The sequence below is a fragment of the Halobacillus sp. AWM4_238 genome, assembly GCF_056158265.1.
The window spans coordinates 1,793,831-1,851,501 of record NZ_JBSWSY010000002.1 but is presented as its reverse complement, the minus strand read 5'-3'; the positions used below and the strand labels follow the sequence as shown (position 1 = coordinate 1,851,501).

Genomic DNA, 57,671 nt, shown 5'->3' with positions numbered 1-57,671 from the left:
TACGATGGAGGTTTTGTGTTATTGCTCCTAATACGTATAAAGCGCCTCATTCTGGAAGTAGTTTCGAGATACTTATATGGCAGAGGGGCGGAGGGGAATGGCGAGACTCCTGCGGGAAAAAAGTGCAGGGTGAGACCCCACAGGACGCAGTCCGAGGAGGCTCACCGCGCTCCCGCGGAAAGCGAGCTATTCCCCGCAGCCCCCATCCACTCAACAAACGTCTCGAAACTGAGTCTTCAAGAATATTGAGCTTTAATGGAAAGTGGTGCAGCGGTCACTTTTTTGAAACCTTTTTGTTACAGAATCGTAATTATAGTATCCATAAAGATAAAGGGGAAGTCGATATGAGTCTTAGACAATTTTACAAATGGACAGGCCTGGTCGTCGTAGGCGTGTTGTTGATTATCGTTCTGCTTACGACATGGTACACCGTGGATGAATCAGAACAGGCCGTGGTCCTTACGTTCGGGAAAGCGGAAGACGGTATAACTGAACCAGGGTTGCACTTTAAAATGCCCTGGCCTATACAGGAAGTAGAGAAAATGTCGAAAGAAACATTTAGTTTAGATTTCGGTTTCGATGATAGCGGAGAAGAAACCGATAAAGTAACGATGATTACAGGGGACGATATGATTTTACAGGCAGACCTCGTCGTTCAATGGAAAATAACGGATCCTGCTGCGTATTTATTTGCCTCTGAAAAACCTGAACAGGTTTTGTTCAATGCCACCTCTTCTTCACTCAGGGGTGTAATTGGAAGTAGTGAGATTGATGAAGCTCTAACTTCTGGTAAGGCTGAAATTGAAAATGAAGTAAGAGAAGGGTTAGTTAGCTTAATTGACAGCTATGAAATTGGCGTATCCATCATAGATGTCCGCCTTCAGGAAGTTGATCTCCCAAACCAGGAAGTACGGTCGGCATTTACAAAGGTGACAGATGCCAGGGAACAAAAACAAAGTAAAGTAAACGAAGCAGAGAAGTATGCCAACCAGAAGCGGGAAGAAGCTCTTGGTGAAAAGGATGCGATCATACAACGGGCGGAGGGTGCGAAAGTAGAGAGAATTCAACAGGCCACAGGTGCTGTTGCGAGTTTTGATGCCCTGTTGGAAGAATACCAAGGAAATGAAACCATAACACGCGAGCGTCTCGTTATGGAAACACTGGAAGAAGTGCTTCCGGAAGCAAACGTGTACATCATGAATGATGATGGAAACACAATGAAATACCTTCCTTTAAACCAAGGAAACGTTCAAAATGTGGTACCTCCTGGTTCGACGGAAGAAGAGGAGAGTGAAGAATCGTGAGTGAAGATCTACTTAATGAAAATGAAAAACAAAAGAATGACCTCAAAAAGTACGTAAAAGCAGGGGTTACCTTACTAGTTATCATAGGAGTCCTACTCATTGGATTGAATTCCATTGTCATTGCTAAGGAGGGAGAATATAAGGTCGTCCGACAATTTGGGGATGTCGTTAAAATTCATGAAGACCCAGGCCTTAAATTCAAGATCCCGTTAGTTCAAGAAGTATCTACTCTTTCTAAGAAAAAGATGGTTTATGACGTCGATGAGAAAGAGATTACCACGTTGGATAAAAAGCGGATGATTATTGACAATTATGCGATTTGGAGCATCACAGACCCTGAAAATATGATTGCTAATGCACGTACAGAAATGAATGCGGAAGCGAGAATGGGAGAATTTATCTTTTCCATTGTCCGATCTGAATTAGGGAAGATGAATTTCTCTGAAATCATTAACGAAGAGGAGAGTTCAAGAGGAGTTCTGAATGAAGAAATTACGGACAAAGTCAATGAGTACTTGCGAAGAGATGATTATGGAATCGTTGTAAACGACGTTCGAATCAAACGTTCAGACCTGCCCGAAGCGAACGAGGAAGCGGTCTTCAACCAAATGATTACAGACCGTGAAAAAATTGCTCAACAGTATTTGTCCAAAGGGGAAGCGGATAAAAGTAGAATTCGAGCAGAAGTGGATCGTGAAGTCCAGGAAATGCTGTCTACAGCGCGTGCAAATGCTGAGAAAATCCGTGCAGAAGGGGAACAGGAAGCCGCCCAGATTTACAATAATGCTTTTTCTCAGGATCCAGAGTTCTACCAACTATATCGTACGTTAGAATCCTATAAGAAGACGATAGATGGAGAGACGACCATTATCCTCCCTCAGGATTCCCCTTATGCCGAATTGCTCTTAGGATATTTCGAATAAATAATAGATCAGGCTCGCCTTTTTCCTCTCTACTCTAAACATGGTAGAATGATGAAAAAGGCGTTTTTTATTAGGAAAGGGTAGACTCAGGTCCTATAGAAGAACCATACATTGATTCAATAAACGAACGAAGACTAAGGTAAAGAAACAGTATAAGATTCTCCTATGCGAATCTTATACAACGAGGAGTGAGCCTATGGCTGAAAAAGTTGTATTAATTGATGGGAACAGTATTGCGTATCGGGCATTCTTTGCACTGCCATTGTTAAACAATGATAAAGGGGTGTACACGAATGCCGTTTATGGTTTTACCACCATGTTGTTGAAAATTCTTGAAGAGGATCAACCTGATCATTTGCTCGTCGCTTTTGATGCTGGAAAAACGACGTTCCGTCATAAAACCTATGAGGATTATAAGGGTGGTCGTCAAAAAACACCTTCCGAACTATCAGAACAGTTTCCTGTGCTGAAGGAACTTTTGGATGCGTTTGAGGTCCCTTACTATCAACTTGACAATTACGAGGCGGACGATATTATCGGAACCCTTGCCACACAAGCAGGAGAAAAAGGTTTAGAAGTTAAAGTGATATCTGGGGATAAGGACCTTCTTCAACTTGTAAATGAACAAATCACCGTGAGCCTTACGAAAAAAGGGATCACGAATGTGGATACATACACCCCATCTTTCCTCATGGAAAAGATGGAAGTACGTCCAGATCAGATCATTGACTTGAAAGCTCTTATGGGAGATAGTTCTGATAATATTCCCGGTGTTCCCGGAGTGGGAGAGAAAACGGCAGTCAAGCTATTAAAACAATTTGATACGCTTGAAAACTTGTATGAGAACGTAAATGAGGTAAGTGGCAAAAAATTAAAAGAGAAACTGGAAACAAATAAAGAAGAGGCGTTAATGAGTCAAAAACTTGTGACGATCGAACGAGCAGCGCCGATTTCAATCAGCATGTCTGATATTGGATATTCAGGGTATCAATCTCAAAAGGTAAGTGAGTTTTTTAAAGATCTTGGGTTCCAGTCCCTTCTTTCCCGTGTTCAAGAAGGTGGAGCGGAATCTGAAGAAATCCAGGACCTTCCTCAGATTGACATAGAAGTGGTGAACGAAATCCGGGCTGATCTATTCACAGGGAAAGAGTCGGTCGTTGTTGAAATGCTTTACGACAATTACCATACTTCACCAGTGGAAGGCATTGCTATTGTAAATGATCAAAGAAAGTTCGTCTTCTCCATGGAAGATGCAAAAAAGTCAGAAGCGTTTCAAACATGGGCAGAAAGTGCAGAAAACGAAAAATGGGTATTTGATGCGAAACGGACGTGTGTGGCGCTTTTACGTCATGGCATTGAATTGAAAGGGATCACGTTCGATCTATTGCTCGCTTCCTATTTGATTAACCCTGCTGAGAATAACCATGATATTCCTGCAATTGGACACCGTTTAGGTGAGACAGCCGTCAAATATGATGAAGAAGTGTATGGTAAAGGCGCAAAAATGAAGCGACCAGATGATGATCAAGAGTTTTATGAGCATATTGGAAGAAAGGCCTCTCTTCTTTATAACATGAAAGCGGATATGGAAAAGAAATTGAAAGATAATGAACAATATGGATTATTCAAAGAACTTGAAATGCCTTTGGCGCTAATTCTTGGACGGATGGAACATCGGGGAGTTTGCGTTGACGTTCAGCGGTTAGAACATATGGGTGAAGAACTTGAAGAACGATTGAACAAGGTTGAACAAGAGATTTACGAACTTGCAGGAGAAAGCTTCAACTTAAATTCACCTAAACAATTAGGTCCCATTTTGTTTGAAAAGCTCGAGCTCCCTGTGATCAAAAAAACGAAGACTGGTTATTCCACGTCTGCGGACGTATTAGAGCAATTGGAAGATCAACATGAAATCATTCCTAAAATTCTACTGAATCGTCAGCTTCGAAAGTTGAAGTCAACTTATATTGAAGGTCTTCTGAAGGTCGTTCATGAAGAGACCGGGAAAATTCATACACGCTTTAATCAAGCTCTCACACAAACCGGGCGATTAAGTTCTACAGATCCTAACTTGCAAAATATCCCGATCCGTCTCGAAGAAGGTCGTAAGATAAGGCAAGCCTTTATCCCTTCCCAGGAAGGATGGGTCATGTTTGCTAGTGATTATTCTCAAATCGAGCTCCGTGTCCTTGCTCATATTGCTCAGGATGAAAAGCTTATGCAGGCGTTTAGAGAAGGGGAAGATATTCACACCCAAACAGCAAGTGAAGTGTTCGGGGTATCGAGCGATGACGTTACTGGTGAAATGAGAAGACAGGCGAAAGCAGTTAACTTCGGAATTGTATACGGGATCAGTGATTATGGGCTTTCCCAAAGTCTTGGTATTTCGCGGAAGGAAGCTCAAGCGTTCATTGATAAATATTTTGAGAGCTATCCTGGAGTGAAGTCTTATATGGATGACACGGTGAGGGAAGCGAAAGAGACAGGGTATGTATCTACATTCATGAACCGTAGGCGATACCTACCTGATATTAAGAGTCGAAATTTCAATAAGCGCAGCTTTGCCGAGCGGACGGCTATGAATACACCGATCCAGGGTAGTGCTGCAGATATCATAAAGAAAGCAATGATTGACCTTGAAGAAAGACTCCAAGAAGAGAAGATGCAAGCCAAAGTTTTGTTGCAAGTGCATGACGAATTAATCATTGAAGCACCAAAAGATGAAGTGAAGCAATTACAGGAGATTGTATCATCCGTCATGGAAAATACCGTAGATTTAGATGTCCCTCTAAAAGTCGATTCTTCTTACGGGGACACATGGTATGATGCAAAGTAAGAGGAGAATGAAACGATGCCAGAGTTACCTGAAGTAGAAACAGTCAGAAAAACATTGAAACACCTCGCATTAGGAAAAGAGATTGAAAAAGTGTCTGTATTTTGGGGGAACATCATCAAACAACCTCAAGACCCTAAAGAGTTCGAACAGTTACTGATTGGACAGACCATTCAGGACATCGACCGGAAAGGGAAATTTCTGATCTTTCATATGGATGACATTGCCCTTGTCTCCCACCTGCGCATGGAAGGGAAATTCGGCGTGTATGAAGGAGCACTAGAGAAGCCTAAACATACCCACGTAATTTTTCATTTTACGGACGGAACTGAACTCCGATATAACGATGTTCGTAAATTTGGTACCATGCATGCTTTTCCAAAAGGGATGGAAATGGAGAACAAACCACTCATTCTATTGGGACCTGATCCTTTCAATGAAGCTTTCAACGTTGAATATTTCTATGAGAAGCTGAATAAAACCTCAAGAAATATGAAAGCCGTTCTGCTTGACCAGTCGATCGTGGCTGGATTAGGAAATATATATGTGGACGAAGCCCTCTACAGAGCAGGGATTCATCCTGAACGAATTGCGAATACACTGACTAAAGCTGAAGTTGAAAAAGTCCGTGAAGCAAGTATCTCTGTTATCCTTGAGGCCATTGAACAAGGGGGAACGACCATTCGTTCCTATTTGAACAGTCAAGGAGAAATCGGGATGTTCCAGCAGAAGCTTCGTGTTTATGGGAAGCAGGATACAGATTGTGTCCAATGTGGAACTCCAATTACGAAGTTGAAGGTTAGTGGAAGAGGAACGCATATCTGTCCTACATGCCAGCCTTTACACATTCCTAGGTAAACCCCCATATACTATCCCACAGCTTAAGTTATGAAGGTGTGGGATGCATGGGGATTGGCATGTTCATTTTTTTGTTCGTCACGGCAGTCAGCATCGATAGTTTTGGGATTGGCTGCGTATTAGGTTTGAAAAAAGTCGGCCTTACATTAAGAGGCGTCTTTTTAATAGCGATTGTTTCAGGGTGTATGTTTTTGTTGTCCTCCTACTTCGGTCATTTATTAGCGGCAGTTGTGGCAGCGGACGACGCTGAACGTGCAGGGGCACTTGCGTTAATTGGAATTGGTATCTATTTTCTATGGCAGTTTTTCAAAAAAGAGAAGGATAGTGAAGCGAAGAAGGAACCATGGCTTAACCCGGCAAAAGTACTGAATGATCCTATAGCAGCGGATGTTGATCACTCCGGTGGTATCCGTGGAAAAGAAGTATGGCTTTTGGGAGCTGCATTATCTCTCGACACAATAGGTGCTGGAATCAGCGGGGCGCTCATGGGAATTCCGATTTTATTCACAGCGATTATGATTACCGTCGCCACTTTTTTTATGCTCGGTTGTGGGATGTTAAGCGGTTCAAAGCTTAGTGATAAAGCAGAAAGTTTATCCATTTTACCAGGCGTATTACTCATAATCATTGGTTTGATTAAATTATCTTAAGGAGGTGTCAGGATGACTTTAGTCATTGGATTAACGGGAAGTATTGCAAGTGGAAAAAGCACAGTAGCTAAGATGTTCAAAGATATGGCTATTCCTGTTATTGATGCCGATCAAATATCGAGGGATGTCGTGCAGCCCGGAGAACCTGCTTTTCAAGATATCATAGAGGTTTTTGGAGAAGAAGTGATTGAAGAGGGCGGGGGTCTTGATAGGAAAAAGCTCGGAAAAATCGTCTTTGCCGATGAGAAAAAAAGAGAGCGCTTGAATGGAATTGTCCACCCTAGAGTGAGAGAAGAAATGATCAGGCGGCGGGAGCAATATAAACAGCAACAATATCAAGCGGTCGTCCTGGATATTCCTCTCTTATTCGAAAGCAACTTAACTGACTACGTAGAAAAAATTCTCGTGGTTTATGTGGATGAAAAAACACAATTGAAGCGATTGATGGAAAGGGATGAATCGAATCGAGAGGATGCTGAAGAACGCATTCACGCACAGATACCTGTGAAAAAGAAAGCAGATATGGCCGATGCGGTCATTGATAACACGGGATCTGTTGAGGAAAGTTTACAGCAATTAAAAGACATACTTCAAGGTTGGAACATCGTATAATAACACGTCTGGGTAGACGTGTTATTTTTTGTAGAAAGTTTTCATTCTTTATGTAAAACCGCTTACAATATGTTATACTAATTTAGGAATTGGAGAGTAAAAGTATATCATATATAGGGGGCTGGAACAGCATGGGGAAAACAAAGATTGCTATTAATGGTTTGGGAAGAATTGGTCGCATGGTATTTAGAAAGGCTGTGGCGGATGAATCTATGGAGTTGGTAGCCGTTAATGCAAGTTATCCAGCCGAAACAATTGCTCACATGATCAAATATGACAGTGTGCATGGACGTTTTCAAGGGGAAGTCAATGTCGTTGACGGGGACTTAGTCGTCAATCGAAAGAAAATAAAGCTTTGCTCTACAAGAAACCCATTGGAACTGCCGTGGGATGCACTGGATATCGATATTGTAATCGAAGCAACAGGCAAGTTTAAAACCAAAGAAGAAGCAGGTCTCCACTTGGAATCTGGAGCTAAAAAAGTAATTATTACTGCGCCAGGAAAACAAGTAGATGCAACAATCGTGATGGGTGTCAATGAAGAATCCTATAGGCCTGATCGTCACGATGTCATCTCGAATGCCTCCTGCACTACGAATTGTCTCGCCCCTGTAGTAAAAGTGTTGGAGGATGAATTCGGCATTGAAAATGGTTTAATGACAACGGTCCACGCCTTCACTAACGATCAGAAGAATTTAGATAATCCACATAAAGACTTACGACGGGCTCGTGGTTGTACTCAATCGATCATCCCTACATCAACTGGAGCTGCAAAAGCCCTAGGAGAAGTGATTCCGACTCTTCAAGGGAAGTTGAACGGGATGGCCTTGCGTGTACCGACTCCCAATGTATCGCTTGTTGATCTTGTCGTGGATTTAAAGAGGGAAGTTACGACAGAAGAAGTGAATGAAACCTTTGAGAAAATGGCTATGGGCGGGATGAAAGGAATCTTGGAATACAGTGAAGAACCACTCGTTTCCATTGATTACACAACATCTTCATCCTCAGCTATCATCGATGGACTATCTACACAAGTCATCGATGACCGTAAAGTAAAAGTGCTGGCCTGGTATGACAATGAGTGGGGTTATTCCTGCCGAGTGGTAGATCTTGCTAAGTATGTTGGTAATATGATGAAACAAGAAAAAGAGGCCCGCGTGTCATAAACCATTCGCACCCTATTGTATCTATGCTCCTCCCGAAACCAGCAAGATGATATGTACGAGAGGCAGTAAAATATTTCTTGCAAATTAGGGGTAAACCATATATACTTTCTCTTGAACTTCTGAATTTCATATAAATTCATGTCTACTCAAAGGGTTAGGACCTCTCAGGACTAACTTTCCCCCGTGGTAGTGCATGGCTGTTATTTCAGAGGTAATGAAGAGTGAATGTACAAAGGGGGATCCTTAATATGGATACAATGGGAAGACACGTAATTGCTGAACTGTGGAATTGTAATGAAGAAAAATTGAACAATATGTCGTATATAGAACAAGTTTTTGTAGATGCTGCCCTTAAAGCAGGTGCAGAAGTGCGAGAAGTCGCGTTTCATAAATTTGCCCCTCACGGAGTTAGTGGTGTCGTCATTATTTCTGAATCACATTTGACGATTCATAGCTTCCCAGAGCATGGGTATGCAAGTATTGACGTTTATACATGCGGAGACCGCATTGATCCTAATGTTGCTGCTCAGTACATCGTTGATGCACTAGAAGCGGGTAAAAATGAAACCGTAGAAGTACCTAGAGGAATGGGACCTGTAGAAGTACAGCAGTCTCGCGCTCTATAATGGAAAGAGAAGCCGCGCAGTCATTCTGCGTGGCTTCTTTTATCTTTATAAACCATTTGATAGATGGTTGGATTCGACTCCGGAGTTCAACGAATGCAGGGTTCTTAGAGACTAGAATACGAGATAATAGAGCGTCGTTTTCAGGGAATAATCCATAGTGTTTAGAACACGCTCGTTTTCGTTGGGTTTCAATAATCATTTCTTATTTTCATAAGTCATGTTAAAATAAAGGGAGATTATGTCGAATGGAATTGAAGGGGTTAGGTAAGTGAAAGCATTTATTTCCAGGTATTTCAGCAATCATTCCGAAACGAGTGAAAAGCATAAGGATTCTGCGCTTGTCACACACTACTATAAAGCTAAGCATGATGATCTTTTCCGTGCTGTTGAAGGACTGTTTCCGTCGCCTTCAGAAATTGTTGCAAGCTCTAAAGAACGTGGGGAACTGACCGTCAAGTATAAAGGAAACAGACGTGCGTTTATTGTTGTGACGGTCATTATGGTACGTCCTTTTCGAACAGCCGTTGACTTTTCTGTTACCACAGACTCAGGAGGTCCGGTTGATTTTGGGTACAGCCGGAATCTAATCGTTCAGCTTTATAAAAAATTAGACAGTCAGTTCACAACGGTGGACCCTTCCTGAGTACTGCCGAAAAGAAGATGATGTGGAGTTGATCATACGTGAAGTGCCCGAATTGCCACTATAAAAGTACAAAAGTCCTTGATTCCAGGCCCATTGAAGAAGGACAGGCGATCAGACGACGCAGGGAATGTGAACAATGCCAATTCCGATTTACAACGTTTGAACGGATCGAAGAAGTTCCGCTGATCGTTGTGAAAAAGGAAGGCACAAGGGAAGAGTTCAGTCGTGAAAAGCTGATGCGTGGACTGATCCGAGCTTGTGAAAAGAGACAAGTGGCCGTGGAGGAACTGGAAGGCGTGACCATGGATATTGAAAAGGAACTAAGAAATCGTGGCGTGTCTGAAGTCATGAGTGAAGATATTGGTGAAATGGTGATGGAGCGTCTGTCTGACATTGATGAAGTTGCTTATGTTCGTTTTGCTTCCGTATATCGACAGTTCAAGGACATCAATGTTTTCATCGACGAATTAAAGGAATTAATTAAACATGAAGACAATGAATGAGCCTGTTCCGGCTCATTTTCTTTTTCTGGGATTAACGTTTTTTGTAAGGGAGATCTTGATTTTTTAAGATTTGAAATGAATCTTGACTTCCTTATTGAATGAGTGAATAAGCTTTAACGATTGAAGGAGGTGGAGACGGTGAGTTACTCTATTGGCAAACTTCTCCCAGTGGACGGGTTTAAAATTATACGTAGTGGAGAACTGCCTCGTAGTTTTCATCGTTCCTTGTCACATTTATACCAGCCGATTGTAGGGAGATTGGCTGTTTCTCTTTATCATGTCCTTATATCCGAATCGGAAATGGTTGAAGGAGGACAAGTACAGTCTCACCATACCTTGATGTCTTACCTTTCTGCACCTTTGGACAGAATATATGAAGCGAGGGGGAAATTAGAGGCCATCGGGCTTCTACGGACGTTCCGCTCATATGATGAAGACCAACAGGCCGTATATCTCTACTCTGTCCGTCCTCCGTTTTCTCCTGAAGAATTCTTTCTCGATGATATGCTTTCCTTACTGCTTTATCATGAGCTGGGTAAGGAGAAGTATGACCGTTTAAAAAGCCGTTTAGTAAACACTGAACAAACGATTGAGGGTTTTACTGAAGTAACGGCTACTTTTGATGAAGTTTTTCATAATAAAATGATTGAAACCGTCCAAAGAGAAACGGAAGCCATTGCAAAGCAGCAAAATCATCAGCAAGAATCAAGAGGTCCGGTAGCGTCCATGGATCGAGTAGACTTTCATTGGCTGAACCATGCTTTAAAGAAGCGAATGTATCCATCAGAGCAAATCTTAACAGGTCGGAACAAAAAATTAATTGTCCAACTTGCTACGTTGTATGACTTATCAAACACGGAGTTGGAAAAAGCCGTCACATGGGCCATTGATGAAAATCACTACTTAGTTGAAGAAGAGTTGAAGGCAGCCTGTCATGATTTCATGAAGGAACAAACAAATGACAGCCAAAAGGATGCCGCTTTAGATCGTAGAGAGAAAATGAAGGTCGAAGATACACCATCAAGTGGGACGAAAGAAGATCAGTTCATTCAAATGCTGGAGGAGATCTCTCCAAGGGAATTGCTTGAAGATGTATCCAGTGGAAACCGGGCATCAGAGCAAGACTTGAAAATGATTCGTGACGTAATGACGGAACAAGGGATAGAACCAGGGGTTATGAATGTTCTCGTTCATTACGTGTTGTTAAAAACGGATATGAAATTGTCTAAGCCTTACCTTGAGAAAATTGCAAGTCATTGGGCAAGGAAAAATGTCACAACGGTTAGACAAGCGATGAACCTCGCGAAAGCTGAACATCAAAAGTACCAGCAATGGGGTAAGCAGAAATCCTATAAGCGTAAAAATCAAAAAGAAGAAGTGATCCCTGCCTGGTTTAACCAGCAAGAAGGACCTCAACATGAGAAGGGGAAATCTGTACAAGTCAATACAGACGATATAGCAGCAAGGATTAAGAAACTGACTAACAAAAGTAATTAAAAGGGGGGAGACCATTGGAACCTATTCAACAGTCGTTGAAAAAATGGATGCGTAACAACGAACAGTTTCAAAAACGAATGAACCATATGAAAGCGGAAGTTATGGAATCTTCAGAAGTGAAAAAGTTGATGCAGGAGCATGAGGAGTTAACAGAAGAAGCGATCGAGAAACAATTGATCAAACTCTATGAGTACCGAACTCAATCCAAAAACTGTGAAAAGTGTCCGTCGCGTGAAGAGTGTATCAACATCTTACCAGGGTATGTTCCAAGAGTAGAGGTGGAAGGCTCTGACGTGAAATTGATTTATGATAAATGTCGCCGTCAACGGAAGCACGAGCAACAGGAAGAGCAAAAGTCTTTAGTGAGAAGTCTGCATATGCCACGTGAAATTCTTGAAGCCTCTTTAGAGCGGATGGATCTTCAAGACCCTGATCGGGGAGCTGCGGTGGAGCGGACCGTTCATTACATTGAAAACCTAAACGATGAATTGCCAAGTAAGGGACTGTACTTTCATGGACCATTTGGTGTAGGGAAAACTTATTTCCTAGGAGCGATCGCCAATGAGTTAAGCTCGAAAAACATCCCTTCCATGGTCATCTACATGCCCGAATTCGTAAGGGAAATTAAAGCTTCCATTAAAGATGACTCTATGAATGAAAAGATTGAAGCATTTAAGGAAGTTCCTGTACTCATGCTTGATGATATTGGGGCAGAATCTCAATCCGCCTGGTTTAGAGACGAAGTCCTTGGCAGCATTCTCCATTACCGGATGATGGAAAGACTTCCTGTTTTCTTCACTTCAAACTATAATTTAAATGAGTTAGAAAAAGTGTTGATGACGAGTAACCGTGGAGATGTAGAACAAGTGAAAGCGAAAAGAATCACTGAGCGAATCCGCCAGCTTAGTGAAGGTGTCCATGTAAATGGTCGGAATAGGCGCGGATAGCGATTACAAAACTGAAGACACTAGCATGATTCCCACCTCTCTCACATAGATATAACAGGGAATAGCCAACTTTATGTCATAGGTGAATCATCTTTTAATGGTTGATTTTCAGTAAAAGCCCTGAGGTCTTCCATTGAACATAGAAGTTGAATGAAGTCGGGACGAGGGGGAATTCTGGTGTTTTGCATTCATTTTTCTAACCGTACGGAAGCGGTCCTATTCTATAATGCTATTGTCTCAGAACAAAAACTTTGGATTTTCAAGGAACAGAAAGACGGATTTGATGTGAGGTTGATGAATGCTTCTTTAAATGGAGCTTCTTATGTGGAGGCCATTCGAGCTTTTTTACAATTGATTCGGAAAAGGAAAATGCTCGGATGGATGGAAGGTGTGTTGAAATACCGGTACCATTATGAAGATGTCCAAGAAATACAGCGGATGCTTGAAATAGGACAAGACTTCGAAGATAAACCACCAGGGGGCCTCCACCTTCCGCCGATTTACCACTATTTGCGCGCGTTTATCCAGGATTACTTAATTGCCAGAAGTTTTGTAGATTTTGACGAGCTCAGTGCTGCTTGCTTGCAGTCCGTTCATGAATCGCTTATTGATTACACAGGGAAAATCATTGATGAATACAAACAAGAAGAGTCCTATCAACTGTTGGTTGATTCGTGGCGCCATAGGGTCCACCATAAAGACACAGGCGTGCAGTTGCTCCATTTGCTCGATGATGGTCGTTTAACCTATTATCATGATGAAGGGAATCCGATTAGTGAGTCAGAAACGAAGTTGTACATGAAGCAATATCCGGATAATTGTATTGCTCATCTTCCGGTCGAATGGCCGGTCACTCCAGCCCTTGCTCATGCACCTGATGAGTTGATCATTTACTCGGACGAAACCGATCATTCCAACTTGGAGTTATTAATGAATATCTTTGAAGAAAAAGCTTCTTGGAGGCCTAAATCACAATTTCCTTTCAAAATGGGTTGATTTCCTTTTCCTAAATGGATATAATAACGTACATATCTAAACAACGGCTTGGAAAAGGACACGAACATAAAGTGACGCGAGATCAGAGAGAGGAGCCATCGGCTGGAAGCTCCTTGTTGACGGCTTTATTGTTTACCACCTTGGAGCTCTGTCTGTGAACATATGATTAGTAATAGACAGCGTCTGATCCGCGTTAAGGAGAATGAAGCCGCATGGTCAAACTTTGCGGGAATTTGGGTGGAACCACGAGTGATAACGCTCGTCCCTTAGCTTATATGCTGAGGGACGGGCGTTTTTTATATTTATTTTAGATAAAAGGAGTGTTAAACATGTCGAATGCGATTCAAATCAAATTTCCAGACGGTAACATAAAGGAGTTTGAGAGAGGTACGACAGGTGAAGAAATCGCACAGTCGATCTCCCCTGGCTTGAAAAAACAAGCCCTAGCAATCAAGTTAGACGGCGAACCATATGATTTGAGAAGGCCGATTGAACAAGATGGTGACATCGAAATCTTGACATATAAAAATCCAGAAGGTTTGGAAGTGGTCCGTCACTCATCTGCTCACCTAATGGCACAGGCGATTAAACGTCTGTATGGCAACGTGAAGCTTGGTGTCGGTCCAGTAATTGAAAACGGATTTTATTATGATATCGATATGGAAGAGTCTCTTACACCTGAAGACCTTCCTAAGATTGAAAAAGAAATGCAGCGCATCGTCGATGAGAATTTAGAAATCGAACGCATTGAGCTTTCACGTGAAGAAGCGATTGAGAAGTATAAAGAGATCGGTGATGATTTGAAACTGGAGCTGATCGAAGCGATCCCTGAAGGAGAGCAGGTGACTATCTATCAGCAGGGAGAATTTTTCGATCTTTGCCGTGGGGTCCATGTTCCGCAAACAAGTAAAATCAAAGTCTTCAAGCTTTTGAGCATTTCTGGTGCCTACTGGCGTGGAGACAGCGATAATCAAATGTTGCAGCGGATTTATGGTACAGCGTTTGAAAAGAAAGCTCACCTTGACGAGTACTTGCAAATGCTTGAAGAAGCAAAAGAAAGAGATCATCGTAAATTAGGGAAAGAACTAGACATTTTCACAGTCAATCAAAAGGTCGGCCAAGGATTACCCATGTGGCTTCCAAAAGGAGCAACTATCCGTCGTACAATTGAGCGTTACATTGTAGACACAGAGGAACGCCTGGGATATGACCACGTTTATACACCGGTACTAGGTAGTGTGGACTTGTACAAAACAAGTGGGCACTGGGATCATTATCAGGATGATATGTTCCCGACAATGGAAATGGATAACGAAGATCTCGTTCTTCGTCCGATGAACTGCCCACACCATATGATGATTTACAAAAATCAACTGCACAGCTACCGTAATCTTCCGGTACGTATCGCTGAGCTAGGCATGATGCACCGTTACGAAATGTCCGGCGCACTTGCAGGATTGCAGCGTGTACGTGCAATGACATTGAATGACGCCCACATCTTCGCTCGTCCGGATCAATTGAAGGATGAATTCAAACGTGTTGTTCGTCTCGTACAGGAAGTGTATCGCGACTTTGGTATCAATGATTACTACTTCCGCCTTTCCTACAGAGATCCTGAGGATAAAGAAAAGTATGTCGACAATGACGCGATGTGGGATAAAGCCCAGGCGATGTTGAAAGAAACGATGGAAGATATGGAGCTTGAATATGTAGAAGCAGAAGGAGAAGCGGCCTTCTACGGTCCAAAACTCGATGTTCAAGTGAAGACAGCTCTTGGAAAAGATGAAACACTGTCTACTGTTCAATTAGACTTCCACTTGCCAGAGCGCTTCGACCTGACATACGTTGGAGAAGACGGAGAAGATCACCGTCCCGTTGTTATTCATCGTGGAGTCGTATCAACAATGGAACGCTTTGTTGCTTTTCTTATTGAAGAGTATAAAGGAGTATTCCCAACTTGGCTCGCTCCAGTTCAAGCGAAGATCATCCCAGTATCCGCGGACGTACATCTTGATTATGCGAAGAAACTTGAAGATGAATTACGTGAAGCAGGAGTGCGTGTCGAAGTCGATGAGCGTAACGAGAAAATCGGTTACAAGATCCGCGAAGCTCAAATGCAGAAAATTCCATTCCAGCTTGTGGTTGGTGACAAAGAAATCGAAGACCATGCGGTTAACGTCCGTCGCTACGGGGAACAGAATTCCGATACTAAACCGGTGGAAACATTCAAACAAGAAATCCGCAACGAAATTGATCAAAAACTGCTACGGAAGTAAAAGAACAAAACCCGAAAGCTTTCATAAGCTTTCGGGTTTTTGGTTTCTTTCTATCTATTCAGCTATATGGCAGGATTGTGGAAGACTCAGTTTCGAGATACTTATATGGCAGAGGGGAATGGGGAGACTCCTGCGGAAAGCGAGCTATTCCCCGCAGCCCCCATCCACTCAACAAAAGTCTCGAAACTGAGTCTTCAAGAAAAGGGAGCTATAGTGGAAGAAGATGTATGGTTTGGCCATGTAAAAAAGCCTTGATTTTTGTGGGTTCATGGCTTATCCTAGTTTAAGTAGTCATGTCGACGGAGTTTAGTTGTTGACATGCATCATAAGGCATGCTATTATAATTTAGGTAACTGAATGAACGGATCTAGAGACAAGTAGGAGCACCCGCTTCTCACCTGATCGACGCATAGCGCAGTTGGCAGGTCACTTATTCCTTTGATTATTAGGAGTCGTGTGGGTGCAGTATGTGTACCGACACTTTTTTTATTTGCATCAGGAAATCTTGTCGATGACAGATCTCATATAAGTTTTCTAAAATTTGTTGGAGGTGGCTCGATATTAGCAAGGATAACATGAACGTTAATGAAAAAATCCGTGCCCGTGAAGTTCGTCTGATCGACGTGAATGGTGAGCAACTTGGAGTTAAATCACGTAACGAAGCTCTTGATATTGCAGCAAATGCAAATCTTGACCTTGTTATGGTGGCACCAAATGCGAAGCCTCCGGTTTGCCGAGTGATGGACTACGGTAAATATCGTTTCGAGCAGCAAAAGAAAGAAAAAGAAGCTCGTAAGAAACAAACGGTCATCAAAGTCAAGGAAGTTCGTCTCAGCCCAGGGATTGAAGACCATGACTTTAATACAAAACTTCGTAACGCACGTAAGTTCTTGTCTAAAGGTGACAAAGTGAAAGCATCTGTCCGTTTCCGCGGGCGTGCAATCACACACAAAGAACTTGGACAAAAAGTACTTGAACGCATGGCGGATGAGTGCAAAGACATTGCCCAAGTTGAGACCAAGCCTAAAATGGAAGGTCGTAGTATGTTCTTAATGCTTGCTCCTCTTAACGAGAAGTAAGGAACTGAATCAAGTTAAAGGAGGAAATTCACATGCCAAAAATGAAGACCCATAAAGGTTCTCAAAAACGCTTCAAAAAGACTGGAACAGGTAAGGTGAAACGTTCTCACGCTTACACTAGCCACTTGTTCGCGAACAAATCTACAAAACAAAAGCGTAAGTTGCGTAAAGATGCACTAGTTTCTGCTGGAGACTACCGCCGCATCAAGCACATGCTTCCAAACGACTAATATCGATTGATTTAAATAGGAGGGATTACCATGCCACGAGTAAAAGGTGGAACAGTGACACGTCAACGTCGTAACCGTGTCCTTAAACTAGCAAAAGGTTATTATGGTTCAAAACATGCACTATTCAAAACTGCAAAACAACAAGTAATGAAATCAGGTCAGTATGCTTACCGTGACCGTCGTCAGAAAAAACGCGACTTCCGTAAGCTATGGATCGCTCGTATCAACGCTGCAGCGCGTTTGAACGACATTTCTTACAGCCGTCTAATGCACGGTTTGAAGCTTGCAGGTATTGAAGTTAACCGTAAAATGCTAGCTGATCTTGCTGTAAACGATGAGCAAGGTTTCGCAAGCCTAGCAGAGCAAGCTAAATCTGCTCTTAAGTAATAAAATGACAATGAAAAGAGCCATTTCCGAACGGTAGGAAATGGCTCTTTTTTATACTCATAAACTTAAGAATATACATAGTACGTTAGACAATATTTTGAAGGAAGGTATTTTTTTATGGATTTTGTTATCCTTGCAGGGATATTTGGAATCGTCATCAACCTCATCCTTTTCATTATGATGGGGGTAGATAAACGTCGATCTAAAAGAGGATCTTGGCGTATTGAAGAAAAAAGACTCTGGGGAGTGGCTTTAGCAGGAGGAGCGCTTGGAGGTTGGATAGGTATGATGGTATTTAGGCATAAAACGAAACATACTTCGTTCAAGTTCGGGTTTCCTCTTCTCACCCTCTTGTATTTCGCAGGGGTCGTCTATCTGGTGGATCAGTTCTATCTCTAACCCCTCTGTCATATTATGTAGACAGGGAGGGGGATGAGATGGGCGAAACAGCAAGTGCCATTTTCACATGGTTAGAACATCAAGAAGCCTGGGCACCGCTCTTATTCATTGCTATTCATTTATTACGACCATTTTTGTTTTTACCCGTTATGCTCGTTTGTATCACGGGTGGCGTCTTGTTTGGACCAATAGCTGGAAGTGCGTATTCGGTGGTAGGTACAATGCTCTCAAGTTTATTGTTTTATCGCACCATCAGGCTCGTTCCTTCTGGCTTAAAAAAATTGAGGTCGTTAAAAGAAAAATGGCTAAAGAAAAACGCTCATTTGACAGTAAAACAAGTGGCAGTCTTAAGACTTGTACCATTTATTCATTTTCACTTACTATCCTATTGTCTATTGGAGATTAGTGCAGACTTTAAAGAATATGCGAAATCATCTTTATTTGCGAATTTACCTTTGGCAGTCGTCTATACATCTGTCGGACAATGGATTACCTTATTATCCATTCCAGTGATGATTTTATTTTCCGGTGCTTTAATCGGTTTAAGTTTTTTAATACGCAAAAAATATGAAGTATTCTTATGGAAAGATTTTTTCCAGACGAGTCCATAAAGGAAAGCCTCACTCAAAGGAGTGGGGCTTTTTTTCATCGTGATTGTTTAGTGGTTGGATAATCAAACGATTCATTGGGTATTTCCACTCAATAGAAGCATAGGGATAGCGAATCAAGATTTCTTTCTCCATAAAGTAAAGATCTTCTCTATCCAGTCCTTGTAACCTTTCAGGGTTGTGTACACTCACACTAATATTAATGACCTCAAAAGCATCCTCCGTGGCCCCTAAATATTTCTCGCCTTCGAACACATGTCCTTTTAGTGTCATTAAAAAGTTTTCCTTTGAATTCTCCTTATTATCATGAAAATAAAATTGTTTCTTGTCCTTGGCAAGCTCTAATTTTCTCCGTGGATTGACAATGAATTTATAGGCGGTATAAATAATGAAGGCTATGGCAATCAGTAAGAGCAACCGGAATAATAGGATGATCATTTCTTTCATCTCCCTGTAACTGTTCTTTTGCTTCCATACGTATGAACGTATCCTTTTGTTTCAAAAAATGATACATTTAATGAGAAAATTTTTAAAGAGGGCTCTGTTAATCCTGTTGATGATTATTTAAGGAAATGGAAGGATTCTGTAAGACTTGATTTCGAGACTTTTGTTAGAGCTAAGGGGCTCCGGGAAAAGGTTCGCTTTCCGTGGGCGAGTGATGAGCCTCCTCGAGCTAACGCTCTGCGGGGTCTCATCTACCACGCACTTCCCACAGGAGTCTCACCGTCTCCCTCCGCCCCTCGGCCATGGAAGATTCTCGAAACCACACCTAAAAGATTAGCTTTTATCATTAACGATAGTGGATTATATTAACCGCTCCACAGAACGTAAAACTTGATGCAGAGTGCTTTATACTTCTAACAGTCGGATAGTGGAAGACAATCCAACATGGTAAAGGGGTTCGTTCTCTCCTACATCGAATGGGGTGGTTGGGAAGCTGCGAGACTCCCGTGGGAGAAAGGAGATCGGCGAGATCCCGCAGGGCATTAGCCCGAGGAAGCTCGCCACTCCCCCACAGGAAAGTGTTCAAATGCGGAATCGCCCTGGTAGACACGACTGGCATAAGCAGAACAGCAACGGAATGTGCCCTTTCATTCCTTGCTGTTCTGCTTATGACGCGAGTGTCTGGGCGATGGAGCTAGACGAGTTGCTTCCCAGCCACCCCTGACGCTCAACCAGGCAACGAACCCCGGGAACATCTCGAAACTGAGTCTTCCACAATCGGGAGCTTATATATAATGAGCAATGAGATTTAACAGATCATAATATAGAGGAGTGGTAGAGGATGAATTGGGACAGTTTGTATAGTATGCAGTGGAAATTAGATCATTATATAGAAGAGCAGCACGGGATTGAGAAAGGACAGAAGGTTGAGGAAAAAGTACTTGCGCTGCTTGTGGAATTAGGGGAACTTGCTAATGAAACCCGTTGCTTTAAGTTTTGGAGTACAAAAGGGCCGAGTGAGAAATCTGTGATCTTGGAAGAGTATGTAGATGGTGTCCACTTCCTGCTTTCTCTGGGATTAGATCTTGATTACCGTTATACATCTACTTCACTGGTGGAATCCAATTCCCAAACAACAGCTTTTCTATCTGTTTATTCTTCAATTGAGCATTTGAGGGTGGAAAAGAATGAACAATCCTATGTGAAAGCTTTTTATGATTATTTAGTTCTTGGTCTTACACTAGGAATTACCGAAAAAGAGTTGATTGATGCGTACGAAAGAAAAAATGCCATTAATTTCGAGCGTCAAAATGAAGGGTATTAACTGCAGGAAACTGAATTTTTTGTGAAATCGCTTCAAAAGGTTTATAATATCCATTGGATAGGAAAAGGAGGAAAGGTTACATATGGCTAAAAAAGACGAAACACTACAAATGTTGAAAGATTTGACTGATGCTAAAGGAGTACCAGGGAATGAGCGAGAAGCTCGTGATGTGATGAAGCAATACATCGCTCCATTCGCCGACGAAGTGTTTACAGATAACTTAGGCAGCTTGATCGCTAAAAAGGTAGGGAATAAAAAAGGCCCGAGTGTCATGGTGGCTGGTCACCTGGATGAGGTCGGTTTCATGGTTACCCGCATTGATGATCAAGGGTATATATACTTCCAAACGGTTGGCGGCTGGTGGAGTCAGGTCATGCTTGCCCAGCGTGTGACAATCATGACACGTAATGGTGATTTGACAGGTGTGATTGGATCCAAACCCCCACACATCCTGCCTCCAGAGCAACGTAAAAAAGCCGTAGATATTAAAGATATGTTCATTGACATTGGTGCTTCAAGCAAAGAAGAAGCGATGGAATTTGGTGTGAAACCTGGAGACTCCGTTGTTCCATATTTTGAATTTACCCAAATGAAAAATGAGAAGATGCTTCTAGCAAAAGCTTGGGATAACCGTATTGGTTGTGCGATCGCCATTGAAGTACTTAAACAGTTGAAAGGTGAAAAACACCCGAATATCGTGTATGGTGTTGGCACCGTTCAAGAAGAAGTAGGTCTGCGCGGGGCTCGAACGTCTGCGAACGTCATCAATCCTGACATCGCATTTGGTGTGGATGTTGGTATTGCCGGAGATACACCTGGCGTGTCAGACAAAGATGCTTCAAGCAAGATGGGTGAAGGTCCTCAGATCATTCTCTATGATGCATCCATGATCTCGCATAAAGGCCTTCGTGATTTTGTTACAGACACGGCGGATGCCAATGAGATTCCATATCAATTTGATTCACTTGCAGGCGGAGGCACGGACTCTGGTGCGATTCACTTGAGTCATGATGGTGTTCCTGCTTTGTCTATTACAATTGCAACACGTTATATTCACTCTCATGCAGCGATGCTTCATCGCGATGATTTTGAAAATGCGGTTCGCTTGATTGTTGAAGTAATTAAGGGACTTGATGCAGATAAAGTGCAGGAAATAACTTTTAATTAAATCACGACGACGTAAAAAGCCAACCTGTTTCAGGTTGGCTTTTTATTATTGGTTCTGCTTTAATCCCTGTTCTAATGTATCCAGGATTTCCTGCTTTTCTTGTTCATTCGATTCTTTCCATAACATTTCAAAAAAGACACCAAGACCAGGAAGCATTTTTTCTTCCCCTTTTTGCAAGGCATCATCAATGGTAGCTTCTAATTGTTCGGCATTATGGCCACTGACGTTAGAAAGAATCGCTGCTCTTAAATTTAAGTTCATCGGTCATTCAACCTCCTTTTCTGCATAACTTCATGAATATTCTTCTTTAGTTTGACCAACCATAGTTCTGCTATGTATGATGAATGAGAAATAAACATGCAAATGAGGGACTACTATGCTGACTTCCTTACAGAATACAAAGGTGAAGGAATGGAAAAAACTACATAAACGCAAATATAGAAATCAGACAGGAACTTTTATTGTAGAAGGGTTTCATCTTGTGGAAGAGGTGTTAAAAAGCGATTGGGAGATAGTTGAAATGATTGTTCGGGAAGGAACGGATTTTTCAATCCCAGAAGATATGACCACTGTAACGGTCAATGATTCTGTATTTCGGGCCATTGCAGAAACTGAAACACCTCAAGGCATTGCAGCGGTCGTAAAGCAGAAGGAGCCAAGGGTAAATCAATCGGCATTGACATTAATGCTTGACTCCGTTCAGGACCCTGGGAATGTAGGTACACTCATTCGCACCGCCGATGCGGCAGGGTTTGACCAGGTGATTTTAGGTTCAGGAACAGTAGATGCCTACAATGATAAAGTCATACGAGCTACACAAGGGTCGATTTTCCACATCCCTGTCGTCGCAGGAGAGCTAAATGACTTCATAGGACCTATGAAAGAAGAGGGGATCCAGATTTGGGCTTCTGCTCTTAAGGATGCTGTTCCTTTTCAAGAACTTAAAGCTCCTTCTAAAGCAGCACTCATCGTAGGGAATGAAGGACAGGGAATTCAGGAAAAACTTCTAGATGAAGCAGACCAATGTGTATATATTCCGATTTATGGACAGGCGGAATCCCTGAATGTGGGAATAGCAGGTGCTGTTCTTATGTATCATTTAAAGGGATGAGGTTGCATCCATAGGCTTCTTTGACTATAATATATTCAGTTGATTAAAATTAAACAATGAAAAGCTTAGAAAGAGCAAAGTAGATAAATGTAGATCGTTATAGGGAGGAAGCACCTTGGACTGGAAGTGTTTCTAACGTGGCATGTATCGAAATTTCACTCTGGAGCTGGCCTGTGGCCCGGATTTTGTCCGTTATTCTCATCAAAGTGGGCACATGTACATGTGTGTCAACAAGGGTGGTACCGCGAAACGATTATACAAGTCTCGTCCCTTTCCAGGGATGAGGCTTTTTTTATTTTCTTTTCATGTTGATGCCTTAGTAAAGGTCCTACACATGAATGGGAAATGAGTCGAAACGATTTTAAAGGAGGAAAAAGCATGAAGGAACGTTTAGAAGAGCTGCAACAGGAGGCCCTGACAAAAGTTGATCAGGCAGATTCTGTTCAAGGCTTGAAGGATGTAAGAGTCGAATACTTAGGAAAAAAGGGTCCGATTACAGAAGTTCTTAGAGGAATGGGGAAATTGTCCAAAGAAGAACGTCCAGTCATTGGGCAGTTGGCTAATGATGTTCGTGAAACGATCGCTCAAGCCATTGAGACGAAGCAAACGTCGCTTGAGGACGCTGCATTAGAAAAACAATTGGAAGAAGAGAGCATTGATGTCACTCTTCCTGCCCGTCCTGTAAAAATTGGAGGTCCTCACTTGTTGACGAGTATCGTAGAAGAAATTGAAGATCTCTTCATCGGTATGGGCTTTGAAATCAAAGAAGGACCTGAAGTGGAGACGGATTATTACAACTTTGAAGCACTGAATTTGCCGAAAGGGCACCCGGCAAGGGATATGCAGGATTCTTTCTATGTCACTGAAGAACTCTTGATGCGTACCCATACATCGCCTGTTCAAGCCCGTACAATGGGAGCAAAAGATGGAAGCGAACCAGTGAAAATGATTTGCCCTGGTAAAGTGTATCGCCGTGACACGGATGATGCGACTCACTCTCACCAGTTCACTCAAATTGAAGGGTTGTTAGTCGATAAGAATGTGCGAATGAGTGATTTGAAAGGCGTTTTGAATGCATTCGCGAAACAAATGTTCGGAGCTGATCGTGAAATACGTCTGCGTCCAAGCTTTTTCCCTTTCACTGAACCATCCGTTGAAATGGACATTTCCTGTAAAGTATGTGGAGGAAAAGGATGCTCCGTATGTAAAGGAACCGGATGGATCGAAATTCTTGGAGGTGGAATGGTCCACCCGAACGTCCTTGAGATGGCAGGCTATGATCCAAAAGAATATTCCGGATTCGCATTCGGTATGGGACCAGAGAGAATCGCCATGCTGAAATATGGAGTGGATGATATTCGTCACTTCTATACCAATGATATCCGATTCTTAGAACAGTATCACAAGGCTTAAAGGAGGAATGAAATCATGCTCGTATCATTAAATTGGTTGCAAGAATATATCGATGTCAGTCGTTATACCCCGGAGGAACTGGCAGAAATCATTACGAAGACAGGGATTGAAGTGGAAAGTGTAGAACCTGTAGCGGAAGAGGTCACAGGCGTTGTTGTGGGGTATGTCCAATCGTGTGAACAGCACCCGAACGCAGATAAACTGAACCTTTGCCAAGTTAACGTCGGAGAAGAAACGCTTCAGATTGTATGTGGAGCACCGAACGTAGCTGAAGGTCAGAAAGTTCCTGTAGCTACACCCGGAGCAGTACTTCCAGGAAACTTCAAGATAAAAAAGACGAAGCTTCGTGGAGAGGTATCGAACGGTATGATCTGTTCCCTTCAAGAACTTGGTGTGGATGAAAAAGATGTACCGAAAGAATTCGCTGAGGGGATCTTTGTATTTCCTGAAGATGTGGAAATCGGAGCGAATGCGGTTTCCTTATTGAATCTCGATGATTTAATCATCGAGCTTGGATTAACACCAAACCGTTCAGATGCACTAAGCATGGCTGGCGTAGCTTATGAAGTAGCAGCAGCTATTGATGGCACGTATGAATTGGCAGAAGAAAATGTCCAAACTTCTGATGAAAAAACATCAGATCATATCTCCGTCGTCGTGGAAGATTCAGAGGCCAATCCTTACTACGGGGCATTCATTATTAAAGATATTCAAGTGGGACCATCTCCACTATGGATGCGCAACCGCCTGACAGCAGCAGGCATCCGTCCAATCAACAATGTCGTGGACATTACCAACTATGTACTTATGGAGTATGGCCAACCACTTCATGCTTTTGATTACGACCGTTTTGGTTCAAACACTATCGTTACACGCCGTGCCAAAGATGGAGAAAAAGTGACAACGCTTGATGATCAGGAACGCACACTGAAAAGCGATCATCTCGTCATTACGAATGGGGAAAAAGCTCATGCCATTGCTGGCGTTATGGGCGGTGCAGAATCAGAGGTTCAAGATGATACGACGACAATCATTCTTGAGGCCGCGTTTTTCCATCCATCTGTCGTGCGTGAAGCTTCCAAAGATCACGGGCTTCGTAGTGAATCGAGCACTCGTTTTGAAAAAGGGGTCGATCCAAACCGTGTAGAACGTGCAGGTCTGAGAGCATGTGAACTTCTTACAACGTATGCTGGAGGAACCGTATTGGATGGAGTGGTTTTCCATGATGAACTGGACCGTTCGGAGAAGCAAGTCACTGTAAATACAAATACGATCAATGATCGACTTGGAACGGATATTTCTAACGAGGATATCGCTGATATTTTCCGTCGTTTGCAGTTCAATTATGACCAAAACGGGAATGATTTCCATGTGTCTATTCCGACACGCCGTGGGGACATTACCATTTTTGAAGATATGCTAGAAGAAGTGGCTCGTATTTATGGTTACGATAACCTGCCGTACACCCTTCCGCAAGGGGCTTCTCAAGCTGGTGGGTTGACACTTGAGCAGCTGCTGAAACGTAAAGTGAAAGCATACTTTGAAGGTGCTGGACTTCATGAGACCATTACCTATTCTCTAACACATGAAAATAAAGCTCAAATGCTTTTAAGCCCTGAAGTGAAAGAAAAATCGGTAAGCCCTGTCGCTCTCGCTATGCCGATGAGTGAAGATCATGGCACGCTTCGTTTGAGCATGGTTCCTGAGTTGTTAGAATCCTTATCTTACAACGTTGCGCGTAAACAGGATAACCTTGCTTTTTATGAAGTCGGTACCGTCTTCATAAGTGAGGAAGAAAAAGTAACGAAACAGCCAGAAGAAATGCTGCGTGCATCAGGTGCCATTACAGGTGAATGGCTCTCCCACCCGTGGCAGCAGGAGAAAAAATCCGTCGACTTCTTCGTGGCCAAAGGAATCTTGGAAGGGCTGAGCGAGCTGTTGGACCTTTCATTTAGTTATGAAAAAACGAAGCTGGACCATATGCACCCAGGACGTACGGCGACTGTTTCCATCAATGGGAAAGTGATCGGCTTCATTGGTCAGGTTCATCCTAAGCTTCAAAAACAGCTTGGACTGAAGGAAACTTATGTTTTCGATGTAAACTTGGAAACTCTTATTGAAGAATATACGAAAGAAGAGAAATTCCAAACAATCCCACGCCACCCTTCTGTTTCTCGTGACATTGCACTTGTCGTTGATGAGAAGGTGACCGCAGGGTCTATTGAGGCGACGATTGCTGAAGCTGGAAGTCCATTAGTGAAGGATGTTCAAGTCTTTGACCTTTACCAAGGGGAACATCTAGAGGAAGGCAAAAAGTCTCTCGCTTTCCGACTGCTTTACTTGGATCCGCTTCGTACGTTGAAGGACCAAGAAGTAGAAGAAACTCACAACGCTATCCTAGACGCGGTGAAAAATCAGCATCAAGCTGAACTTCGTGGGTAAATAAAAGAAAGAAGAAAAGCTCAGAGTTTTGATAACTCTGAGCTTTTTGTATTCTCAAATTCTATTTAACGAATTTTTTTGCCTTTTGTGTATTGGCAAAATGTACTTTTGCTAATTCCTCGAGCTTCTCTTCACCATAAGCTTCGATAATAGATGCAGCAGCTTGATCGACTTTCCCAGAAGCCCCTTTCGGTATTGGAAGACCTGTGTCGAATTCCAGCTGGTTCATAGCTTTTACAAATGCCGACCTTGCAATAATCGAAGCTGTAGCTACAGCAATCGAATAACTTTCCGCTTTTGTCATAAAGTAAACATGTTCTTGAAGTTGCTGGTTTTCACTTCTCAGGTGCTTCTCATAAACATGCGGTTCTGAAAACTGATCGATTAATATTCCATCAGGTTTTTCTGGTGAAATTTTCTCCAAAAGACGATTCAGGGCTTGATGGTGGAGGATGGTTTTCATTTTACCCTGGCTCCATCCTTTTCTCTGCCACTGGTTGTACTTTTTATTGGGGAGTCTCAGCAGGCTGTAAGGAATTTTCATAGCCACGATATCTTTGGCAAGGTCTGTGATTTGAGCATCCGATAGATTTTTTGAATCTTTAACACCAATCGCTTTTAATTGCGGTATTTGTTCTTTGGTTACGAAAGCGGCAGCTACAGTGATGGGGCCGAAATAGTCTCCCGTTCCAGCTTCATCAGATCCAATATGGGAGCTAACGAAAAGCTTTTCATCGGGATGAAAAGCATGACGTTTATTCTTATTGGTCTTCTGCCCCCCTGAGGAAGCAGCTGGAACGGTTCCCCATTTTTCTGCTTCTGCTTCAGGTTTTTGACCTTGGAAAAGCACTTTGCCTGATTTATATGCGGTTATGGTGCAACTCGATGTTTTAGCCGCGAACAATGCTGCTGGTGGACTGTTTTTCTGACTTGAAGCGTAATATTTCTTCATCTTCTCTAATGTAGAGGCAGGTAATTTCAATACAACTTGGGGCATAATGGATTCCTTTCTGTCTAAAATGATAGGATTAGTATAGCAAAATGGATGACAAAAGAGAACATTTGCGAAAAACATCCATATTGGTTTCCTATTTGTCAAGCTTCGTGTTAATATAAAGTTTAGGATTGAGAGAAACTAGGGGGTATGAATGTGTCGCAGTCAGACCAAGAAAAAAAAGAATTACAGTGGAGATCAACAAACGATCTTACACTATAGTTGGTCATGAAGAGCCCCATCATATCCGTATGGTATCCAGTCTGGTGGATCAAAAAATGCGAGAGATCCATGAAGCAAATCCTAGCCTGGATACGGCAAAGCTCGCCGTTTTGACCGCTGTAAATACGATGAATGAATATATGAAATTAAAGGAAGAATGTACCGAACTTATGAATTATATTGAAAAGAAAGAGAAAGAGGACAGAGGGTATAATGATTGATTTATTGTTGTTGTTTATTTTGTTTATAGGTGTAATAACGGGGTTGAAAAGAGGGTTTATTCTTCAGCTTTTCCATCTGATAGGATTCGTGGTAGCCTTTGTACTCGCTGTCATTTACTATGATGATCTAGCACCGAAGCTGACCCTGTGGGTACCTTATCCTGAACTGCCTCAAGATTCTTCCTGGGCAATTTTCTTAGAGAATTTACCTTTGGAACAAGCCTTTTATAACGCTGTTGCTTTTGCCATTATCTTTTTTGGAGCCAAAATCATCTTACATATTATAGCGTCCATGTTGGACTTTGTTTCAGAGCTGCCGATCTTGAATTCTTTGAACACGTTGTTAGGTGGAATATTAGGCTTTATTGAAAACTATGTCATCTTATTCGTGGTGCTGTACATAGCGGCGCTTGTACCTCTTGCTGGGGTGCAAAGCGCTTTGGACGGATCGATTCTTGCACAGCTGATCATCGAACACACACCAGTCTTTTCAGAACAATTGAAAACGCTGTGGATTGAACATGTAGCTGGCTGAGTAAGACGTTAGGATGAAAGTACAGGTAGAGCCGCTATGATTATGATCATGGCGGCTCTTTTTCATCTTGAAAATAGGATAAAATTGAAGGAGTCGATATATGATGGCTATCGATAAAAAGCAAGTCATTAAACTGTTGGAGAAAATTGCTGTTTACTTAGAGTTGAAAGGGGAAAACCCTTTTAAAATTTCTGCTTATCGAAAAGCTGCTCAAGCTTTAGAGCGTGATGACCGATCGTTAAACGAGATCGACGATTTCACCAAAATGAAAGGCATCGGGAAAGGTACGGCAACAGTCATAGATGAGTACTTAGAAAACGAAGAATCCGATACGTTAAAACAATTACAGGCGGAAGTCCCAGCCGGCCTTGTGCCATTGCTCGATCTTCCAGGCCTTGGTGGGAAGAAATTGGCCAAACTTTATCAACAATTAGGTGTGATAGATGCCGAGACATTGAAAGAAGCTCTGGAAGCTGGAAAGGTGGAAGCACTTGAAGGTTTCGGGAAAAAGTCTGCTGAAAAGATGTTGAAAGCCATTGAAGAAGCAGGTGCACGCCCAGAGCGCTTGCCGATTGCGGTCATGCTTCCATTAGCAGAAAAAATCGAGCACTTTCTTGAAAAAGGGAAGACGTTCACACGTTTTTCAAGAGCGGGAAGTTTAAGAAGAATGCGTGAAACGATTAAAGACTTAGATTTCATTATTGCTTCTGAGAATGCGTCTGAAACCCGAGATGAACTTTTGGCGTATCCAGATATAAAAGAGGTTGTTGCCTCAGGTGAGACGAAAGTTTCTGTAGTTGTTAATGAAGGCTATGATATAGGCATTGATTTCCGTATTGTAGCCCCAGAAGAATTTGCTACTACCTTGCACCATTTTACAGGTTCCAAAGACCATAATGTAGCTATGAGACAACTGGCAAAGCAAAACGATGAAAAAATCAGTGAGTATGGTATTGAAAAGGTAGAAACGGGAGAAGTTGAAACGTTTGAAACAGAAGAGGAATTTTTTGAACATTTCGGTCTTCATTTCATCCCCCCTGAAGTTAGAGAAAATTATGGGGAAGTAGAGAGATTTAAAGAACCAATCGAACTCGTGGAATTGGATGACGTCCGCGGGGATCTTCACATGCACTCTACGTGGAGCGATGGAGCCCAGTCCATCAAAGAGATGGCAGAAAAAGCAAAAGCGAAAGGGTATGACTACATCGCCATCACCGACCACTCTAAATACTTGCGCGTAGCGAACGGTTTGAATGAAGAACGATTACGTCAGCAAAGGAAAGAGATTGAAAAGGTGAATGAAGAGATGGAAGATTTCCATATCTTTGCCGGTATAGAAATGGACATTCTTCCTGATGGGTCCCTGGATTTTGATGATGAGTTCCTGAAAGAAATGGATTTTGTCATTGCATCTATTCATTCCAGCTTTCAGCAATCACAGGAGCAAATTATGGAAAGGTTGACCAATGCCCTTGAAAACCCTCATGTCCATATGATTGCTCATCCAACCGGACGTTTGATTGGGCGACGTGATGGATACGATGTAAACCTTGAAGCCTTGATTGAAGGTGCTAAACGAACAGGGACGATTCTTGAACTTAACGCGAACCCAAACCGGCTGGACTTGAGTTGGGAATGGTTGATTAGAGCTCAGGAAGAGGGGGGCAACATTGCTGTAAATACGGATGCTCACAGTTATCCAATGCTGGAACATATGAAAATAGGATTGGGAGCAGCCCGAAAAGGTTGGCTCAGAAAAGATACAGTCATCAATACATGGACGAAAGAACAGTTGATGGATAAGTTCAAGATCCACAAGGAGTAATAAAGGAGACGGGTACACATGAATCAACGCATCCTTCATGTACTAGAATTTAAAAAAATCATAGAACAATTGAACGAACAAGCGGCTTCTTCTTTAGGGAAAGCAAAAACATCCGCACTAAAACCATCTTCGGATCTGGAAGAGGTTCGCCACTTGCAGATGGAGACGGATGAGGCTGGACAAGTTCTCCGCTTAAAAGGTCATGTACCACTAGGTGGGATTTTTGATATCAAGCCAAGCTTGAAGCGGACCACCATTGGTGGCACGCTAAGTGCTTTGGAGTGCTTGGATATTGCAAGTACCATTTATGGGGGCAGACAACTGAAACGTTTCATTGAGGATATGGAAGAACCTGAAATGCCTATTTTGAGAGAGATGGTTTCTACAATCGCTCCTTTAAGGGAACTTGAGAATGAAATCAGAAACTGTATCGATGACCATGGAGGAGTAATGGATGGGGCTTCTGAAAAATTGAGATCGATCCGTTCTAAGATCCGGACAAACGAGAGCCGGGTTAGGGATAAAATGGAATCCTTTACAAAGTCCAAATCAAAAATGCTTTCCGATGCGATTGTCACCATTAGAAATGAACGCTATGTCCTTCCTGTTAAGCAAGAATATCGAGGGTCTATAGGCGGCATTGTCCATGATCAATCATCTTCTGGGGCCACATTATTTATCGAGCCACAAACAGTCGTTGACTTGAATAACCAACTGCAGGAGGCTCGCGTCCAAGAAAAAAACGAGATTGAAAAGATTTTGAAGGAACTTTCGGATGCGATCGCTGAAAACCATGAACCTCTCTATGAAAATGTGCAAGTTTTAGGCGATATAGACTTTATGTTTGCTAGAGCGAAGTTGGGTAAACAAATGAGAGCGGCCATGCCTAAGATGAATGACGAAGGTCGTATTGATATGAAACAAGCGAGACATCCGCTCATCCCTGGAGATGAAGTCGTTCCAAATGACATCGAAATTGGAACGGATTACACATCGATCGTTATTACTGGACCGAACACAGGAGGGAAAACGGTTACGCTCAAACTCGTGGGTTTGTGTACTTTGATGGCACAGTCCGGGTTACAAATCCCAGCATTGGATGGGTGTGAGATGGCTGTGTTCAAAGAAGTTTATGCAGACATTGGGGATGAGCAGTCGATTGAGCAAAGTTTATCTACTTTTTCTTCTCACATGACCAATATCGTGGACATTTTGGATAAAGTGGATGACCAATCGCTGGTTCTATTTGATGAACTTGGTGCGGGGACGGATCCTCAAGAAGGAGCGGCCCTTGCCATGTCCATCCTGGATGAAGTCGTTAACCGGAAAGCACGAGTCATCGCGACCACTCACTATCCGGAATTGAAGGCCTATGGCTATAACCGGCCAGATGTCATAAACGCCTCTGTCGAATTTGATATCCAAACCCTTAAACCGACATACCGTTTGTTGATTGGGGTTCCAGGTCGGAGTAATGCTTTTGAGATTTCCAGACGCTTAGGTTTAAGAGAATCCGTGATTGACTCGGCAAAAGGTCATATTGGAGTGGATTCTCAAAGTGTTGAAAATATGATTGCTTCATTAGAAGAATCCAAACGGGGCGCAGAGCAGGATTATGAAGAGGCAGAGCGATTGCTTGCAGAAGCGGAAGAGCTCCGGAATGAATTAAAGCTAAAGTGGGATCAATTCGAAGATCAGCGTGAAAAGCTATATGAGAAAGCAGAACAAAAGGCAGAGAAAGCCATTCGTCAGGCTAGAGAAGAAGCGGAAACAATCGTTGGCGAAATCCGAAACATGAAATCACAGACACAAATGAAAGAGCATGAATGGATTGAAGCTCGCAAGATGTTTGATGAAGCGCAGCCGGAACTTGCGAAGAAGAAACCAAAGTCTGCTCCTGCACCTAAAAAAGAGACAAGAGAATTGAACCCTGGGGATGAAGTGAAGTTACTGACTCTTAATCAGCAGGGAACCATTGTGGAGCAGACAGGTAAGAATGAATACCAGGTTCAGGTTGGTGTAATGAAGGTGAAAGCCAAACGCAAAGACCTTGAATTTGTGAAGGCAAAGGAACCTTATAAAGAAAAGCCAATGGCAACTGTAAAAGGGAAGGATTTCCACGTGAAAACAGAACTCGATTTGCGTGGCGAGCGCTATGAAGATGCGTTAAATCGCATAGAAAAATATATCGATGACGCTCTTCTAGCAGGATATCCCCAAGTATCCATTATTCATGGAAAGGGAACAGGAGCGCTTCGGACAGCGGTTCAAAATTTCGCTAAGAACCATCGGAGCATCTCTAGCCATCGGGCAGGTGGCATGAATGAAGGTGGAAGTGGAGTTACTGTACTTGAGCTTCGATAATTTCGATGAAAAGGGAGCGGAGGAATGAGTAATTTTTGGGAATACACGTTAGTGGAAACCGCCGCCCGTTACAGTGTTGTTGTCCTATGTCTCGTCTTATTCATGGCCATTTTTGAAATCGTTACTTCTTATAATAACTGGGAAGAAATCAAAAAAGGCAACATTGCTGTAGCTATGGCTACCGGGGGGAAGCTATTTGGAATTGCGAACATCTTTCGTTTTTCAATTGAACACAATGATTCACTCACCCAAACGATGGGTTGGGGATTGTATGGATTTGCACTTCTCCTCTGCGGTTATTTTATTTTTGAATTCTTAACCCCATCTTTTAAGATCGATGAAGAAATTGCCAAAGACAACCGTGCCGTAGGATTCATTTCTTTAGTCATATCCATCGGCTTATCGTATGTAATAGGAGCGAATATCATTTAAGGAGAGAGACAGTGGAAACCTTAGCCAAAATATTAATGGTCGTTGCCGCGGCCTTTCTCGTCGTAGGCATCCTGTTTTTTATCATATAAGTACTCAATTCACCATCAAACAAGAAGCTCATCCGGCTTCTTGTTTTTTTATGTTAATGTAATTGCAGTTATTAAAGTATATGGCAGGATTGTTGAAGCCTCAGTTTTGAGATGTTTCGGGGTTCGTTGTTGAATTGAGCGTTAGGGGTGGTTGGGAAGCAACTCGTCTAGCTCCATTGCCCAGACACTCGCGTAATAAGCAGAACAGCAAAGGAATGAAAGGGCACATTCCTTTGCTGTTTTGCTTATGCCAGTCGTGTCTACCAGGGCGATTCCACATTTGAACACTTTCCTGTGGGGGAGTGGCGAGCTTCCTCGGACGGTCTGCCGCACTAAGGGATCTCGCCAATCTCCTTTCTCCAACGGGAGTCTGGCAGCTTTCCAACTACCCCATTCGATATTGTGAGAAACGAAAACCCTACACAAATGGAGTATTTTCCATAACACTGCTTTCCAGTAAAAAAAGTGCTTCATAGAAAGCGTTAAAGTACAGAGGACTGCTTGTTTATTAGTTGGATTCACGAACTTACATTACGCTGGACAGCTGCTTATTCTAGAAGTAGTTTCGAGAAACTTATATGGCAATGGGGCGGAGGGGAATGGCGAGACTCCTGCGGGGAAAAAGTGCAGGGTGAGACCCCACAGGACGCAGTCCGAGGAGGCTCACCGCGCTCCCGCGGAAAGCGAGCTATTCCCCGCAGCCCCCACCCACTCAACAAACGTCTCGAAACGGAGTCTTCAAGAAAAGGGAGCTTATGTGTAGGAAAGGGGAAAGTTTAGGGGTAATATTTTCAATTTTTTAAATAATAATTCAAATATTAGCCTTAAGTCGTTATAATAGGAGAGAAGACAATTATTAGGGAGGTCTGTCAAAATGAGTGATTTTCAACGACCATGGCACAAGTTATACCCACCAGAAGTCCCTGTCACTATTGAATACAAAGAACGACCACTCCAAGATTACCTGAAAGAAAGTGCTGAATTATACGGAGAAAAGAAAGCGCTTTATTTTATGGGCAAGGAGTTGGATTATACAGAAGTTTATGAACAAGCCCAAGCAGTAGCAAGCTATTTGCAGGACCTCGGTTTGGAAAAGGGCGACCGTGTTTCTATCATGCTGCCGAACTGTCCTCAATCCGTCATCTCCTATTATGGAGTCCTTATGGCTGGAGGAATCGTTGTACAGACGAACCCTCTTTATATGGAAAGGGAACTGGAGTATCAAATGAATGACTCTGGTGCCAAGATGATCATTTGTCTTGATCTACTTTATCCGAAGGCTGCAAATATCAAACCTGATACCCCTCTTGAACACATCATCGTGACAGGTATTAAAGATTACCTGCCTTTCCCTAAAAATAAAATTTATCCTTTTATTCAAAAGCGTCAGTATCAAGTACTCGTCAAACCGGAACAATCCACAGATACTCATTTATGGCCCCATGTATTAAAAAATGCTAGTGGAAACGTCAAAGAGGTAGAAATTGATCCAAAAGAGGATCTTGCTTTACTGCAATACACTGGAGGAACGACTGGTTTTCCTAAAGGTGTCATGCTTACTCATTACAACCTGATCGTCAATACGCAAATGTCGAAAAAATGGTTGTATAAGTGTAAAGATGGGGAGGAAATTGTTCTAGCTATCTTACCGTTCTTCCATGTATATGGAATGACTTCCGTTATGAACTTGTCTGTCATGATGGGGAACAAAATGATCCTCATGCCGAAATTTGAACCTGAAGATGTTTTAAAAGTCATCGAAAAACAAAAGCCGACGTTATTTCCTGGAGCCCCTACGATTTATATTGCCTTGTTAAACCACCCGAATTTGAAAAAATATGACCTTTCATCCATTGAAGCTTGTATAAGTGGTTCAGCACCATTGCCGGTTGAAGTACAAGAACGTTTTGAAGCTGTGACAGGCGGACGTCTTGTTGAAGGGTATGGGTTGACGGAAACATCTCCTGTTACGCATTCCAACTTGGTTTGGGGACAGCGTATGAGCGGAAGTATCGGTGTACCTTGGCCGGATACAGATGCGAAGATCTTCAAGATGGATGCTGATGAAGTAGCAGAGAACGGAGAAATTGGAGAAATCGTAGTCAAAGGTCCTCAAGTGATGAGGGGGTATTGGAATAGACCCGAAGAAACAGCCCAAGTACTCAGTGAAGATGGCTGGTTCCGCACAGGGGATATGGGATATATGGATGATGCTGGTTATTTTTACATCGTCGATCGTAAGAAGGATATGATTATCGCAGGTGGGTATAACATCTACCCTCGTGAAGTAGAAGAAGTTCTTTATGAACATTCTGAAATTCAAGAGGCTGTCGTTGTAGGGGTGCCTGATCCTTACCGTGGAGAAACCGTAAAAGCTTTTATTGTTAAGAAACAGGGAAGCGAAATTACAGAAGATGAACTGAATGAGTACTGTCGTAAAAACATCGCTTCTTATAAAGTTCCACGGTTGTATGAGTTCAGAGAAGAGCTGCCGAAAACCGCCGTCGGTAAAATCTTGAGAAGGACATTAATTGATGAAGAAAAGCGGAAATATGAGGAATCGGAGAGTATCCAATAAACCAAAAAAAAGAAAGTTGACAGAATATTTCTTTGCTTGTAGAATAATAAGTGAATGATGATTCATTCATTTTTCAGTTTGCAACGCAAGGAGATATACAATGAAAAAAAATAAACCGAAATTCAAACAAATCATTGATGCAGCTGTAGAAGTCATTGCTGAAAATGGATACCACTCTTCTCAAGTTTCTAAAATTGCAAAAAAGGCTGGAGTGGCTGATGGAACCATCTATCTTTATTTTAAGAACAAGGAAGATATCCTTGTATCATTGTTTCAAGAAAAAATGGGGCAATTCATAGAAAAGATTGAGCAAGAAACAACCTCCAAGCAGTCAGCAGAACAAAAGCTTCTGACATTAATACAAACACACTTTGAACAGCTGGCTGCCGATCACCATCTGGCAATTGTGACACAGTTGGAATTGCGTCAATCCAATAAAGAGTTGAGACAAAAAATCAACCACGTATTGAAACGTTATTTAAACGTGATCGATCAAATTGTTGAAGAAGGTGTCGAGGAGGAGTTGTTCCGTAGTGGCCTGGATCGCCGTCTTGTTCGTCAAATGATTTTTGGAACCATGGATGAGACGGTGACAAACTGGGTCATGAAAGACCAACGTTATAACATAGAAGAACAGGCAAAAGAAGTCCATAGCTTAATTGTGAATGGATTAGCCCGTCAGGATCAGTGAGAAAGGGGAATAAGATTTGTCGACTTTAAATTCAGAAGTAAAAGGAAATGTTGCTGAAATAACTATTCAGAGTCCGCCGGCAAACGCACTGTCCAGTTTAATACTGCAAGATCTCTCTAAGGAACTGGATCAAATTGAGAGCGATCCTTCCATTAAGGCCATTCTTCTTAAAGGGGAAGGGCGCTTCTTCTCAGCAGGAGCGGATATCAAGGAATTCACTTCTCTTCAAGGAGAAAACGATTATAAGGGCTTGGCAGCCAAAGGCCAGCAACTGTTTAGCAGAATAGAAAATTTCCATATTCCTGTCATAGCTGCTATTCATGGAGCGGCCTTAGGCGGAGGTCTAGAGCTAGCCATGTCCTGTCACATCCGCTACGTAGCAGAGGATGCAAAGCTAGGGTTGCCTGAATTGAATCTTGGGATTATCCCTGGTTTTGCTGGTACCCAACGGTTACCAAGATACGTGGGTGAAGCGAAAGCATATGAAATGATTTTGACAGGCGTACCGATCAGTGGTGAAGAAGCTGCTCAATTGGGTCTAGCAAATCAGAGCTTTTCTAACGAGGAATTATTCGAGAAAGCAGAAAAATTGGCTCAAACGATTGCTCAGAAAAGTGGACCGACGATTCACCACGTCATGAAGTTAATCCCGTATGCCCATACTTCTCAATTTGAAGCAGGGAACAATGCAGAAGCTGAGGCCTTTGGTCAGGTGTTTGGGAATGAAGATGCTAAAGAAGGCATCCAAGCATTCATTGAAAAAAGAAAACCAGAATTTAAAAATCAATAGTCCAGGAGGTATATAGACATGAATATTTACGTTTTGTTGAAAAGAACATTCGACACAGAGGAAAAAATTTCTGTAAGTAATGGAGTTATTACTGATGATGGTGCCGAATACATCATCAACCCTTACGATGAGTATGCGGTGGAAGAGGCGATTAACCTCCGTGATGAGCACGGCGGAGAAGTGACTGTCGTGACAATTGGAGAAGAAGAATCAGAGAAGCAGCTTCGGACGGCTCTTGCTATGGGAGCAGATAAAGCGGTTCTCATTAACACGGAAGATGACCTTGAAGAAGGGGATCAGTTTACAACGGTTAAGATTCTTGAAGCTTTCTTTGAAGATAAGGAAGTCGATATTATCCTTGGAGGTAACGTAGCCATTGATGAAGCCAGTGGTCAAGTAGGTCCTCGCCTTGCTGAACGTTTGGATATGCCATGTGTGACGACGATAACAGATATCAAGATTGATGGCACGACAGTCAACATTGAACGTGACGTTGAAGGAGATGTTGAAAAAGTCGAGACGACGCTTCCTGTCCTGGTTACATGTCAACAAGGTTTGAATGAGCCGAGATACCCTTCTTTACCAGGAATTATGAAGGCGAAGAAAAAGCCTCTGGATGAACTGGAAATCGATGACCTCGACTTGGAAGAAGAAGATGTGGAACCAAAAACGAAAACAATGGAAATTTTCCTTCCTCCTGAAAAAGAAGCAGGGAAAGTACTTGAAGGAGAAGTTGATGACGTAGTAAAAGAACTCGTATCTTTATTAAAAACAGAAGCGAAAGTACTGTAAATAGACAAGGGAAAGGAGAATCTTTATGAGTAAAAAAGTGTTAGTAATTGGGGAAGCTAGAGAAGGATCTCTTCGTAATGTTACATTTGAAGCAATTGCAGCAGCCAATATTGTCAGTGATGGGGGAGAAGTCATCGGTGTCCTTTGTGGAGATGGCGACTTGAGTGAAATGGGCCAGGAAATGGTTTATTACGGGGCATCCAGAGTGATCACTGTTTCAAACCCAGAATTGAAAACGTATACATCTGATGGTTATGCTCAAGCAGTACATCAAGTGATTCAAGACGAATCACCTGAAGGAATCATCATGGGGCATACAGCAATCGGTAAGGATTTGACACCGAAGCTTGCTAGCAGGCTTGAGTCTGGATTAATCTCAGATGCTACGGAGGTAGTTGCAGAAGGTGGAGACATTGTGTTCACTCGACCAATTTACTCCGGTAAAGCTTTTGAAAAGAAAGTAGTTACGGAAGGTCTTGTTTTTGCGACAATCCGTCCAAATAATATTCCGTCCCTTACAAGAGATGATTCTTTAACAGGAAGCGTATCTGAAAAAGAAGTTGAGATTTCAAACATCCGTACCATAATCAAAGATGTCTTGCGCAAGTCTTCGGATGGTGTCGATCTGTCAGAAGCGAAAGTCATTGTTGCCGGTGGGCGTGGAGTGAAGAGTGCAGAAGGTTTTGAACCACTTGAAAAATTAGCCGAGGCTCTTGGCGGTACGGTCGGTGCATCCCGTGGAGCTTGTGATGCTGGTTATTGTGACTACTCATTACAAATCGGTCAAACAGGGAAGGTCGTAACTCCAGACTTGTATATCGCTTGTGGTATTTCTGGAGCCATTCAGCACTTGGCTGGAATGTCGAACTCCAAAGTCATTGTGGCGATCAACAAGGATCCGGAAGCAAACATATTCAATGTTGCTGACTACGGTATCGTCGGCGATTTGTTTGACGTTGTCCCTAAGCTCATTGAACAAATTAAAGAAATAAAAGTGAACGCCTAATCATAAAGCCGAAGCCAATTATTTGGCTTCGGCTTTATTCCATGTTTAAATAAGGTATAAACAAATTGTTAGTCACTAAAAATAGATAGTGATATACTCTTAAACAGACTATAAGGTCGAGGAGGAATTATATAATGTCAATCGTAAAAGCAACAGATCAAAACTTTACTGAAGAAACAGGTCAAGGTCTTGTCTTAGCTGATTTTTGGGCGCCATGGTGCGGACCTTGTAAGATGATTGCACCCGTATTAGAGGAATTGGATGCTGAGATGAGTGATCAAGTGAAAATCGTCAAGTTGGATGTTGACGAAAACCAAGAAACTGCTGGTAAGTTCGGTGTTATGAGTATCCCGACACTGCTTCTATTCAAAGATGGTCAAGTGGTTGATCAAGTCATCGGTTTCCAACCTAAAGAAGCCCTGGCTGAACTGATTCAAAAACATTCCTAAAGAAAGACATTTCGAAAGCCGCGTTGCCAAGCAGCGCGGCTTTCATCATCTTTAAGAATGTACTCAGGTTCGAGATCTTAAGCAGCTTTTTGCGTCTTTTCAATGACTCGAGACGTTGCTTAAGTTGGTCCAGACGCATTGAACCTGCATACTTGTTCCACAGTTGTGGTAATTCTCAATATATAAACTACAAGTCATGGAGTGAACATATATGAACTCAACCATTAAAGAGAAACTGGCTGTTTTACCGGACCAGCCCGGTTGTTATCTTATGAAAGATAAAAACGACACCGTCATCTATGTAGGTAAGTCGAAAGTGTTAAAGAATCGAGTGCGCTCCTATTTTACGGGGGCACATGACGGTAAAACACAGCGACTTGTCCGTGAAATCATCAATTTTGAATATATCGTGACCAATTCTGAAATTGAAGCATTAATCTTGGAAATGAATCTAATAAAAAAATATGATCCTAAATACAATGTCTTATTAAAAGATGATAAAACATACCCTTATTTGAAGGTGACCGCTGAAAGACACCCAAGATTGATTGTCACGAGAAATGTAAAAAAAGATAAAGGAAAATATTTCGGGCCTTACCCAAACGTTATTGCTGCAAGGGAAACGAAAAAACTGCTGGATCGGTTGTATCCATTAAGAAAATGTAATACGATGCCTGACCGTGTTTGTCTTTACTACCACATGCATCAATGTTTGGGACCATGTGAATATACCGTTACAAAAAAGACGAATGAAGAAATTGTTCAAAATATAACTTCCTTCCTAAATGGAGGACATACGGATATAAAGAAAGACTTGAAAAAGCGAATGCTCGAAGCATCCGAAGAACTTGACTTTGAACGTGCGAAAGAATTGAGAGATCAAATCGAACATATTGAGTCTGTCATGGAACAGCAGAAGATGACGATGAATGATCAAGTGGATCGTGATATTTTTGGATATTCCTATGATAAAGGGTGGATGTGTGTCCAAGTCTTTTTTGTACGACAGGGCAAACTCATCGAACGGGATGTCACGCTGTTTCCGTTTTTCGATGACCCAGAAGAAACGTTTATCAGCTACATTGGTCGCTTTTACTTGCATCAAAACCACCCATACCCGAAGCAGGTTCTCGTGCCAGTGGCGACAGACGTTGATGTTTTGGAGGGTGCTTTAGATACTAAAGTCCTCATTCCAATGCGCGGTCGAAAAAAAGAATTGGTAGAGCTTGCAATGAAAAACGCAACCATATCGTTAGAAGAGAAATTTGCTTTAATTGAACGAGACGAAGAGCGAACCATTAAAGCCGTGGAATCACTGGGGAATCATTTACACATTGAAACCCCTCACCGGATTGAAGCTTTTGATAACTCCAATATACAAGGTGCCGATCCTGTTTCAGCGATGGTTGTTTTCATTGATGGAAAACCCCATAAGAAAGAGTACAGGAAATACAAAATCAGGGATGTAGAGGGTCCTGATGATTATGAGACCATGAGAGAAGTCATTCGAAGAAGGTACAAGCGTGTGTTAAAAGAAGATCTGCCTCTCCCTGATTTAATTATCGTGGATGGTGGAAAAGGCCAGATGACGGCTGCTCTTGATGTTCTTGAGAATGAACTTGGTGTTGACGTCCCCCTTTGTGGCTTAGCTAAAGATGATAAACATAAAACCAGTGAATTGTTGTATGGGGATCCTCCTAGTCCTATCGATCTGGATCGTCAATCTCAAGAATTTTATCTTGTCCAGAGAATTCAAGATGAGGTACACAGGTTCGCTATTTCCTTTCATCGACAACTCAGAGGCAAAGGTGCCATTCAATCTGAACTGGACCGTATACCAGGTGTAGGGCAGAAGCGTCGGCGCCTATTATTAAGACACTTCAAGTCTGTAGCGGAAATTAAAAATGCAGATCTTGCAGATATTACAAAGTTAGGTGTTCCTGAACCTGTAGCCAATACTATTCTCATCCATTTGAATCAGGATAACGTAGAAGAACCAGCTGAAGAATAACAGCTGGTTCTTTGCTTTTCTATTTATCCTTTAAATGCTTTAATCTCAACAATGTTTTCTTTGTGGTTTTTCTCTTCAAAACATTCATATGTATGATCAGTAATTTGGCAGATGACTTCTGCCATGAACCCACATTCCATGCGGAACTCGACTTCGAACATTTTTTGATTCAGACGCTTCTCTATCATGTGGCCACTCAATGTAAAGATCATTTCTTTTCTTTTTTCTTTTACAAGAACAAGTTCACCCCAGCCCATGTACTGGAAAAACTCATAGAGCTCGTCCATGGTGCTGATTTCTGTCTGTCTAGCCATGTTTTTCCCCATATAATAAAGGAGGTAAGGGGCATCTTTCCCTAAAAAATCAGGGAGGGTGTAATAACGCATCAGATCAAAACCTGCGCCTGTCCCTACAAGCGATGAAATGTTGCCCGTTGTTAGCTTTGTAGATTCTTTCAAAACGCTCATTCCTTTCTCTCCTTATTATCACTCGAAACGAAGTTCGGTGCAATGAAAATTGTTCTTTTTCCTCGAAAGGAAATAAATGTGTATTTTTAAGCAGATTATGAACGTGCTTTCTTGACGCTTATACGGGATAGAAGTACAATAAACATGTCACAAATTGTACATTGGTCAGACAAGCTAAAAGGGAAAAGGGGCTTTTCCTTATTATTTTTTACGCTTAATTAAAGCGCTTAACTGTCTGAAAAATGTTCATATTCAAACTGTTATCATCTTGAGGGGGGTAAATATGGCGGGAACACGCGGATACGTCAATCGAAGACTGCATTCACTTTTGGGCGTCGTCCCAATCGGGATCTTTTTGATCCAACACTTGACTGTGAACTATTTTGCAACACGTGGACCAGAGGCATTTAACGCTGCAGCTCATTTTATGGAGAGCTTGCCATATCGTTATGTACTGGAGACTTTCATTATCTTTTTACCACTGTTGTTCCACTCTATATACGGAGTGTATATTGCCTTCACAGCCAAGAGTAACTTATCTAACTTCGGTTATTTCAGGAACTGGATGTTCATCTTCCAACGGATCACAGGAATTATCACACTCATATTCATTGCATGGCATGTATGGGAAACGAGAATTGCTATTGGTTTTGGTTGGGCAGAACTGAACTATTCCTTGATGGAAGGCATCCTTACTGAACCTTTCTTCTTTTGGTTCTACATAGTAGGGGTCATTTCAACGACTTTCCACTTCTCTAATGGTCTTTGGTCGTTCTTTGTCAGCTGGGGAATCACAGTATCACCTCGCTCACAGAAAATTATGACCTATGCAAGTATCATCATTTTCGTTGCGATTTCTTATGTCGGTGTTCGTACACTGATTCAATTCGCATATGGCATATAATTCATAAAAAAATTGAGACATGAAAAGGTAGATTTTTAGTATTCAAGGGAGTGAGCTTCAATCATGACAAACCGTAATATTGTTGTGGTCGGTGGTGGTCTAGCCGGCCTGATGGCAACAATTAAAGCAGCAGAACAAGGGGTTCACGTGGACTTGCTTTCCATTGTTCCTGTTAAGCGTTCTCACTCTGTATGTGCCCAAGGCGGAATTAACGGGGCAGTCAATACGAAAGGGGAAGGCGATTCCCCATGGGAACACTTTGACGATACAGTTTATGGGGGAGACTTTTTAGCGAACCAGCCCCCTGTAAAAGCAATGTGTGATGCCGCACCAGGAATTATTCACCTGCTGGACCGTATGGGTGTAATGTTCAACCGTACTCCGGAAGGGTTGCTTGATTTCCGTCGTTTTGGTGGAACACAGCACCACCGCACCGCATTTGCTGGAGCAACAACCGGACAACAACTTCTTTACGCTCTGGATGAACAAGTACGTCGCCACGAAGTGAACGGTCTCGTAACAAAATATGAAAACTGGGAATTCCTATCTGCAATCGTGGATGATAATGGCGTAGGCCGAGGCATTGTTGGTCAGAACCTTAGTGACCATGAAATTAAAGCCTTCCCAGCAGATGCTGTGATCATGGCGACAGGCGGACCTGGAATCATTTTCGGTAAGTCAACGAACTCTGTCATCAACACAGGATCCGCAGCAGGTTCCTTGTATCAGCAGGGTGTAGACTATGCCAATGGAGAGTTCATTCAAATTCACCCGACAGCGATTCCTGGGGATGATAAACTGCGTCTTATGAGTGAGTCTGCCCGTGGTGAAGGTGGACGTGTATGGACATATAAAGATGGTGAACCGTGGTATTTCCTAGAAGAGAAATATCCGGCTTACGGAAACCTTGTACCGCGAGACATTGCAACCCGTGAAATTTTTGATGTTTGTGTCAATCAAAAGCTGGGAATCAATGGCGAAAATATGGTATATCTAGACCTATCTCATAAAGATCCGAAGGAATTGGACGTCAAGCTTGGCGGGATCATTGAAATCTATGAAAAATTCGTAGGAGACGATCCGCGTAAAGTACCGATGAAAATTTTCCCTGCCGTCCATTACTCTATGGGTGGAATGTGGGTCGATTATGATCAGATGACCAACATTCCAGGAATTTTCGCTGCAGGAGAATGTGACTATACACAACACGGCGGAAATAGACTCGGAGCAAACTCACTGCTTTCTTCTATTTTCGGAGGAATGGTAGCTGGACCGAATGCCGTTAAATATATTGATGGCTTAGAAACTCTTGCGGATGATATGACAGCCAAGCTGTTTGAAGCGAAAGTAAAAGAAGAGCAGGATAAATTCGAAGAAATTATGAACATGGATGGCGACGAAAATGCCTACCAGATTCATAAAGAGCTTGGGGAATGGATGACGGACAACGTCACGGTTGTTCGGGAAAACGAAAAACTCCTGAAAACAGATGAGAAAATTTTAGAATTGATGGATCGTTACAAACGAATCAACATCAACGATACTTCTCGCTGGAGCAACCAGGGAGCCATGTTCACACGACAGCTTTGGAACATGCTTCAGTTGGCACGTGTTATTACTCAAGGGGCATACAACCGTAATGAAAGCCGTGGGGCTCATTACAAGCCTGAATTCCCTGAACGTAATGACGAAGAATGGCTGAAGACGACGGTGGCTAGCTTTGATAAAGAAAACAATAAGCCGGTATTCCGTTATGACGAAGTCGATACATCCTTAATCGAGCCTCGTAAACGTGACTACTCGAAAAGTAAATAAAGGAGGTAACGATCATGAGCGAAAATAAAACGGTCACGATGATCATCACTCGTCAGGACCATCCTGATGAACCATCTTATGAAGAAAAATTCGAGATTCCGTATCGTGAAAATATGAACGTCATCTCTGCGCTTATGGAAATTCGTCGTAATCCTGTTAATGCAAATGGTGAACAGACCACTCCTGTTTATTGGGATATGGGCTGTCTGGAAGAAGTTTGTGGTGCGTGTTCCATGGTGATTAACGGAACGCCTCGTCAATCATGTACAGCGCTTGTTGACCAGCTGGAACAGCCAATTCGCTTAGCACCTATGACGACATTCCCTGTCAACCGAGATTTAGCTGTTGACCGCAGTCGGATGTTCGATTCATTGAAGAAAGTGAAAGCCTGGATCCCGATTGACGGGACACACGATCTTGGTCCAGGGCCTAAAATGCCAGAAAGTAAACGCCAATGGGCATATGAGTTATCCAAATGTATGACATGTGGAGTTTGCTTGGAAGCTTGTCCGAACGTTAATAGTAAGTCGGACTTCATCGGACCTGCTCCATTGTCTCAAGTTCGTTTGTTCAACTCTCACCCTACAGGAGAAATGAACAAAAGTGAACGATTGCAGACCATTATGGATGCAGAAGGACTCATGGGTTGCGGAAACTCACAAAACTGTGTTCAATCCTGTCCAAAAGGAATTCCATTAACAACTTCAATTGCTGCACTTAACCGTGACACAGCTATTGAATCTTTCAAAAGTTTCTTCGGAAGCGATCAACGCGTTTAATATTACTACTAGAAGAAGTCTCCAAATTTTTTGGAGACTTCTTTTTTCATATTTCCTTCTTCAATAAAAGCTCCCGTTTGTGGAAGACTCAGTTTCGAGATGTTTGTAAGAGGTTCTAGTGCTCCGGGAAAAGGTTCGTCTAGCTCCATCGTCCAGACACTCGCGCCATAAGCAAAACAGCAAAGGAATGAAAAATCGCATTCCGTTGCTGTTTTGCTTATGCCAGTCGTGTCTACCAGGACAATTCCGCATTTGAACACTTTCCATGGGGCGGGCGGTGAGCCTCCTCAGGCTGCGCCTTCCGGGGTCTCACCTGTCCCACACGTCCCATAGGAGTCTCACCGTTTCCCTCCGCCCCTTTACCATGTAAGGGTCTCGAAACTACTTACGGGATCATCTGTTTTATCCACAAGGAAAGTGTAGGATATTAATTTCCATGCCCGATAATCTGAATACGGAAGTATGGTATAAGGCACTGTGCCTTCAACGCCGAGTTAGTAGAAAACACTCTTCCCTTCTAAGCAGGCATTAAGCTTTAGAGTTTTGAAATAAGCTTTATGTTATGGATGTTTGCTTTGGAGGGGGGAATGACCCATTTTCCTTAATCATACAAGCTGATTTTCTAGGTGTGATTTCAAGAGTTTCCCTTGGCAAAGGGGCGGAGGGGAATGGCGAGACTCCTGCGGGAAGAGAGTGCTTGGTGAGACCCCACAGGACGCAGTCCGAGGAGGCTCAACGCGCTCCCGCGGAAAGCGAGTCATTCCCCTCCGCCCCTACCCACTGCACAAAAGTCTCGAAATCAAGCCTTCAAGAATACTCCCAAATAGCTTAATAAATATTGTTGAAAAAGACTATGGGTTGTAGGCTGTAAGTTCCATAGTATAATAGACTTGGTTGAATATTGTACGAAGGTGGATTTATATGCTTAATTTCAAATGGTCTCAGTGGCTGGTTCTATCCTTTTTCATCTTATCTGCTTGTTACATGATGGTATTATCCGTCACACAGCCATACCTTGGTATAACCGTGAACGAAAGACAAGGAGAATGGGTAGTTAATTCAGTCCACATTGGAAGTTGGGGGGATCGCCACGGGGTTCCGGTTGGAGGTGAAGTCATTTTAATAGATGAAGCCCCTCCAGAAGAGCATCGTTCTGTTTCGATGTTTAATGAGTTAGAGGGAGCAAACTCATTCTCAATCCAACACAATGGACAAGAGACTTCCTACGATAATATCGAAAATTCAAGTGCCATTCATTGGTTGTTGTATATTGTTCTCCCTGCTCTTTTCTTTTTAGTTATCCTGGGTATATCTTACTTGGTCCATAAAAGAGTGCCTAAAAGATATTCGGCTGGGCAGTTGATTCTATTTTTCTTAGCCATTGCAACCGGATATATAAGCAACAGCGGTGCAGTAAGGGATGATTTGTACAGTTTATTCTTAAACACAGGATTATTCTTATTTTCACCTGTGATATTGATTCATTTCTTATATAATTATTTTCAGGAACTCCATATATATTGGTTTTCTAAGAAACTCGTTTACTTGTTATACCTAACTGTTGGAATTGTATCCTTGCTTGAAGGATACTTCCTTACCGTACAAGCTTATCCAGCTTTTTTTGAGCCGATTCCTGGTGGTCTGCTATTGATTTTGTATATTATTTCTTTTTATATCATTTACCGAGGGCTGTTTATCCACAAAGATGCAGCAGTCGGACCAATTTTTAAATACATGGCTATAGGAATGACGATTGCGTTCTTTCCTTATATTCTGCTTTATTTGATCCCTGCTCTAGCTTTTGGAGTGAAGGTGATTTCACTAGAAGTTGGAGGGGTGTTTCTCATCGCTTTACCGATCACCTTCATGTATTTGGTAACGAGAGAAAGATTGATTGATATTGACTTTGTCATGACGCGAGTCAGATATTACATGATTCTTTCTGTACTTCCGAGTCTAGCTCTTATGTTTACGGTCGGTTGGCTTGTAGAAGGGGATCTATTTCTTGTTAGTTACATTCAAATGTTCTTGTTGTTTCAATCTTCTTTAGTCTTATTCTTATCTGCAAAAGAAGTGTTGGATTTCAGACTGCAGCGTTATTTGTTTTCTGCTCGATATGGCTATCAGGAGAGTATGCACCGGATGGCTCAGGACATGAAGGATCAATCCAATGCCGTTGATTTAATGAAGGTCATGCGTGATGAAGTGAAAAACGTACTGAATGTTCGGGATATTTACATTTATTCCAAGCACAATAAACGAAACATGTATTGCGTGTATGACCAAATACCTGATGACATCATCGATCATTTTGACGAGCATCTGAACGATCACCAATATGATATAGGTTCTGTAATTGAAACGGAGAAAGGTTTTGGAGTTATTGTAGGCTACTCCTTGGAAAAGCTCACAATGATGTGGTGTAAAGGAAAAAAAGACTACACAAATCTGAACCGTGACGAGAAGACGTATTTACAAACTATTTCTCATAATGCGAATATTGCCATACAGAATATGAACACCATTGAGGATCTTCTAAAAGAACTCCGTAAATTGAGAAGTGATCAAACACAAAAATATCCAATCTGGCTTTCAAGGCTGTTGTTTACAATTGCTGAAAACCAAAGAAAACAACTTTCCATTGATTTGCATGACACCGTGCTTCAAGAGCAGCTGTACCTTTATAGAAAAATGGATGATTTGATTAGACACAGAAATGATTTAACTCCAAGTCTGCATGCGGAGTTGATGGTTTATAAAGAATCCCTCCTTGATAGCATTCACCTGATTCGTGAGACGTGTAATGAGCTGCGTCCAGCATTTATAGAGGAGATGGGTCTTGTTCAATCATTAAAGAATTTAATTCATCAATACCAGCTTCGCTCGAACTTTACGGTTTATTTCACAGATGAACGTTTTGGAGCAGAACTGGATCAAGAAAGGATTCTAGCTGTCTTCCGAGTTGTTCAAGAGCTTCTGACAAACGCTATGAAACATTCAGATGCAAAGATTGTAAAACTATCTTTATCCAACTATGAGAATCAAGTGATGCTTCTGTATTCAGATAACGGAAAAGGTATGGACTATTCCGTTCAACGTGACTTGTTCTCCCATATTGGGTTATCCGGCATTGAACAACGAGTCAATGGTCTAAATGGACACCTGGAAATTGAGACCGCACCAGGCGAAGGGTTTAAAGCGATGATAACGTTTCCGATTGAGTCGAAAAGGGAGGTCCAAGTATGATGAATGTGTTAATCGTTGATGATCACCCTGCCGTAGGGGCAGGTACGAAGTCGATGCTCGAACAAGAAGGGGACATGCAAGTGGATGTCACTCATGAAAACGAAAAAGTAGAACCCCTTTTAAAAGAAAAGAAATATGATATTGTTCTATTGGATTTATATATGCCAGGTATAAACGGAATTGAGTTGGCGAAGAAAATTCGGAAGTCCTATCCTGATTTGAAACTACTTATTTATACGGGTTTTGATTTGAACACCCACTTCAATATGCTGGTGGAAGCGGATATTAATGGTTTTGTCAGTAAAACAGCAACTAGTGAGCAACTAGTAACAGCCATCCGTTGTGCGTGGAGGGATGAGGTAGTTATTCCTATTCATTTGTTCAAACAGTTGAGAAGGTCTGAGGCTAGTGTAAGTTCTCCTTCTGAAACCGAGGAAGGGAATGGTTTTTCTTTGAACGAAAAAGAACAGTCCATTTTACAGGAAGTGGCGTCTGGATATACGAACAGGGAAATTGCCCAAACCCTTCACATGTCGCAGCGAAGTGTGGAATACACCTTGACCGGAATCTTTAATAAACTGAATGTCAGGTCGCGTACGGAGGCACTCTTCAAAGCGCAAGAACTCGGGCTTGTGTCTAAATCATGAAAGCGTAGCACAGGGCGGCCTCCCTGTTCATACGATACAGAGACTAAATAATTCCCCTCATATAAGCTCAGGGACAACAAGGAGGGGTACGCTTGTGAAGGAGGACGGCTATCGGCCAACACAAATTCTTACCAAGCGGGAGCGAGAAGTTTTCGAGCTTCTAGTACAGGATAAGACGACACGTGAGATCGCAAAAGAGCTCTTCATCTCAGAGAAAACTGTGCGGAATCACATCTCGAACGCAATGCAAAAGCTAGGGGTGAAAGGACGTTCCCAGGCAGTGGTAGAACTGCTGCGTATGGGGGAACTGGAATTGTGATCTCCATAGAACAGCAAACCATTGCTTTTGAGAAGGAGGGGGTCCTTTCAGGTAGGGTTGCGTTTGACGCAGCCAAACCTGAAAGGGTTTTTCTTATAAAGAGAAGTTAGACCTTGAATTTTTCTGCTGAAACCATGAGAATGAGATTTATAAAGTATTTTCGTTAGGAGTGCTGAATGTGACAAAATCACAACAGACGTCCATGATGGCTGATGTAGAGAAAGAGTTGAGATACATAGCCGGGATTATCAAACAAAGAGGACGAGTCATTTTAAATCATTACCCAATTACAGCTCCACAATTCGTTGCTCTTCAATGGTTAATGGAAAAAGGAGACATGACGATCGGAGAGCTCTCCAACTATATCCACCTTGCTTGCAGTACAACGACTGATCTTGTAGATAGAATGGAAAAGAACGAGCTTGTCGAGAGAGTTCGTGATCCTAGAGACCGTCGTGTTGTTCGCATTCATGTGTTGGAAAAGGGAGAAAAAATCATCCATGAAGTTATTGAGAAACGTCAGAATTATCTCGAAGAAGTCTTGAAGGACGTGCCGGAAGAGGATGTGGAAACACTGAACCGCTTACTTCGCGTTCTCCATGAAAACATGAAAGAGACAGACAAAGAACCAGACAACTAAGATATAAAAGAGGGATGCGAATTGAAACAACCCATAGGAGTCATAGATTCTGGAGTAGGCGGTTTGACGGTAGCTAGAGAATTAATGCGCCAATTACCAAAGGAAACTTTTCTTTATTTAGGCGATACCAAAAGGTGTCCATATGGCCCTCGGTCAGAGGAGGAAGTCCGAGCATTCACATGGCAAATGGTGAATTTCTTATTAGAGAAAAACATGAAGATGTTGGTGATTGCTTGTAATACAGCCACTGCCTATACCCTTAAAGAATTGCAAGAAACGCTGGATATTCCTGTCATCGGTGTCATCGAGCCTGGGGCTCGTGCTGCTATTAAATTCAGTCGAAATAAAAGAATTGGTGTCATCGGGACGGAAGGAACCATAGAAAGTAAAGCCTATCCGAATGCCCTCTTAGCCATTGATCAAAACATCCGAGTCAACGGTCTCGCCTGTCCTCCTTTCGTACCAATGGTGGAAGATGGAATTCTATCCGGCCCAAGAGCAAAAAGAATCGTTTCCAATACCCTGCGACCTCTAAAAGATATGAATCATATTGACACTCTTATTTTAGGTTGCACTCACTATCCATTGATTAAGGATCTAGTGCAAAACGAGATGGGGAATCATATTCAAGTCATTAGTTCTGGAGAAGAAACAGCTAGGGAAGCTAGTTTGATCCTTGCTTATCACAAGTTGTTAGAGAAAGAGAATACCTCCCCTGTTCATGAATTTTATACAACGGGAGATATTGAAAAGTTCCGCTTGGTAGCAAATAGTTGGTTTGATACCCCTGTACAAATTCTTAAATCCGTACAAATTGAACATGTTCCGAGCTCTGCTTACTAAAGGAGAGCTTTTTTTTATATCAAAATGATGGAGAAGAAGATCCAGCTTCTAGTTTTGAGTGCGCTGTTCAGTCGCAGTAATTAAAACTATGGAGATGGGACAGGTAGAAAGACTTGAGTACCATACTTTGAAAAATAATTAAATTCCGTGTTCATCCTGTTACAAAATGATCTGCCATTCATTCATGAAATTCTCTGGTCTATTCCCTCAAGGGGCTCGTATATATGGTAGTACAATCTATCTCAGGAGGGAAAACTATGAAGAAATACGGCTACAAACCCTTTATACTCACGGTTTTATTGCTGTTGAGTGCAGGGTTGCTTTCAGGCTGCCTTTTTGAAGGAGAGCAATCATTAGAGAAAATGGATACACCTGAAGAGGCGGTTACAACAACGCCAGATCCGAGTAGTGATGCCCCTCTTCCTGAAGGAGAAGGTGAAAATACAGAAGGGGAAGATGGAGAGGGGGCTGAAGATGAAGCTTCTTCAGCAACGGTCGCTCGTGAGTTGTATTTGTTGGATGCGAACGGCATGGTTGCTCCCCAGACACTAGAATTACCGGTTTCAGAAGAGGTGGCGACACAGGCGCTTGAGTATATGGTAAAGGATGGTCCTGTGACGAACCTTCTGCCAAATGGATTTGAAGCGGTCCTTCCTGCTGGTACAGAAATTCTTGGTGTGAATGCTAAAGAGGATGGAACGCTTATTGTAGATGTATCGGAAGAATTCAAAAATTACGCTGCAGAAGACGAACAGAAGATTTTACAGGCTATGACTTATACACTGACTCAGTTTGAAAATGTGAAACGAATGAAGCTTTGGATCAACGGTCACGAGCAGCAAGTGATGCCTGTTGACGGGACCCCTATTTCTAAAGGGGTATCCCGTGCCGACGGGATTAATCATAGCGTCGGGAACAACACGGATATTGTAAATAGTGAAGCGGTTACGGTTTATTTCCCTGCCCAAAATGGGGAGCAGGTCTATCAAGTTCCAGTGACCACTCGGGTCACTAAGGGCAGTGACGAATTTACAGCTATGGTACAGGCATTGCTGGAAGGGCCTGAACTTGGCAGTGCCCTCATGAATCCTTTCAATGAAGGGGCAGAGTTGGTCAAATCTAAGTTGAAGAATGGTGTTCTTACTGTTTCATTTAATGAGAACATATTGACGAGTGTAGAAGAGCAACCGTCCTTATCTGATGCGGCTTTGGCAAGTCTTGTGATGAGTCTTACCGATCAAGCAGATGTGGAATCAGTCGAGGTTCATGTAGATGGTACAGAACAAGTGTTCAACGAAGCTGGGGAACCGTTGGCTGAGCCTGTTTCAAGACAAGATATTAATGGGGCAGAAGCGATGTAGCCATTAAATTGTCCAGAGAGCGCTTCAAAAGTGAAAAGCTTTTGAAGCGCTTTTTCATTTGATCTTTAACTACCTCCGATATGTAATTTGTGTTAAGATGGGCAAGGATAATGGTGTACGAAAAGGAGGTCATTACTGATGAGAAGTGATCATCGGGAAGTAAACGAACTAAGAAAAGTAACAATTGAAACGGATTATGTAAAGCATCCAGAAGGGTCCGTACTGATAAGCTTTGGAGATACAAAAGTAATTTGTAATGCCAGCGTAGAGGATCGTGTACCTCCTTTTTTACGTGGACAAGGAAAAGGCTGGATTACTGCTGAATATGCAATGCTGCCTCGTGCTACAGAACAAAGGAATATCCGTGAGTCTTCTAAAGGAAAAGTCTCAGGGCGTACAATGGAAATTCAACGATTGATCGGACGTTCCCTTCGTGCGGTTGTAGACTTGGATAAAATTGGTGAGCGCACCATCTGGGTGGATTGTGACGTCATCCAGGCTGACGGAGGAACACGTACGGCTTCCATTACGGGAGCATTTGTAGCTGTCGTCTTAGCTTTAGGCAAGTTAGTAGAGAAAAAAGCAATCAAAGAATTGCCAATTACAGATTTCTTAACGGCCATTTCTGTGGGAGTAATGCCTGATAAGAGTGAGATCTTGGACCTTTGCTATGAGGAAGACAGTAAAGCCCAAGTGGATATGAACGTAATCATGACCGGAAACGGTGAATTCGTTGAATTGCAGGGAACAGGAGAAGAAGCAACATTCTCTATGCAGCAGCTGCAAAAGATGTTGTCCCTAGCTGAGGAAGGCGTTTCGGACCTCATTAAACTCCAAGAAGAAGCAATTGGAGAATGGTCAGATGTCATCCGTACAAAAGTGGAGGCAGCTAAGTGAAATGAAAGAGTTAATTGTTGCCACGAAGAACCCAGGTAAAGTGAACGAGTTTCGGGAGATGTTTTCCAAATATGAGATTTCTGTAAAGTCTTTGTTAGATATCGATCGTTCCATAGATATAGAAGAAACAGGTACGACATTTGAAGAGAATGCCGTCATTAAAGCGGAAGCAATGGCGGAGCAATTTGGCGTTCCTGTCGTGGCTGACGATTCAGGTTTAGAAGTCGATGCCTTGAATGGGGAACCTGGTGTTTACTCCGCCCGTTATGCAGGAATAGAAAAAGATGACAACAAAAATACAGAAAAACTTTTAAAAGCACTTCAAGACGTACCCGAATCAAAGAGAATGGCCCGTTTTGTCTGTGCTGTAGCAGTCGCAAGACCTGGTGAAGACACCTTTGTTAGAAGAGGGACGTGTGAGGGATCCATTGCTACTGAATCTCAAGGAACGAATGGTTTCGGTTATGATCCAATTTTCATACCAGAAGGGTCTTCCCGTACGATGGCTGAACACACTTCTGAAGAGAAGAACGCAATCAGTCACCGTCACCACGCCATACAACAAATCGAAGAGTGGTTGAAAACTCAAAGCTAAACGAGGTGAAACGTATGCCGAAAGTTTTAATCGTAAGTGACACCCACGGCTTAAAAAAAGAAGTGATGGAAATTAAAGAAAGACACCAGGATGTCGATGCGATGATTCATTGCGGAGATTCTGAACTCGACTATGATTCAAAAGAATTGGAAGACTTTACTTATGCAAAAGGGAACTGTGATTTCGAACCAGGAATGGAAGAAGAACAAATTCTTCAAGTAGGAGAAATAACCTTCTTGGTCACTCACGGACATTTACATCAAATCAAATCAACTTTGATGCCCCTCTCTTACCGTGCAGAGGAAGTCGGTGCTCAAGTTGCCTGTTTTGGCCACTCGCATATTGCAGGAGCAGAGAAAGTTGGCGACACACTATTCATTAACCCAGGAAGCGCAAGGCTTCCTAGAGATCGTGAAGAGCCAACCTATGCGATTTTAGAATGGACTGATCGAAGCGACGTTCACTTACAATTTTATCATGTGAATGGGGATCCTATGCCCGATCTCCAGATGTCAACAGCACTTGCAGCGAAGAATTAAATTCTTTGCTGCAAACCTGTTGACATTTTCTCATATCCTTAATATAATAATTCTTGTCCGCTTCACAAGACATCAACAAAAAAGGGCTTAATTAAAAGTAAGTTTTCTACTTTGTGGGTATAGTTTAATGGTAAAACCTCAGCCACGAGCAGAACTTCTTCCGAATAAGCTGCGAGTTGCCCCGACGGATATACTCCCTTGAGTAATCTAGAAGAGGAAGGGGCATGAGTGGTACGATTACAAACAAAGCCAAAGAATATTAATGATGCGGGTGTAGTTTAATGGTAAAACCTCAGCCTTCCAAGCTGATGACGAGGGTTCGATTCCCTTCACCCGCTCCAATACATATTTAAAACTTTAATAAGCATGTCCCAGTAGCTCAGCTGGATAGAGCAACAGCCTTCTAAGCTGTGGGTCGGGAGTTCGAATCTCTCCTGGGACGCTATATAAAAATGCTTCCTTTGCTTTGGCAAAGGAAGCATTTTTATGTTCAATAAAGTGAAAGGAATAACCACTCATAAATCAAATGATTGTATTGTAAGAGTGAAACAGGAAATTGTTCAGGTTTGACCCAAGGTACATGGTGGGCTGCATGATTACACAGCCCAGTAATTCTACTATTGAACGCCAGGAAAGAAGCGGATTGAAATTTATAAGAAACGTTTTCTTATCTCTGGTGAAGGGAGCTGACAGGCTTCTTGTTTACCGAACCACTTGTAACGATTTTTAGCCACAAAATTGTAAGCCCAATCCCTTATCGCTTTAGGGACAATTATCAAAGCAAACCCCATTTTCCAAAAACCCGTCAAATATTTACATATCCTCAAAGCTGCCGTGGACCGAATGTAGGACTTGGAACCTTCGATGAGGACGATACTGTCCACTTCAATTGGAATTTCAAATTTCCTCATGAGTGTGCGTCCAACATGGCTTTGTTGAGAAGCAAATGTAAAAAGTCCTTCAGGATCTCTTTTAATAATGAACTGCACATTTTGATTGCAAAAATTACATTCCCCGTCAAATAGGATAATCCGTTCCATTTTCATCACCTCTACAAACATTTTATCACGTAAACATTTTAGTTTCTTAAAAAAGTGTTCTCAACAAGAGGCACAACACACGTACTCTTCATACGCTATCGTGTAGAGGAGTGATTCTTTTGATAGCCTTCGCTTATATCCTGATTGGTGTGTTTTTCTGCTTCCAACAACAAGAACCGATTGACCAAAGTAAAGAAGAGCGATCTTTATATATGTTGGTGTTATTAGGGTGGATCATTCTTTGGCCAGTATTCTTAATCCATTTCTTACTTAAAGGTAAATATAGGGTATAGAACATGGTATTAACTCACATATGAAATCCTTCTCAAGCACACAATAGAAATGGCTACTAAGCCAAGTGATTTGAGGAGTGATCAGGATGGAGAAGAAGAATGTTCAGTGGTTGCCGATTGTCGCTTCTATCGGAATCGGTGCTGCCACTTACAGCATGATGACTGGTCAGGCAGGGCAATTGCAAAACGTCATCCCAAGCATTGCTAAGATGTCTGGGCAAAGCCAGAGCAACCCAACCTCTAATCAATAAAAAAAGGGTGTGCTCGTTGAGCACACCCTTTCTATATTCCTCTATAATAACGTTCCCATTTTGAGCGAACGTTTGATGTCGATTCATGTTAGTTGGAGATTTTCTTTTGGCAATTCCATAGATCGCTTATCAATTTCCTTCGTCAACAAATGAACGAATTCATCATCTAGTTGAAGCTTAACGGACTCTATGTACGTTTCCAGCAGTGTTTGATCATCTAGCAATGACAAAACGATACATCCCCTTAAATTTATAATTCGGTGAAATTTTATTCACATTCACTTATTTTAGCAAAAAATATGAATTCATCATGAGTACAAAGTCCTGTTTTTGCAATTATGATACAAATGATGATTCTTTTTTGCGTATAGAATCTGAATGTATAAGTGTTTTCTTTGTGTTTGTCTTGAATATACTTTAGTATATCCTAATAAGCTGAATGAATAGAGGTTTGAAAAACTTACGATAAGGTTAGAATGAGGGAAGTATGAACTCTAGGGAAGGGTGTCTTATGGAAAATAAAAACGGGAACTTAGTGATGTTCCCAAAATGGAAAACCACTTTGGAACGTGTAGGACTGGAGGCATTGAAGGAAAAAAGATATAAAGATGCTTCAGAAGCTTTGGGGCCACTGGTGGAATATGGGGTGGCAAATGCAGATGTCATTACAGGTCTTTTGATGAGTTGGATAGAACTCGGGTTGTTCGATGAAGCGGAAGAATTATGTCAGGAGCAAATGAAGGAAGATTACGACCAATACTACCATTATTTACATATCTATATCACCATCTTATTTCAAAGCAATCAATATGAAGAAATTATCAACCTTTTGGAAGAAGTGTTCGAATCAGAAGAAATTCCTCATCAAAGCCGTACACAGCTCTGGCAGATGTATGAGGTAAGTAGGAAACTTCTAGAGGATCGCCATAAAGAAGAAGGCTCTAAATATTTTGATGAGTTTATGAATGCATTAGATTCTGAAGATATACATAAGCAATGGCAAGCGGTTGACCAATTGAAAAAGCAAGCTCCTGACACTTTTGCAGATGACTTTCAACGTGTTTTAATGAACGAGTCCGTTCACCCAATCATTAAAACGGCCATCTTAGAATGGTTCAGGGATGCAGGGTGGCGTGAAGAACTGACAATTAAAAAGTTTGGGCAAAGATCTACGGTTGTTCCTGCGGAATTAACCCAGCTTCATTCGGATTACATTATTAAGCAGATTCAAATGAGGCTCGGACAAATTGAACAAAACAACCCAACGATGTATGAAATGATTAATCGTCTTTTATACCATTATTGTTATGTGCGCTATCCGATCTATCCGGATGAAAAGGAAGTTCCTATTCTCGTCGAGGCACTTAAGCAAATTGGACATGAATATTTGCAGCTCCCATTGTCCAATAACGAAGAACTGGAAAACGTTGAGAAATACAAATCCGAAATTGAATTATGTGAACAGCATTATGTATTGATCGTAGGTGAGTAAATGAAAAGCTCACGTCTTGAAAGGCTGTAGGATTATGTTATAATGTAGTGGTTGCAAACGAGATTCGTATGTAAAAAGAGTCATAGAATCATCAGATCATCGTCT

At 42.1% G+C, this 57,671-nt stretch carries 56 protein-coding genes, 2 tRNA genes and 2 other annotated features; of the genes, 52 read left to right on the top strand and 6 right to left on the bottom strand.

Annotated features, from left to right (window positions below; all coding sequences use genetic code 11):
- Positions 1-344: 344 nt before the first annotated feature.
- The 19 genes from hflK (at position 345) to ACXACN_RS09495 (ending at position 18,540) form a co-directional block, all read left to right on the top strand.
- A complete protein-coding gene (gene hflK, locus ACXACN_RS09585; protein ID WP_474964027.1) occupies positions 345-1,304 on the top strand; it encodes an FtsH protease activity modulator HflK in 960 nt (319 codons plus the stop codon).
- Positions 1,298-2,227 (top strand): protease modulator HflC, encoded by a 930-nt coding sequence (gene hflC / locus ACXACN_RS09580; protein ID WP_474966842.1) that lies wholly within the window; start codon positions 1,298-1,300, stop codon positions 2,225-2,227. The genes hflK and hflC overlap by 7 nt, the downstream gene beginning before the upstream one ends.
- A 196-nt stretch (positions 2,228-2,423) precedes the next feature.
- A complete protein-coding gene (gene polA, locus ACXACN_RS09575) occupies positions 2,424-5,063 on the top strand; it encodes a DNA polymerase I (RefSeq protein ID WP_474964026.1) in 2,640 nt (879 codons plus the stop codon).
- 15 nt (positions 5,064-5,078) lie between these two features.
- Positions 5,079-5,918 carry a DNA-formamidopyrimidine glycosylase gene (mutM, locus tag ACXACN_RS09570; protein WP_474964024.1) on the top strand — a complete coding sequence of 280 codons (840 nt, stop codon included), beginning with the start codon at positions 5,079-5,081 and terminating at the stop codon, positions 5,916-5,918.
- Between the two features lie 47 nt (positions 5,919-5,965).
- The gene (locus ACXACN_RS09565) at positions 5,966-6,568 is read left to right on the top strand and encodes a manganese efflux pump (protein ID WP_474964023.1); all 603 of its coding nucleotides are present in this window, start codon (positions 5,966-5,968) and stop codon (positions 6,566-6,568) included.
- A 12-nt stretch (positions 6,569-6,580) separates the two neighbouring features.
- Positions 6,581-7,180, top strand: coding sequence for a dephospho-CoA kinase (gene coaE, locus ACXACN_RS09560; protein WP_474964021.1), 600 nt, complete (start codon positions 6,581-6,583; stop codon positions 7,178-7,180).
- Positions 7,181-7,311: 131 nt separating this feature from the next.
- On the top strand, positions 7,312-8,346 hold the full coding sequence (locus ACXACN_RS09555) for a glyceraldehyde-3-phosphate dehydrogenase (protein ID WP_474964020.1): 1,035 nt from the start codon (positions 7,312-7,314) through the stop codon (positions 8,344-8,346).
- Positions 8,347-8,594: 248 nt separating this feature from the next.
- Positions 8,595-8,972, top strand: coding sequence for an adenosylmethionine decarboxylase (gene speD / locus ACXACN_RS09550; protein ID WP_474964018.1), 378 nt, complete (start codon positions 8,595-8,597; stop codon positions 8,970-8,972).
- Positions 8,973-9,240: 268 nt separating this feature from the next.
- Complete coding sequence (locus tag ACXACN_RS09545) at positions 9,241-9,615, top strand: cytosolic protein (protein WP_474964016.1); 375 nt, start codon at positions 9,241-9,243, stop codon at positions 9,613-9,615.
- Positions 9,616-9,653: 38 nt separating this feature from the next.
- Entirely contained in the window at positions 9,654-10,118 is a 465-nt protein-coding gene (gene nrdR / locus ACXACN_RS09540; RefSeq protein ID WP_474964014.1) for a transcriptional regulator NrdR, read from the top strand.
- Between the two features lie 138 nt (positions 10,119-10,256).
- Positions 10,257-11,615, top strand: a complete 1,359-nt coding sequence (locus tag ACXACN_RS09535; protein ID WP_474964012.1) for a replication initiation and membrane attachment family protein — start codon at positions 10,257-10,259, stop codon at positions 11,613-11,615.
- A gap of 14 nt (positions 11,616-11,629) precedes the next feature.
- The gene (dnaI, locus tag ACXACN_RS09530; protein WP_474964011.1) at positions 11,630-12,562 is read left to right on the top strand and encodes a primosomal protein DnaI; all 933 of its coding nucleotides are present in this window, start codon (positions 11,630-11,632) and stop codon (positions 12,560-12,562) included.
- A 177-nt stretch (positions 12,563-12,739) separates the two neighbouring features.
- On the top strand, positions 12,740-13,558 hold the full coding sequence (gene ytxC / locus ACXACN_RS09525; RefSeq protein ID WP_474964009.1) for a sporulation protein YtxC: 819 nt from the start codon (positions 12,740-12,742) through the stop codon (positions 13,556-13,558).
- Positions 13,559-13,887: 329 nt separating this feature from the next.
- Positions 13,888-15,834 (top strand): threonine--tRNA ligase, encoded by a 1,947-nt coding sequence (thrS, locus tag ACXACN_RS09520; protein ID WP_474964008.1) that lies wholly within the window; start codon positions 13,888-13,890, stop codon positions 15,832-15,834.
- 369 nt (positions 15,835-16,203) lie between these two features.
- Positions 16,204-16,327 (top strand) — a sequence feature (ribosomal protein L20 leader region).
- 82 nt (positions 16,328-16,409) lie between these two features.
- Positions 16,410-16,913, top strand: coding sequence for a translation initiation factor IF-3 (gene infC, locus ACXACN_RS09515; RefSeq protein WP_474964006.1), 504 nt, complete (start codon positions 16,410-16,412; stop codon positions 16,911-16,913).
- Positions 16,914-16,945: 32 nt separating this feature from the next.
- Positions 16,946-17,143, top strand: coding sequence for a 50S ribosomal protein L35 (gene rpmI, locus ACXACN_RS09510; protein WP_079479460.1), 198 nt, complete (start codon positions 16,946-16,948; stop codon positions 17,141-17,143).
- Positions 17,144-17,173: 30 nt separating this feature from the next.
- Complete coding sequence (rplT, locus tag ACXACN_RS09505) at positions 17,174-17,530, top strand: 50S ribosomal protein L20 (protein ID WP_035509566.1); 357 nt, start codon at positions 17,174-17,176, stop codon at positions 17,528-17,530.
- Positions 17,531-17,647: 117 nt separating this feature from the next.
- Positions 17,648-17,929 carry a DUF1294 domain-containing protein gene (locus tag ACXACN_RS09500; protein WP_474964005.1) on the top strand — a complete coding sequence of 94 codons (282 nt, stop codon included), beginning with the start codon at positions 17,648-17,650 and terminating at the stop codon, positions 17,927-17,929.
- Positions 17,930-17,967: 38 nt separating this feature from the next.
- On the top strand, positions 17,968-18,540 hold the full coding sequence (locus tag ACXACN_RS09495) for a TVP38/TMEM64 family protein (protein ID WP_474964004.1): 573 nt from the start codon (positions 17,968-17,970) through the stop codon (positions 18,538-18,540).
- Positions 18,541-18,549: 9 nt separating this feature from the next.
- Here the strand turns inward: ACXACN_RS09495 and ACXACN_RS09490 are convergent, their stop codons facing one another.
- Entirely contained in the window at positions 18,550-18,975 is a 426-nt protein-coding gene (locus ACXACN_RS09490; protein WP_474964002.1) for a sigma-w pathway protein ysdB, read from the bottom strand.
- An 847-nt stretch (positions 18,976-19,822) separates the two neighbouring features.
- On the opposite strand from ACXACN_RS09490, the gene ACXACN_RS09485 reads away from it, so the two are divergent.
- Together ACXACN_RS09485 and ACXACN_RS09480 are read left to right on the top strand one after the other, a co-directional pair.
- On the top strand, positions 19,823-20,305 hold the full coding sequence (locus ACXACN_RS09485) for a dUTP diphosphatase (protein WP_474964001.1): 483 nt from the start codon (positions 19,823-19,825) through the stop codon (positions 20,303-20,305).
- Between the two features lie 82 nt (positions 20,306-20,387).
- Positions 20,388-21,473, top strand: coding sequence for a M42 family metallopeptidase (locus ACXACN_RS09480; RefSeq protein ID WP_474963999.1), 1,086 nt, complete (start codon positions 20,388-20,390; stop codon positions 21,471-21,473).
- Positions 21,474-21,518: 45 nt separating this feature from the next.
- Here the strand turns inward: ACXACN_RS09480 and sspI are convergent, their stop codons facing one another.
- Complete coding sequence (sspI, locus tag ACXACN_RS09475) at positions 21,519-21,734, bottom strand: small acid-soluble spore protein SspI (RefSeq protein ID WP_474963998.1); 216 nt, start codon at positions 21,732-21,734, stop codon at positions 21,519-21,521.
- Between the two features lie 115 nt (positions 21,735-21,849).
- On the opposite strand from sspI, the gene ACXACN_RS09470 reads away from it, so the two are divergent.
- The 3 genes from ACXACN_RS09470 to pheT all read left to right on the top strand — a co-directional run bounded on the left by ACXACN_RS09470 (position 21,850) and on the right by pheT (position 26,439).
- Positions 21,850-22,584: a TrmH family RNA methyltransferase gene (locus tag ACXACN_RS09470; protein ID WP_474963996.1), complete on the top strand. Its 735-nt coding sequence runs from the start codon at positions 21,850-21,852 to the stop codon at positions 22,582-22,584.
- Positions 22,585-22,641: 57 nt separating this feature from the next.
- Positions 22,642-22,859: a binding site (T-box leader), on the top strand.
- Between the two features lie 103 nt (positions 22,860-22,962).
- A complete protein-coding gene (pheS, locus tag ACXACN_RS09465; protein ID WP_474963995.1) occupies positions 22,963-23,997 on the top strand; it encodes a phenylalanine--tRNA ligase subunit alpha in 1,035 nt (344 codons plus the stop codon).
- Between the two features lie 15 nt (positions 23,998-24,012).
- Complete coding sequence (pheT, locus tag ACXACN_RS09460; protein WP_474963993.1) at positions 24,013-26,439, top strand: phenylalanine--tRNA ligase subunit beta; 2,427 nt, start codon at positions 24,013-24,015, stop codon at positions 26,437-26,439.
- Between the two features lie 61 nt (positions 26,440-26,500).
- Here the strand turns inward: pheT and rnhC are convergent, their stop codons facing one another.
- Positions 26,501-27,436: a ribonuclease HIII gene (gene rnhC / locus ACXACN_RS09455; protein WP_474963992.1), complete on the bottom strand. Its 936-nt coding sequence runs from the start codon at positions 27,434-27,436 to the stop codon at positions 26,501-26,503.
- 128 nt (positions 27,437-27,564) lie between these two features.
- Here rnhC and zapA point away from each other — a divergent pair, with 128 nt between their 5' ends.
- The 12 genes from zapA (at position 27,565) to uvrC (ending at position 41,438) form a co-directional block, all read left to right on the top strand.
- Positions 27,565-27,876 carry a cell division protein ZapA gene (zapA, locus tag ACXACN_RS09450; protein WP_474963991.1) on the top strand — a complete coding sequence of 104 codons (312 nt, stop codon included), beginning with the start codon at positions 27,565-27,567 and terminating at the stop codon, positions 27,874-27,876.
- The gene (locus ACXACN_RS09445; protein ID WP_160915637.1) at positions 27,869-28,411 is read left to right on the top strand and encodes a CvpA family protein; all 543 of its coding nucleotides are present in this window, start codon (positions 27,869-27,871) and stop codon (positions 28,409-28,411) included. Before zapA ends, ACXACN_RS09445 begins: the two co-directional genes overlap by 8 nt.
- 103 nt (positions 28,412-28,514) lie before the next feature.
- On the top strand, positions 28,515-30,236 hold the full coding sequence (polX, locus tag ACXACN_RS09440) for a DNA polymerase/3'-5' exonuclease PolX (RefSeq protein WP_474963989.1): 1,722 nt from the start codon (positions 28,515-28,517) through the stop codon (positions 30,234-30,236).
- Positions 30,237-30,254: 18 nt separating this feature from the next.
- Positions 30,255-32,600 carry an endonuclease MutS2 gene (locus ACXACN_RS09435; protein WP_474963988.1) on the top strand — a complete coding sequence of 782 codons (2,346 nt, stop codon included), beginning with the start codon at positions 30,255-30,257 and terminating at the stop codon, positions 32,598-32,600.
- A gap of 24 nt (positions 32,601-32,624) precedes the next feature.
- The gene (locus ACXACN_RS09430; protein WP_474963986.1) at positions 32,625-33,032 is read left to right on the top strand and encodes a DUF350 domain-containing protein; all 408 of its coding nucleotides are present in this window, start codon (positions 32,625-32,627) and stop codon (positions 33,030-33,032) included.
- Between the two features lie 963 nt (positions 33,033-33,995).
- Positions 33,996-35,699 carry a long-chain-fatty-acid--CoA ligase gene (locus ACXACN_RS09425; RefSeq protein ID WP_474963985.1) on the top strand — a complete coding sequence of 568 codons (1,704 nt, stop codon included), beginning with the start codon at positions 33,996-33,998 and terminating at the stop codon, positions 35,697-35,699.
- Positions 35,700-35,799: 100 nt separating this feature from the next.
- Positions 35,800-36,390 (top strand): TetR/AcrR family transcriptional regulator, encoded by a 591-nt coding sequence (locus ACXACN_RS09420; protein ID WP_474963983.1) that lies wholly within the window; start codon positions 35,800-35,802, stop codon positions 36,388-36,390.
- 16 nt (positions 36,391-36,406) lie between these two features.
- Entirely contained in the window at positions 36,407-37,180 is a 774-nt protein-coding gene (locus ACXACN_RS09415) for an enoyl-CoA hydratase (protein ID WP_474963981.1), read from the top strand.
- Between the two features lie 18 nt (positions 37,181-37,198).
- Positions 37,199-37,972: an electron transfer flavoprotein subunit beta/FixA family protein gene (locus ACXACN_RS09410; protein ID WP_474963979.1), complete on the top strand. Its 774-nt coding sequence runs from the start codon at positions 37,199-37,201 to the stop codon at positions 37,970-37,972.
- Between the two features lie 25 nt (positions 37,973-37,997).
- Positions 37,998-38,978: an electron transfer flavoprotein subunit alpha/FixB family protein gene (locus ACXACN_RS09405; protein WP_474963978.1), complete on the top strand. Its 981-nt coding sequence runs from the start codon at positions 37,998-38,000 to the stop codon at positions 38,976-38,978.
- A gap of 134 nt (positions 38,979-39,112) precedes the next feature.
- Complete coding sequence (gene trxA, locus ACXACN_RS09400; protein ID WP_474963977.1) at positions 39,113-39,427, top strand: thioredoxin; 315 nt, start codon at positions 39,113-39,115, stop codon at positions 39,425-39,427.
- Positions 39,428-39,638: 211 nt separating this feature from the next.
- Positions 39,639-41,438, top strand: a complete 1,800-nt coding sequence (uvrC, locus tag ACXACN_RS09395) for an excinuclease ABC subunit UvrC (protein WP_474963975.1) — start codon at positions 39,639-39,641, stop codon at positions 41,436-41,438.
- Positions 41,439-41,461: 23 nt separating this feature from the next.
- Here uvrC and ACXACN_RS09390 read toward each other — a convergent pair whose 3' ends face one another.
- On the bottom strand, positions 41,462-41,905 hold the full coding sequence (locus tag ACXACN_RS09390; RefSeq protein WP_474963974.1) for a YslB family protein: 444 nt from the start codon (positions 41,903-41,905) through the stop codon (positions 41,462-41,464).
- 283 nt (positions 41,906-42,188) lie between these two features.
- Between ACXACN_RS09390 and ACXACN_RS09385 the strand changes: the two genes are divergently transcribed.
- The 14 genes from ACXACN_RS09385 to ACXACN_RS09320 all read left to right on the top strand — a co-directional run bounded on the left by ACXACN_RS09385 (position 42,189) and on the right by ACXACN_RS09320 (position 54,932).
- Positions 42,189-42,809 carry a succinate dehydrogenase cytochrome b558 subunit gene (locus ACXACN_RS09385; protein ID WP_474963973.1) on the top strand — a complete coding sequence of 207 codons (621 nt, stop codon included), beginning with the start codon at positions 42,189-42,191 and terminating at the stop codon, positions 42,807-42,809.
- Between the two features lie 63 nt (positions 42,810-42,872).
- Entirely contained in the window at positions 42,873-44,624 is a 1,752-nt protein-coding gene (gene sdhA, locus ACXACN_RS09380) for a succinate dehydrogenase flavoprotein subunit (RefSeq protein ID WP_474963971.1), read from the top strand.
- 14 nt (positions 44,625-44,638) lie between these two features.
- Positions 44,639-45,403 carry a succinate dehydrogenase iron-sulfur subunit gene (sdhB, locus tag ACXACN_RS09375; protein WP_474963970.1) on the top strand — a complete coding sequence of 255 codons (765 nt, stop codon included), beginning with the start codon at positions 44,639-44,641 and terminating at the stop codon, positions 45,401-45,403.
- Positions 45,404-46,324: 921 nt separating this feature from the next.
- Entirely contained in the window at positions 46,325-48,649 is a 2,325-nt protein-coding gene (locus ACXACN_RS09370) for a sensor histidine kinase (protein WP_474963969.1), read from the top strand.
- Positions 48,646-49,296: a response regulator transcription factor gene (locus ACXACN_RS09365; protein ID WP_474963967.1), complete on the top strand. Its 651-nt coding sequence runs from the start codon at positions 48,646-48,648 to the stop codon at positions 49,294-49,296. Before ACXACN_RS09370 ends, ACXACN_RS09365 begins: the two co-directional genes overlap by 4 nt.
- 94 nt (positions 49,297-49,390) lie before the next feature.
- Positions 49,391-49,615 carry a helix-turn-helix domain-containing protein gene (locus tag ACXACN_RS09360; RefSeq protein ID WP_008635211.1) on the top strand — a complete coding sequence of 75 codons (225 nt, stop codon included), beginning with the start codon at positions 49,391-49,393 and terminating at the stop codon, positions 49,613-49,615.
- Positions 49,616-49,817: 202 nt separating this feature from the next.
- Positions 49,818-50,255 carry a MarR family winged helix-turn-helix transcriptional regulator gene (locus ACXACN_RS09355; protein WP_474966841.1) on the top strand — a complete coding sequence of 146 codons (438 nt, stop codon included), beginning with the start codon at positions 49,818-49,820 and terminating at the stop codon, positions 50,253-50,255.
- A gap of 21 nt (positions 50,256-50,276) precedes the next feature.
- Positions 50,277-51,098, top strand: coding sequence for a glutamate racemase (racE, locus tag ACXACN_RS09350; protein WP_474963966.1), 822 nt, complete (start codon positions 50,277-50,279; stop codon positions 51,096-51,098).
- A gap of 257 nt (positions 51,099-51,355) precedes the next feature.
- Positions 51,356-52,459, top strand: a complete 1,104-nt coding sequence (locus tag ACXACN_RS09345; protein WP_474963965.1) for a GerMN domain-containing protein — start codon at positions 51,356-51,358, stop codon at positions 52,457-52,459.
- Between the two features lie 138 nt (positions 52,460-52,597).
- Positions 52,598-53,356, top strand: coding sequence for a ribonuclease PH (gene rph, locus ACXACN_RS09340; protein WP_474963963.1), 759 nt, complete (start codon positions 52,598-52,600; stop codon positions 53,354-53,356).
- Position 53,357: 1 nt separating this feature from the next.
- The gene (locus ACXACN_RS09335) at positions 53,358-53,951 is read left to right on the top strand and encodes an XTP/dITP diphosphatase (RefSeq protein WP_474966839.1); all 594 of its coding nucleotides are present in this window, start codon (positions 53,358-53,360) and stop codon (positions 53,949-53,951) included.
- 14 nt (positions 53,952-53,965) lie between these two features.
- Entirely contained in the window at positions 53,966-54,490 is a 525-nt protein-coding gene (locus ACXACN_RS09330; RefSeq protein WP_474963962.1) for a metallophosphoesterase, read from the top strand.
- Between the two features lie 267 nt (positions 54,491-54,757).
- Positions 54,758-54,831: transfer RNA gene (locus tag ACXACN_RS09325), tRNA-Gly, on the top strand.
- Between the two features lie 27 nt (positions 54,832-54,858).
- A tRNA-Arg gene (locus ACXACN_RS09320) sits at positions 54,859-54,932 on the top strand.
- A 208-nt stretch (positions 54,933-55,140) separates the two neighbouring features.
- On the opposite strand, the gene ACXACN_RS09315 is transcribed toward ACXACN_RS09320, so the two are convergent.
- Positions 55,141-55,530, bottom strand: coding sequence for a thiol-disulfide oxidoreductase DCC family protein (locus tag ACXACN_RS09315; RefSeq protein ID WP_474963961.1), 390 nt, complete (start codon positions 55,528-55,530; stop codon positions 55,141-55,143).
- 379 nt (positions 55,531-55,909) lie between these two features.
- Between ACXACN_RS09315 and ACXACN_RS09310 the strand changes: the two genes are divergently transcribed.
- The gene (locus ACXACN_RS09310) at positions 55,910-56,074 is read left to right on the top strand and encodes a hypothetical protein (protein ID WP_474963959.1); all 165 of its coding nucleotides are present in this window, start codon (positions 55,910-55,912) and stop codon (positions 56,072-56,074) included.
- Between the two features lie 83 nt (positions 56,075-56,157).
- Here ACXACN_RS09310 and sda read toward each other — a convergent pair whose 3' ends face one another.
- Complete coding sequence (gene sda, locus ACXACN_RS09305; protein ID WP_202410038.1) at positions 56,158-56,304, bottom strand: sporulation histidine kinase inhibitor Sda; 147 nt, start codon at positions 56,302-56,304, stop codon at positions 56,158-56,160.
- 281 nt (positions 56,305-56,585) lie between these two features.
- On the opposite strand from sda, the gene ACXACN_RS09300 reads away from it, so the two are divergent.
- Positions 56,586-57,566, top strand: a complete 981-nt coding sequence (locus tag ACXACN_RS09300) for a tetratricopeptide repeat protein (protein ID WP_474963958.1) — start codon at positions 56,586-56,588, stop codon at positions 57,564-57,566.
- Positions 57,567-57,671 lie beyond the last annotated feature (105 nt).

Coding starts and splice junctions, on each gene's coding strand:
- ACXACN_RS09410 (WP_474963979.1), top strand. CDS start 37,199: ATGAATATTTACGTTTTGTTGAAAAGAACATTCGACACAGAGGAAAAA.
- ACXACN_RS09430 (WP_474963986.1), top strand. CDS start 32,625: ATGAGTAATTTTTGGGAATACACGTTAGTGGAAACCGCCGCCCGTTAC.
- ACXACN_RS09435 (WP_474963988.1), top strand. CDS start 30,255: ATGAATCAACGCATCCTTCATGTACTAGAATTTAAAAAAATCATAGAA.
- ACXACN_RS09335 (WP_474966839.1), top strand. CDS start 53,358: ATGAAAGAGTTAATTGTTGCCACGAAGAACCCAGGTAAAGTGAACGAG.
- ACXACN_RS09355 (WP_474966841.1), top strand. CDS start 49,818: ATGATGGCTGATGTAGAGAAAGAGTTGAGATACATAGCCGGGATTATC.
- ACXACN_RS09485 (WP_474964001.1), top strand. CDS start 19,823: ATGAATTGGGACAGTTTGTATAGTATGCAGTGGAAATTAGATCATTAT.
- ACXACN_RS09490 (WP_474964002.1), bottom strand. CDS start 18,975: ATGATCATCCTATTATTCCGGTTGCTCTTACTGATTGCCATAGCCTTC.
- sdhB (WP_474963970.1), top strand. CDS start 44,639: ATGAGCGAAAATAAAACGGTCACGATGATCATCACTCGTCAGGACCAT.
- ACXACN_RS09390 (WP_474963974.1), bottom strand. CDS start 41,905: ATGAGCGTTTTGAAAGAATCTACAAAGCTAACAACGGGCAACATTTCA.
- ACXACN_RS09420 (WP_474963983.1), top strand. CDS start 35,800: ATGAAAAAAAATAAACCGAAATTCAAACAAATCATTGATGCAGCTGTA.
- sspI (WP_474963998.1), bottom strand. CDS start 21,734: ATGAACTTAAATTTAAGAGCAGCGATTCTTTCTAACGTCAGTGGCCAT.
- rph (WP_474963963.1), top strand. CDS start 52,598: ATGAGAAGTGATCATCGGGAAGTAAACGAACTAAGAAAAGTAACAATT.
- ACXACN_RS09365 (WP_474963967.1), top strand. CDS start 48,646: ATGATGAATGTGTTAATCGTTGATGATCACCCTGCCGTAGGGGCAGGT.
- ACXACN_RS09555 (WP_474964020.1), top strand. CDS start 7,312: ATGGGGAAAACAAAGATTGCTATTAATGGTTTGGGAAGAATTGGTCGC.
- ACXACN_RS09495 (WP_474964004.1), top strand. CDS start 17,968: ATGGGCGAAACAGCAAGTGCCATTTTCACATGGTTAGAACATCAAGAA.
- ACXACN_RS09330 (WP_474963962.1), top strand. CDS start 53,966: ATGCCGAAAGTTTTAATCGTAAGTGACACCCACGGCTTAAAAAAAGAA.
- pheT (WP_474963993.1), top strand. CDS start 24,013: ATGCTCGTATCATTAAATTGGTTGCAAGAATATATCGATGTCAGTCGT.
- polX (WP_474963989.1), top strand. CDS start 28,515: ATGGCTATCGATAAAAAGCAAGTCATTAAACTGTTGGAGAAAATTGCT.
- speD (WP_474964018.1), top strand. CDS start 8,595: ATGGATACAATGGGAAGACACGTAATTGCTGAACTGTGGAATTGTAAT.
- thrS (WP_474964008.1), top strand. CDS start 13,888: ATGTCGAATGCGATTCAAATCAAATTTCCAGACGGTAACATAAAGGAG.
- uvrC (WP_474963975.1), top strand. CDS start 39,639: ATGAACTCAACCATTAAAGAGAAACTGGCTGTTTTACCGGACCAGCCC.
- trxA (WP_474963977.1), top strand. CDS start 39,113: ATGTCAATCGTAAAAGCAACAGATCAAAACTTTACTGAAGAAACAGGT.
- ACXACN_RS09345 (WP_474963965.1), top strand. CDS start 51,356: ATGAAGAAATACGGCTACAAACCCTTTATACTCACGGTTTTATTGCTG.
- pheS (WP_474963995.1), top strand. CDS start 22,963: ATGAAGGAACGTTTAGAAGAGCTGCAACAGGAGGCCCTGACAAAAGTT.
- ACXACN_RS09445 (WP_160915637.1), top strand. CDS start 27,869: ATGATTGATTTATTGTTGTTGTTTATTTTGTTTATAGGTGTAATAACG.
- polA (WP_474964026.1), top strand. CDS start 2,424: ATGGCTGAAAAAGTTGTATTAATTGATGGGAACAGTATTGCGTATCGG.
- mutM (WP_474964024.1), top strand. CDS start 5,079: ATGCCAGAGTTACCTGAAGTAGAAACAGTCAGAAAAACATTGAAACAC.
- rplT (WP_035509566.1), top strand. CDS start 17,174: ATGCCACGAGTAAAAGGTGGAACAGTGACACGTCAACGTCGTAACCGT.
- ACXACN_RS09405 (WP_474963978.1), top strand. CDS start 37,998: ATGAGTAAAAAAGTGTTAGTAATTGGGGAAGCTAGAGAAGGATCTCTT.
- ACXACN_RS09425 (WP_474963985.1), top strand. CDS start 33,996: ATGAGTGATTTTCAACGACCATGGCACAAGTTATACCCACCAGAAGTC.
- ACXACN_RS09370 (WP_474963969.1), top strand. CDS start 46,325: ATGCTTAATTTCAAATGGTCTCAGTGGCTGGTTCTATCCTTTTTCATC.
- ACXACN_RS09565 (WP_474964023.1), top strand. CDS start 5,966: ATGGGGATTGGCATGTTCATTTTTTTGTTCGTCACGGCAGTCAGCATC.
- coaE (WP_474964021.1), top strand. CDS start 6,581: ATGACTTTAGTCATTGGATTAACGGGAAGTATTGCAAGTGGAAAAAGC.
- infC (WP_474964006.1), top strand. CDS start 16,410: ATGAACGTTAATGAAAAAATCCGTGCCCGTGAAGTTCGTCTGATCGAC.
- ACXACN_RS09315 (WP_474963961.1), bottom strand. CDS start 55,530: ATGGAACGGATTATCCTATTTGACGGGGAATGTAATTTTTGCAATCAA.
- rpmI (WP_079479460.1), top strand. CDS start 16,946: ATGCCAAAAATGAAGACCCATAAAGGTTCTCAAAAACGCTTCAAAAAG.
- hflK (WP_474964027.1), top strand. CDS start 345: ATGAGTCTTAGACAATTTTACAAATGGACAGGCCTGGTCGTCGTAGGC.
- ACXACN_RS09500 (WP_474964005.1), top strand. CDS start 17,648: ATGGATTTTGTTATCCTTGCAGGGATATTTGGAATCGTCATCAACCTC.
- ACXACN_RS09470 (WP_474963996.1), top strand. CDS start 21,850: ATGCTGACTTCCTTACAGAATACAAAGGTGAAGGAATGGAAAAAACTA.
- ACXACN_RS09480 (WP_474963999.1), top strand. CDS start 20,388: ATGGCTAAAAAAGACGAAACACTACAAATGTTGAAAGATTTGACTGAT.
- ACXACN_RS09300 (WP_474963958.1), top strand. CDS start 56,586: ATGGAAAATAAAAACGGGAACTTAGTGATGTTCCCAAAATGGAAAACC.
- sdhA (WP_474963971.1), top strand. CDS start 42,873: ATGACAAACCGTAATATTGTTGTGGTCGGTGGTGGTCTAGCCGGCCTG.
- ACXACN_RS09310 (WP_474963959.1), top strand. CDS start 55,910: ATGGAGAAGAAGAATGTTCAGTGGTTGCCGATTGTCGCTTCTATCGGA.
- ACXACN_RS09385 (WP_474963973.1), top strand. CDS start 42,189: ATGGCGGGAACACGCGGATACGTCAATCGAAGACTGCATTCACTTTTG.
- rnhC (WP_474963992.1), bottom strand. CDS start 27,436: ATGCCCCAAGTTGTATTGAAATTACCTGCCTCTACATTAGAGAAGATG.